Raw genomic sequence first — 56,469 nt, 5'->3', positions numbered from 1 at the left:
CGCCGTAGGCCGGCACCTGGACCGTGAAGGTGCCGCCGAGCGATTGGGTAATAAAAACTTCGAGCCCCTTTTCCAGCGTAGTCGGGCTGCCGAAGGGGACCTGGATCGCGTCGCACTCGCGCGTCAATTCAACTCGTTCCATCGTCGTTACCTTCCAATTCGATCGCCGCGGCTCGGTGGCCGACCTCGGAATCCATCATTTTATGCGCCCTTGCGCTCACGCACCAGCTACCCGCGACGGCGCACAGCGCTGCCCTACTCGACGAAGTCCTGGGTGACGTAGGTGGTGCCGTCGGCGGCGCGGGCCACGCCTACGCCGGTGGCGGTGAACTCGGACGATAGGATATTAGCGCGATGGCCCGGACTTGCCATCCACTGCATGACCGCGCGGCGCGCCAGCTCGCGCAGATTTTCGCCCGACTCCATGTAGACGTTCTCGCCCAGCCTGGCGTAGTCTACGCCGACGCTGCGCACGCGCTCCGCGGGCGTGTCTCCGGCCGGGCCGTCGTGGCCGAGGTAGCGGCGCAGCGCCATGTCGTAGCTGTGGCCGCGCGCGGCCAGGGTCAGTCGCTGCGACATACGCAGCGGCGGCTCGCCCGCGCGCCGGCGCTCGTCGTTGACCAGGCGCATGATCTCGGATTCCTGCGCGCTCACGCCGGCGGTCAGCCACGGCATCAGCTGGATCAGCGGAAGCAGGTAGAGCCAGACCAGCGTCACGCCGACGACGACTACGCCGGCGCCTGCGATCGCGAACCCCAGCGTGCGTCGATGGCGCCGGCTGCGCCGGCCAGCCGGTAGCGGAATAACCTTGGCCGGTCCGCGCGGCCGGCGCACCGTTCCACGACCGCTTGCCGAATGATGAACACTCATCGAACCGCCCCTGCGCCCCGGGCGGGCGTTTAGAATTTCTCCTTGAACGGCCGCACTTCGAGCTCCATTGTCCACGCGCTGCGATCCTGGTGGGCCAGGTGCCAGTAGGTCTCGGCGATCGCCGCCGGCTTGAGCACGTCGTCGTCCTTGAGATTGGGCATCCGCGCGCGGATGTGCGGGATGTCGATGATGCCGTCGACGTTGATCCAGGCGACGTGGATTCCCCGCGGGCCGAGGTCGCGCGCCAGCGACTGCGCCAGCCCACGCATCGCGAACTTCGCCGGCCCAAACGCGGCCGAGCGCGGCCCCGCCTTCACTCCCGCCGTCGCGCCCGTGAACAGCATCACGCCGCTGCCGCGCGCGATCATATCGGGCGCGACGGCCTTGGCGCTGGCGAAGGCGCCGAGCGCATTGACCCGCCACGCCTGCTCGAACTGCTCGGCGCCGATTTCGGCGACGTTGCCCCACGCGGCGCCGCCCGCGTTGTAGAGCAGAACGTCGACCGGCCCGAGCTCGGCGCGCACCGCGGCGAAGGCGGCGTTGACCTGCTCGACGGCGCCCATGTCGGCGCTGACCGCAATCGCGCGCGCGCCTTCGGCCGTGAGCTCGGCGCTGAGCTCCTCGATGAAGCCGCGCGAGCGCGCCATCATCGCGACCGCGTAGCCGCCGCGGGCAAACCGGCGCGCGAGCGCGCCGCCCAGCCCCGGTCCCACGCCCGTCACAACCGCGACCGGTGATTTGTTCGGCTGCGCCATCGCGCCTCCCTTTGCGCCTTCGGCCTACGGAATCAGGACCAGCTTGCCGACCGACTGGCGCGACTGCATGAAGCGAAGCGCCTCGGCGGCCTGCGCAAGCGGAAAGGTCTTGCCGACCAGCAGCTTGAGCTTGCCCTCGCGCATGAGCTGGAAGGACTTTTCGATGCCCTCGCGCATCACCTCGGGCATCGTGTATACGACCGGCAGCACGAAGCCGCTGACCTTGACCGATTTCTCGAACAGGCGGAACGGGTTGAGCGGGTCGGGCGGCCCGCCGGCGCGCCCGTAGAGGATCAGATGGCCGAACGGGGCGAGGCACTTGAGTCCCGCCTCGAACGTGGGTTTGCCTACCGCGTCGAGGATAAGGTCGGCGCCGCGCCCGCCGGTCAGGCGCATCGTCTCGGCCGCGAAGTCTGACGCGGCGTAGTTGATCACGTCGTCGGCGCCGTACTCGCGTGCGAGGCCGCTCTTGGAGTCGCTCGACACCGTGCCGATTACGCGCGCGCCGGCAGCCTTGGCGATCTGGACCGCGACGATTCCGACGCCGCCGGCGGCGGAATGCACCACCACCGTCTGTCCCGGCGCGGTCTTATGCGCGGTATGGAGCATGTGCCAGGCGGTCAGGACCTGGATCGGAAAGGCCGCGCCCTCCTCGAAGCTGACGAAGTCGGGCAGCGGAATCGCCTGCGACGGCTTGATCAGGCAATACTCCGCGTAAGTCTTGAGCGTGATCGACGTCACGCGCATTCCGGGCCGCAGCCCCGTCACGTCGGGCGCCACCGCCTCGACTACGCCTGCCGCCTCCATCCCGGGAGTGTCGGGCAGCTTGGGCTTGATCATGTATTCGCCGCGGATGAAGAACGTATCGGCGAAGTTGATGCCCGCGGCATGGACCTTGAGCAGCGCGGTGCCCGGCCGCAGTTCGGGCTTGGGCACGTCGACGTATTGCATCACGCTGGGGTCGCCGGTCTTCTCGAAAACAATTGCCTTCACGCGCTCGGCTCCTCTCGCAGGTGCAGGTTGGCGGATTCGGGATGCGGATGCTGTTCAGCTTTCTTGGAGCAAATCGGATTGCGAGTTGCAACCATAGGTTTTCGCGCCGCCGCGCGCGCCGCTCGACGGCGCGCTTGGCGGGGGGGCGCCCCGCGATGCGCACCCGGCGCCCCACATGATACGCTTGCGGGCGGCGCCAGCGCCAATGAGGCGCGTGGCGCCCTGCTACCATGCAGGACGAAAACGGCTAAGCAAACGATGCTCGACCTGGTGATGTTCGACGCCGACGGCGTGCTGTTCGATTCGACCGAATCCAATACCGCCTACTACAACGCGATTTTCGCCCGGATGGGCGAGCCGCCGATGGGCCCGGAAGAGGAGCGCGCCGGCGTGTTCATGGCCGCGATGCAGGTGTTCGAGATGCGCGCGCGCGGCGACCGGGCGCGCCTGGCGCGGATGCGCGAGATCGCGCGCACGATCGACTTCACGCCGTTCTTCAGGCTGTTGCGCCCGCCGTTTGCGCTGCGCCCGTGGATGCTCGAACTGAAGCGGCGCTATCGGCTGGGGCTGGCGACCAATCGCTCGGCCACCACCGCCGCGCTCATCGAGCACCTCGACCTCGGCGGCGTATTCGACGCGGTGGCGAGCGCCCATGACAAGGTGCGCCCCAAGCCGGCGCCCGACATCGTCCGGCTATGCATCGAGCGTGCGGGCGTCGCGCCCGCACGCTCGGTGTATGTCGGCGACAGCCCGATCGACGCCGAGGCAGCGGCCGGCGCGGGAACGCATTTTCTCGGCGTGGGCGAACGCATCGCCGCCCATCCGCGTCGCGTCGCCACGCTGGCCGAGGTCCCGGCCGCGCTGGCGGAGATGGCCGCCGCCTCGCCGCGCTAAAGCCGAATCCTGACGCGTCAGAGGCGCGAGCTTTACAGCACCATTTCGATGAGGTTGGGGCCGGGGGTCGCGAGGGCGCGCTCGAGTTCCTTGACCAGCGCGTCGGCGGTTTCAACTCGGGCCCCGGGGACGCCCATCCCGCGCGCCAGCGCCACCCAATCGAGGTTCGGGTCGTCGAGGCTGGTCAGCGCGCGCGCCTTGCGTCCGGGTTCGGTCACGCCCGCGCGCGCGAGCTCGACTTGCAGGATGCGGTAGCGGCGGTTGTTGCACAGCACGGTGGTGACGTTGAGCCGTTCGCGGGCCTGGGTCCAGAGTGCCTGCACGGTGTACATCCCGCTGCCGTCGGCCTGAAAGGCGATCACGCGGCGGTCCGGGCAGGCGATCGCGGCGCCGGTCGCGCATGGCAGCCCCTGGCCGATCGCGCCGCCGGTCAGCGCCATGTAGGTATGTGCGGGCGCGCACTGCGAAGCGGCGAAGAACGGCAGCCCGGTCGTCGCCGCCTCGTCCATCACGATCGCCCCCTCCGGCATCAGCGCGGCGAGCGCGGCGCCGGCGCTGAGCGGATTGAGCTCGCCCGTCGGGCGCGGCGGACGGCCGTTTGAGGCGCGCGCGGACACACTTTTCGGCGCCTTGATCAGGTCGGCCAGCGCCTCCAGCGCGAGCTCGGCATCCTGCTCGGGCGTCGCCAAGGTGGCCACCGTGCAGCCCTCGGGAATCAGCTTGCTCGGCATGTTCGGGTAGCCGAAGAAGGCGACCGGTATGCGTGCGCCGGCAAGCACCACCGCAGCGGATTTGCCGAAGGCGGCGAGCGCCTGCTCGGGAAAGTACGGCAGCTTTTCCACCGCCGGCATCGCGCCGCCGCGCTCTACTCTGGCAGGGAATGTTTCGCACATCAGCCGGCATCCGGAGGCCGCCGCAATTCGCCCGGCCGCCATCAGACCGCGCTCGCGCAACGCACGCCCACCGAGGAAGAGCACGGCGTTGTTGCCGTCGCGATGCAGCGCCTCGGCCGCGCCGCGTACGGCGTCTTCGGACGCGCCCGGCGCGGACGGGATCGGGCGCGGCGCCGCGGGTCCCCCGGCCTCGCTCCACTGGCAATCGGCGGGAACGATGAGCGTCGCGCCGCATCCCGGCGGGCGCATTGCCTCGGCGATCGCGTCGGCGACGTCCGCGGCCACGCTGCGCGCGTCGGCGGACCTGCGCACCCATCCGGAGACCGGGCGGGCGAGCGATTCGATATCCGAGGTCAACGGCGCGTCGGCCGCAAGATGCCATGTGGCGTGGTCGCCGATCAGGTTGACGACCGGCGTGTGCGCGCGGCGCGCGTTGTGCAGGTTGGCGATGCCGTTGGCGAATCCGGGGCCGAGATGGGTCAACGTCAGCGCCGGCCGCTCCGCCATCCGCGCGTAGCCGTCGGCGGCGCCAGTGACCACGCCCTCGAACAGCGCCAACACCGCACGCATCCCCTCAGCGGCGTCAAGCGCGGCAACCAACGGCATCTCGGTCGTGCCCGGATTGGCGAAGCATACATCGACGCCGCATCGCAGCGCGGTCAGGATCAGGCTCTCGGCTCCGTTCATCTTCTTGGCTCCGCTACGGGGGCGAGCGCGACCCAACCACCGGCCGGGGGCGCGAAGAACATACGCCGCTCACCGATGTACAGAACGCGGCCGCTAGGGTTTTCCAATTCGACTCCCTTCTTCGTCCTGAGCGAAGCGAAGAATCAATGCGGAGCGTCTCCCGCGCGCAGCACCCTGCCGGGGAGGCCGCCCTGGTACTCGCCGCGCGCAAACAGGACCTCGCCACCAACGATCGTGTATTCAATCCCCTCGCTGCGTTCGATAAGCCGCGGCTCCCCTCCCCGCAGATCGTTGACCCATTCGGGCTTGAGCGGCTTTATCCCCGCCGGGTCGAAAATCACCAGGTCGGCATCCGCCCCGGGCGAAAGCCGGCCCTTGGCCGGCAGTTGGAGGAAGTCGGCCAACTCCGAGGTCAGCCGCCGCACGCCCTCCTCCAGCGTCAGCGCGCCGCGCCGATGTACCCATTCGTGGAGCAGATAGGAGGTCAGCCCGGCGTCGCAATGCTGTGCGACGTGGGCGCCCGCGTCGCTCAACCCGATCAGCGTGTTGGGCAGCCTGAGCAACCGGCCGACAACGTCGGGATTCACGTTGATGACCGACAGCGTGATCCCGAGCTCCATCCGCTCGTCTAGCGCGAGGTCGAGCAACGCGTCAACCGCGTCCTTGCGAGTCATCGCGGCCAACTCGGCCACGCTCAGGTTGAGGAAGCGACGATTGTGCTCGCGATTGACGCGCGCGATATGCACGCGGTCCCATCGCCCGCGAAAGATCGCCTTGCCGCCGCCGTTTGCGATTTCGGCACGGAAGGCGGCGCGGAAGTCTGCCGAGCGCAGCAGCGCCATCTGCTCCTCGGCGCCGCGATTAAACACGCCCTTCCACGAATCGAGCGCGGCAAAGATGAACGGCTCGCTCATCGTGTAGTACTGCTGGATCGGGCGCGGCGTGACCTGCGGCACGATCTCGAGCCCGCTGCGGACCAGCGGCGCCAGGCGCTCGAGCACGCGCTCGTGGGCGTCGGGCGGAGTTCCCGGAAGATCGAGCAGCGCAAGCCATGTCACCGGGCGGCCGCTTTCGCGCGCGAGCATCGTGAGCAATTCGAGCCCGCCCTCGCCGGGGACATTGGTCGCGCCGCGGTTGGGCAGGATTTCAATAATCCCGCGCCCCTGCGCGCGCATCACGTGACAGAGCGCCGCCAACTCCTCGCGACTCGCCATCCGGCTCGCCAGCGGACGGCCTTGGAAGCCGATATGCTGCGGCGCGAGGCTGAGCGAAAAGCCCGCCGCGCCCGCACACATCGCCTCGGCAAACAGCCGCGCCATCTCGGCGGTCTCGTCCGCGCTCGCCGCGCGCTCGGAAGCCTCATCGCCGATCACGTAAAAGCGCAGCGCGGAAAGCGGCACGAGAAAGCCGACGTTGAGCGCGACGCCCCGGCGCTCGACCGCCGTCATGTACTCGGGAAAGCTCTCCCACTCCCAGCTGACCCCGCGCATCAGGACGTCGTGTGGCAGCGCCTCGACGTTGACCAGGTCCCACGCCATCGTGCCTCGCTGCCCCGGGCGCACCGGCGCGACGCCCACCCCGCAGTTGCCCATCAGCAGGGTCGTGACGCCGTGCCAGCACGAGCACGTCAGGAGCGGATCCCACGAGATCTGGGCGTCGTAGTGGGTATGGATGTCGATAAACCCGGGGGCGACGACGAGGCCGCCGGCGTCGATCTGGCGGCGCGCCAGGCCAGCGACTTCGCCCGCGGCGCCGGCGGCGGCGATCCTGCCGTCGCTTACCGCGAGCGCGCCGGGACGCACAGGCGCACCCGTGCCGTCACACAAGAGAGCGTTGCGGATCAGCAGGTCATAGGCCATCGCCGGGCCCTCCCTGGGGCGCCGCGGGGGCGACGCGGCGCGGGCTTAGGCAGCTTCGCGCCGCCCTGTCGAGGCTGTCAAGGCGGGCGGCTAAAGCTCGTCGGCGAGCTTGAGCGCCTCGCTCCACTCGACGATGGGAAACAAGCGGCGCTTGGTGACCAGCCCCTGCGCGAGCGCCTTGGTGAACGGATTGAAGGTCAGCGTGTGGTCCTTGATGTCGAGCACGAGGATTATTTTGGCCTCCTCGTTGGAGATCCACGGGCCCGCCTTGAGCGTGACCCCCGGCGGCAGGCCGCCCCTGATCGTTTCGGCGAAGAACTTGAGCGTGCGCTTGGTCTGCTCGGGGCTCGAAGCGTTGAGGTAGATCTCGTCGAGGTAGAGCGGCATCGTTTCCCCTCCATCGCCGGCGTCGCGCCGGCGCATCCGCTCTCCCGATTACAACAGTTGCGCGCGCCAGACCAGCGCCGGCGCAACCGCCGACCTCCTAGGTCAGCGGAAGCTGCTCAGCGGCGGCGCCCGGCCTTCTTGGCCGCGGGCCGCACCCGCCGCCGGGTCGCCGGCCGCGACCTAGCTCTCGCACCGGGCGGTGGACTCGGCCGCTCAGCGGCTCGCTTGCCCATCGCTTTGCGTTGCTCCGCCGCCAGGTGAATGAAGGCGCGCAGGACGTCGCTGCGGGTGATGATCCCGCGCAGCGCCTTGCCCTCGAGCACCGGCAGCGCGCCGATCCGCTCGCGCCGCATCAGCGCGGCCGCCTTCTCCATCGGGTCCCCCGGGCGCACGAAGAACGCCTTGGCCGACATCACCGCCTCCACCGGGATCGATTCCGGGCCTACCGGCTGCGGGCGCGCGCCGGTGGCCTCGGCGGTGGCGCTGATCGCGCTGCTGACCGCGTCGCGCAGGTCGCGGTCAGTGACGATGCCGACCAGGCGACCGTTGACGACCACCGGAAGCTGGTTGATGCGGCGTTCCTCGAGCAGGGCGCGCGCGTGGGCGACCGAGTCGCGCGGCCTGACCGTCGTCACGTCCATGGTCATCCATTGTTCGACACGCACCAGGGGTTCCTCCTTGCGCCGGCTAGCCGAGCGTGAAGCAATTTGACGGCCACACTGGTGAGGCGCGGTCAAGCGGCTGGAATATTGGCATTAGGAGCCACGGACCGCGTCGCCATCCCGACGACCTGCGTGCGTTGCCGGCGTGCGCTGTATCCGTTGGAGACAGCGGCCGGCTTTGCGGGCAGAATTTTGTGACCCCACTCAGTTCGGGCACGCGCAAATCCGCCACCCGCGCTTGGCACGTCTATAGCTACATATGAAATCAGGAAACGGCCGCGACGGCCGTCAAGGAGCAGCGCAAATGGCTTTCCCATATCGGCGGATTCTGGCTCCGATCGAGTTCGACGAAACCTCCAATGCGGCGATCGACACCGCAGCCCGCATCGCGGCCGCCAACGATGGCAGGGTCTTTCTGCTGCATGTGGTGCCGATGGTGGTGGCGCCCACCGGGATGCCCAACTACGTCGACATCTACAAAGACCAGGAGAAGATCGCGCGCGAGAAACTCGAAGCAATTCTGCGGCACCGTTCGTCAGAGGTGAAGTACGAGCTGATGACCAGAATCGGTGAGCCCGCCCATGAGATCCTCGCCGCCGAGCGCCATCTGGCAGCCGACCTGATCGTGCTGGCGACCCACGGGCGCAAGGGTGTCAAGCGCGTGCTCCTGGGCAGTGTCGCCGAGGCGGTGTTGCGCGACGCCACCTGCCCGGTGCTGATCGTGCGCCGCGGCGAGGCCGACGCTCATGTCGTCGCGCGTTGGATGACGCCGCAGCCGATCACGAGCGAGCCGAGCGAGAAGCTCGCGGCAGTGCGGACCAAGATGGTTGCGGGCGGATTCCGCAGCGTGCCGGTGCTGAGCGACGGCAAGCTGGTCGGAATCATCACCGACCGCGACCTGCGCCGCCACGAGGGTTATCTCGAACACACCGAGGTACGGCTGGCGATGAGCGAGGACGTAGCTACCGTTAGCCCCAGCACGCCGATTCATGCCGCCGCGCAGACCCTGCTCGAGCGCAAGGTCGGCGCGCTGCCGGTGATGGAAGACGGGCGGCTGGTGGGGATAATCTCCACAACCGACGTGTTGCGAGCGTTTCTCGCCGCGGTGTGAGGCGGCTCGATGTAGGTCCCGCGCAACCGGACCATCGCTCGCGCAGGGGTCGTAAGCCAAGGCCCTGGCTGTGAGTCCGGAGAGCCACTGTGAACGGCGTAAACACAGCGCAGACGGCGATGCAGGGCAACGATCGTCACACGGCGGCCGCGCTGGTCGAAATGATGCTGCGGCCGCAGAGTTATGCGCATCGGCCAAGCGCGGTCGAGCTGCGCCAGACTCATATCTCGTACGCTTTTCTGGCCGGCGAGTTCGTATACAAGATCAAAAAGCCGGTGCGCTTTTCCTTCATCGACGCCTCGACGCTCGAGCGGCGCCATCACCTGTGCCTTGAGGAGGTACGGCTCAATCGCCGCCTCGCGCCGGACGTTTACCTCGGCGTGGTGCCGATCGTACGGCGCGACGGCCGCCTGGTGCTGGCCGAGGCGGAGGACGACGGAGGCGGCGGCGTGGCCGAAGAATACGCGGTCAAGATGCGCCGGCTCGCCGACGACGGGATGCTCGACCGGATGGTCGCGGCGGGTAATGTGAGCGTGGCGCAGATCCGCGCGATCGCGGCTCGTGTCGCAGCCTTTCACGCAGCTGCTGGGGTCGACGCCGCCAAGGCGTGGAGCTACGGCTCGGCGGCGGCGGTATGGCGGCTGGTGCGCGGCAACCTGCTCGAAGTCGAAAACGATTGCGCGGAGACCGCCGACGCTGGCGAGATCGCAGAGCTCGAGCGCTTCGTCCAGCGCTTCGGCGAGCTGCGATGGGGCCTGCTCAACCGGCGCGCAGCCGAGGGCCGCGTGCGCGAGGGCCACGGCGACCTGCGCTGCGAACATGTCTCGCTCGCCGACAACGCGATCCGGATTATCGACTGCGTCGAGTTCAGCGAAGGCCTGCGCTACGTCGACGGCGCTTCCGACGTGGCTTTTCTCGCCATGGACCTCGACCGCTTGGGCGCCGGCGAGCTCGCCGACGAGTTCGTTGCCGCCTACCGCGAGGGCTCAGGCGACGACGAATTGGCGCTGATGCTGCCCTTCTACAGGCTCCATCGGGCGTTGGTGCGGGCCAAAGTCGAGAGCCTCACCGGACGCGACGCGCGGATAAGCCCCGAGCGCCGTAGCGCCGCCGTGTCGGCCGCGCGCAATTACCTCGCGCTCGCACGCGGCTACGCGCGCGAAGCCGGCCCCGCGCTGGTCGTGGTATGCGGCATGTCGGGCAGCGGCAAATCGACCGTCGCGCGCCGCCTGCAGGAGCGCACCGGCTTCGACTTGTTGCGCTCGGACCTCGTGCGTAAGCGGCTGGCCGGCGTCGCACCTACGGTCCGGCTCACGGCCGATTATGGCGCCGGCGCTTACAGCAGCGAGTTCACCGAGCGGACCTACGCCGCGATGCTTACCGAGGCGGCCGAGCGTCTCGGCGAGGGCGCCGGCGTGATCGCCGACGCGACGTTCTCGACTCCCCAATGGCGCGCCCGCGCCCGCCAGACGGCAGAACGCGCCGGCGTGCCGGTTCTGTTCGTCGAATGCGTGGCGCGCGAGCAGGAGATCCTGCGCCGGCTCGCGACGCGCGAGCGCCGCGCCGACGACGCCTCCGACGCCACCGCCGCGGTTTACCTCGCGCAGCGCGCCCGCTTCGCCCCGCTCAGCGAAATCCCCGAGCGCCTGCGCGTCGCCGCCGACACCACCCACGGCGCGGTCGCAGCGATCCCGACGATACGCAAGCGCCTTCTGGACCTGCGGCGAGCGGATGACTGAGACCGAGGGCACGCCGGGCGGGCTCAGCAGCGCCGAGGCGGCGGCGCGGCTGCTCAGGTACGGACCTAACCTGATGGTGCGCCGCGCGCGCAGCGCGCGCGTGCTGGAGGTTATCCGCACGCTGGCCGACCCGATGGCCCTGATGCTGGCGGGCGCGGCCGCACTCTACCTGCTGCTCGGCAAAAGCCACGAGGCGGCCGTGCTCGCGGCCGTTATCGTGCCCGTGCTCGCGGTGGACGTGCTGATGGAGGCGCGCTCGCGGGGCGCGCTCAAGAAGCTCGAAAGCACCGTCGCGCCGCGTACCCGCGTAATCCGCGACGGCGGCATCCGTGAGATCCCGACTGCGGACGTGGTCCCCGGCGACATCCTCGTGATACGCGAGGGTGACATCCTGCACGCCGACGGGATCGTGCGCACGGCCGCCAATCTCGCCCTCGACGAATCGCAACTCACCGGCGAAGCAGAGCCGCAGGAAAAGACGCCCTACGCCGGCGCTCCCGAAGGCGCCGGCACCGAGGCGCGCTTTTTCGCCGGTTCGACGGTGCTCGCCGGCCACGGGCTCGGCGAGGTTACCGCGACCGGCCAGCGCACGCGCTTCGGCAATATCGCGCGGCTGGTCGGCGAGGCGGTGCTCGAGCCGAGCCCGCTCCAGGTCAAGACCGGGCGGCTGGTGCGATGGCTGGTCGGGGCGGCGCTGGCGCTGGCGGCGCTAGTCTTTGTGGCGCGATGGCTGGGCGGCGCGCCGCTCGACGACGCCTTCCTCTATGCGATCAGCCTCGCGATGTCGGCGGTATGCGAAGAGGTGGTCCTCGTGCTCAGCCTGTTCCTGACCCTGGCCGCGCTCAGGCTCAGCCAGGGCGGTGTGCTGGTAAAGCGGTTGGCCAGCGTCGAGACGCTCGGCGCAACCACGGTCATCTGCATGGACAAGACCGGCACGCTGACCGCGGGCAGATTCACCCTCGACATCCACGTTCCATTCAACGACGGGACCGGCGAGCGCGCGCTGCTCGAAGCGGCGGCGCTCGCATGCGAGCCGGGGGCGCAGGATTCGCTCGACCGCGAAATTCTCGAGCATTGCCGCACCCACGGGGTCGCGCCCGAGTCGCTTCACGCGCGCTGGCGGCTCGCCTACGACTACCCCTTCGACATGATCGGCAAGCACATGGCACACGTATGGACGCCCGTGCCCGACGCCGCCGGCGAACCGGCCGGCCGGGCGGCGCGGATCGTGGCCAAGGGGGCGCTCGAAGGCATCCTCGAGCATTGCGACCTTCCCGCGCGCGACCGCCAGCGGGCGCTCGCGATGAACTCGGAGCTGGCCGAGCGCGGGATGCGCGTAATAGCCGTCGGGGGCCGTTTTGCCGCAGACGGCTTCAGCGGCGAGCGCGAGCGCGACGAGCGCGGGCTTCAGCTCTACGGATTGCTCGGCTTCCACGATCCGCTGCGTCCGGAAGTTCCGGCGGCGGTTGCGCAATGCCAGTCGGCCGGCGTCCACCTCAAGCTCATCACCGGCGACCATGCGCTGACCGCCCATGCGGTCGCCGAAGCGGCCGCCATCGCGCACGACGACGACCTGATCACCACCGGCGCCGAACTTGTCCGGCTGAGCCCCGAACGCGCCGCCGCGCTCGCCCGCCGCGCAAGCATCTTCGCCCGCGTCCAGCCGGAGCAGAAGTACCAGATCGTCGATGCGCTGGTGCGCGCGGGCGAGGTGGTCGCGATGATAGGCGACGGGATCAACGATGCGCCGGCGCTGCGCCGCGCGCATATCGGGGTCGCGATGGGCCGGCGGGGCACCGAGGTCGCGCGCGCCGCCGCCGACCTGGTGCTGCTCAACGACGACTTCGCTGCGCTGGTCGATACCATCCGCGAGGGGCGGCGCGTCTTCGCCAATATCCAGCACGCCTTGCGCTATCTGATCGCGTTCAAGGTCGCGCTGGTCGCCATCGCTATCGGCGCGCTGATCCTCGGCCTGCCAATCCTGCTTTTGCCCGTGGACCTGGTATGGCTCGAACTTATCGTTCATCCGGTTTCCGCGTTGGTCTTCGAGGGCGAGCCCGCGCCGGCGGACGTGATGCGCCGGTCGCCGCGCGATCCGCGCGCGCCGATACTCGGGCGGACACGCGTGCTACGTTCCGCGATCAGCGGCGCGCTGCTGGCGGTCGTCGCGCTGGCCGCCTATGTGACGCGGCTCGATCACGGCGAGCTTTACGCGCGCGGGGCGGCGATGGCGGTTATCGTAATCGGCAGCCTGGTCCTGGTATGGGCCGAGCGGGCGGGCGACCGTCCGTGGTGGAGCGTGGGTCTGCCCGCGCGATGGGCGTTCTGGGTTATCACGATGCTGATCGCGCTCAGCGTCCTGTTGTTCATGACGGTCGGCGCCTTCGCCGGGCTGCTGCGAATCGCGCCGATCAGCGCGCGCGACTGGGCGATAGCTCTCGCTGCGGCGTTCGTTCCCACGCTCTGGCGCAGCGTCGGAACCGCGGAGGCAACACGGCGGGTAACGGAGATTCGAAGCTTCGGCGCCCGTCCGGCTCCGGTCCATCGGCCGTGACAACGCCGATGCACCAGCGGCGCCATGGGGAGCGTTACGTGATGAAGTGGCTCGGGCAGGTGTGATGATGCGTATAGTCAAATTGGGCGCGCTCGCGTTCGCGGTGTTCCTGATCGTCGCTCAGGCGTTCCAGATCGACAAGACCAACCCGCCCGTCACTGGCGATATCCAGGCGCCGGCGCCGGTTAAGGCCGTGCTCAGACGCGCGTGCTATCCATGTCACTCCAACGAGACGGCGTGGCCGTGGTACAGCAACGTCGCGCCGCTTTCCTGGGTGGTCGCTTATGACGTGCATCAAGGCCGCCGCGAATTGAATTTTTCGCGATGGGACGCTTACCAGCCGGCGCAGCGGCTCCGGAAGCTCAAGAAGACCGCCGAGGAAGTCGCTGAGGGGGAAATGCCGCCTTGGTATTACATTTACCCGATGCATCGCGAGGCACGGCTGTCCGCGGCGGACCGCGACATGATTCGCAACTGGGTCGCCGCCGTGCTGTCGCCGGCGAAAGCGGCCGCGCATTAAAGGCTTCTTGGCGGCGGCGCGCGCCGCATTGCGCCAAAACCGCACTCGACCCGCGTGGGCGGCCCGATTGGGGCACAGCGGGCCCAGAGCGTTGTCCCTGAAGGAAACATGCGAGTCCCACGCGCGCCGATTTTCTCAATGTTTCGCCACCTCGGGCGCTGGCACGCCGGATGCTCCCCAATGGATCGAGACGAGGGTGGCGCTATGGACAAAAAGGCGTTTATTCATCGAGTCGCCGAACGCATGGGATGCGACGATCGGTGGGCGGAGTCCTTGACCTTTGCCGTGTTCCAGGAACTGCGCGACCGGCTCACGCCGTCCGAAGCAGCCGACGTCGAGGCGCAAATGCCAGCCGGGCTGAAAAGCCTGTGGGAGTCGCTTGACCGTCCCGATCGCCAGGTGCGCCGCGTGCACGGGCCGCAATTCATCGGCGAGGTCCGCCTGATCGCGTCGCTGCCCGACGAGAAAGAAGCCGAGCGCGCGGTCGTCGCAGTATTTGCGACTCTGCAAGAATTGCTCGGCAGCCCGACCGGGATGGAAGGCGAGGCGTGGGACGTGATGAGCCAGTTGCCCAAGGACCTCAAGAAGCTCTGGCTCAACGCGCGCCAACGCGCCGCCGCGCTCTAGCGCGGTGTAAGCGTCGATATCGCGCGGCCTGAGGAGCTATCGTGATGCCTGTCGGCGTCGTCCGTACGTTGGCGGAAGAGGAAGCGTGGGAACGCGCGAAGACCGCCGCACGCAAGCAATACCCGCATGCGAGCGGCGCGCAGTTCTACCGCATCGTGATGCACATCTACAAGAAAATGACCGGCTATCAGCCGCGCCATCCGCGCCCCCCGTCCCGAGCCAACGCCTGGTAGAGCGGCTGCGCTCGCGTGACCTACACGCCCATCAGCAGCTCGAAGATTTGAATCAGCGCCGGGCCGAGGATGATGATCATCATCGCCGGCAGGATCAGCAGCACCAGCGGCACCAGCATCTTGATCGAGCTGCGCTGCGCCGCCTCCTCGGCGCGCAGGCGACGCTTGGTGGTGAGTAACTCGGCGGCGGCGCGCAGCGCCGGCCCCATCCGCCCGCCGATTTCCTGGCTCTGAATCAGCACCGCGGCGACTGCCTTCACGTCGTCAACTCCGCAGCGCTCGGCAAGCCCGCGCAGGGCATTGTCAAGCGAGACACCGGCGGCCATCTCGGCTGCCGCAGTCGATAGCTCGCGGCCCAGCACCTGGCCTCTGCGCTCGGTTTCGCGCCCGACGATCCGGATCGCCTCCATCAGACCCAGCCCGGCCTCCAGAGTCACAACCAGCAGGTCGAGGATCGGCGGTAATTCGTGCAGGATGGTGCGCTGGCGGCGGCGGGCGAGCTTGGCAAGCACCCAGTCGGGCAGCAGATAGCCGAAGACCGCACCACCGATGATCGCGACGCCGCGCCATTCAGGATAAGCGACGCCGAAGAGGATCCCTACGATTACCGATGCGATCGGCGTCAGCAGCCGCGCACCGAGATAGATCGCGACCTGCTCGACGCGATCGAAGCCGGCCAGGATGAGGTGGCTCTGCGCCTTGCGCACCATCCGCCGCGTGCGTTCACCTGACTCCAGCCAGTCAACCCACCAGGCGAGAAATTTGCCGCTGATGCCTCCCAGCCGCAGCGGTGGCCGCGCGAGCCGGCTGGGCACCGCTTCGAGGCCGGCCTCGCCGGGGGCGCGCAGCCGGGCCGGGCCTGCCCTGCGCGTGGCGATGAGCGCGAAGTAAAGCGCCGCCGCGGTGGTCAGACCGAGCGCGAAGACGGTGAGAGCGACCAATGGGGCGGCGGTCGGCATCGTTAGTATTCCACCTGCGACAGCCGCCGCATCACAAAGAATGCCGCCACGTCGAGCCCGATCGCGAGCTGCAGCAGGCGGACGCCGAGCGGATGGTAGAGCAGCGGATAGGCGTACTGCGGATTGATCAGGGTGAAGACGCCGAGCACCAGGAACGGCAGCAGCGCGACGATCACCGCGCTCGCCCGCGATTGCGCGGTCAGTGCGCGCAGCTGATGCTCGACGCGTTGGCGCGCGCGCACGCTCTCGGAGACGTGCTGGAGAATCTCGGCCAGGCTGCTGCCAACCTCGCTCTGGATTGTGACCGCCGCGATCAGGAACTTCAGCTCCTCCACCGGCACCCGCCGCAGCATCCCCTCCAACGCCTCCGCCATGCTCATCCCGAGCTGCACCTGCTCGACCATCATCCGCACCTCGCTCGAGATCGGATCGGGCAGATTCTGCGTCGCCATCGCGAGCGCGCGTACCAGGGTATGGCCCGCTTCGAGCGCCGACTTGAGCAAATCGATGAGGTAGGGCAACTGCTCGGAGAACATCTTGAGCTGGCGCGCGCGCAGCCGGCGCTGGTAGAGCGCGGGCAGCGCGCCGAGGGCGAGGCCCGCACCCAGCGCGACCAGCGGATGGAACCAGTGGCCGAGGATCAGGACGCCAGCGGCGAACAGCACCAGCGTCGCGACCAGGCTGCGGCGGCTGGCGTGAAGCAAAAACTCCGAAAGCGGACGGCCGAGAATTGGCATCGGCGCGATTGCCTGCGCGAGCAGGACCGCAGGCGGCTTGCGCTCGGCGCGCCCGCCCGTGCCGCTCACCGCGCCGTGCAGCCGGCGGATTAGCCGATACTCGCGCTCGCGCGCCTGGGCCCGCCCATGGACAACGTAGAAGAGCAGCGGCGTGAGCAGCGCCGTAAACAGCAGGATCGCAACGAGCAGCTTCTCTTCCATCACGTCATCGTGCGCGCGACGAACATCTCGGGCGGCGGCGGAAATCCCGCCGTCTCCATCCGCTCGGCGTAGATCGAGCGCGTGCCGCTGGCGCGGAACGAGCCCAGTACCGTGCCCGCCGGGTCAACCCCGGCGCGCACGTACTCGAACAGGTCCTGGGTGAGTACGGTCTCGCCCTCCATCCCGGTGATCTCGGTGATCTTGATCACCTTGCGGCTGCCGTCGGAGAAACGCGCGATATGGATAATCACGTTGAGCGCCGCGGCGATGTACTGGCGCATCGCCTTCTCCGGCAGGGCGACCCCTGACAGCAGCATCATCATCTCCAGCCGCCCCAGCGAGTCGCGCGGGTTGTTGGCGTGGATCGTCGCCATCGAGCCGTCGTGCCCGGTGGACATCGCCTGCAACATGTCGAGCACCTCGGCACCGCGCACCTCGCCGACAATCACCCGGTCCGGCCGCATTCGCAGCGTGTTGCGAAACAACTCGCGCTGAGTGACCTCGCCTTTGCCCTCGACGTTGGGCGGGCGGGTTTCGAGGCGAAAGACGTGCGGCTGCTGGAGCGCGAGCTCGGCGGCGTCCTCGATTGTGATGATCCGCTGGTTTTCGGGCAGATAGGAGGACAGACAGTTGAGCAAGGTGGTTTTGCCGCTGCCGGTGCCACCGCTGACCAGGATGTTGAGCCGGGTCAGAATCGCCAGCCGCATGAACTCGGCCATGTCGCGGGTCAGCGTGCCGTTGGTTATCAGGTCGCCCATCCGGTAGGCGTGGCCGCCAAAGCGGCGGATGCACAGTCCGGGGCCGTCGATCGCCAACGGCGGAATGATCGCGTGCACGCGCGAGCCGTCTGGCAACCGCGCGTCCACCATTGGCGAAGCCTCATCGATGCGCCGGCCGATGCGCGAGACGATGCGGTTGATCACGCTCATCAGGTGGGCGTCGTCCTGAAAGCGCACGGCGGTCTTGTAGAGTTTGCCCCGGCGTTCGATCCACACCTGGTTGTAGCCGTTGACCAGGATGTCGGAGATCTCGTTGTCCTGAAGCAGCGGCTCGAGCGGGCCGAGGCCGAGCATGTCGTTGGTGGTGACCTCGACCAGGCGCGCGCGGTCGGCCTCGGTTATCAGCAGATGGTCTTCCTCGATCAGGCTGTTGATGACCGCGGTAATCTCCGAGAGCAGCGGCGCGTAGCCGGCCTCCTCCAGCTTGGTCACGTCGATATTACGCAGCAGACGCTCCTGCACGCGGCGCTTGAGGTCCTGGAACAGCTCTGGGTTGACGCCCACCCCGGCGGCCGCCGGGCGTTGTTCGCCCATAAGCGAGGGCTGGACGGCCGTCGGCGGGCGCTCGGCCTGTCCATGCAAGCGATCGATCAGGCCCATCGTTGAGAAACCTCCTCAGTGGCTCATCGCCGCAAACAGGCGCGAAAAGACGCCGCGTCGCTGGATTCCGCCGGTGGCATAGATTCCCCCCAGCAGCATCCGCGCAAGATGGTCCACCGCCACCATCGCCGGGGTCCGCACCGGCAGCTCCGCCATCCCGTTCTGCGCAGTCTCGGCAGCGGTGAGCGCACTCTCATCGCGCGGAATGCACAGCGCGATCGGCCGGCCGAGCGAGGCCTCGATCTTCTGCACCGTGATCGGATGGCTGGGGCGAAAGCGGTTGAGCACGAGGTCGAGACTGACGTGGCGCAGGTGCAGGCGCCCGAAGAGATCGAGGAAGCGCTGGGCGCAGCGGATCGACACGATCGACTGGTCGAGCACGTAGAGCACGTTGCCTGAGCGCTCCCACGCCGCCACCAGCCCCTCGGTGATGTGATGGCCGCAATCGACCACCACGAAGTCGAACAACTCGACCATCACGCCCATCGCCGCCTCCACGGTCGCCGCCGAGACCAGCTCGGCCTCCTCGATCGCCTTGGGAGCGCTGAGCAGATGCAGACCGCTTGGATGCTTGCAGATGATTGGTTCCAACCGGATCGAATCGACCGCGCTAGTGGGATCGGCGAGCTCGGCGATAGTGCGCTGGGGATCCAGATCGAGCAGCACGCTGAGCGCGCCCGCCTGCAAGCCCAGATCAACCAGCGCCACCTTCTTGCCCGTCAGCCGTAGCAGCGCCAGCCCCAACATCACGCTCAGCGTGCTGACGCCCTCGCCCCCCGCCACGCTGACCAGCGAATAAACGCCCTTGCCTGCGCCGCCGCCTGCTCCCCGATGCTCCTCGCTGACCTTGAGCAAAAGCCGCGCCAGATCGACCGGGTCAAGCGGCAGGAACAGCACCTCGTTGGCACCCGCGCGCAGCGCCTGACGGACCGACTCGGCCGAGCGCTTAGGCAGCACCGCCGCCACCAGTGCCCAACCGCCCACCGCGATCCACGAGCGCAGCTCCTCGCCCCACAGCTCCGGATCTTCGCCCAAAACGAACATCAGCACTTGCACCACTGCGCCGCCGCCGTCAGGTGGCGTGCGCCGCGCCGGCGGGACCGATAGCTCGGCAACTTCGACGTGGAGCTCGGTAAGCGCGTCGAGCGCCTTGCGCAACTCGGCTCGCTCCTCGGCACTTCCACCGGCGAGCGTTACCTTGAAACTCCCGCCCCTCGTATGGCGAACCAGATTCCTGCTCTTTGCCGTATCCATCCGCTTCCTCTGCTTATTCGGTCGCTCGACCACTACTCACTGGTCACCGTATGGGTAACCGATATCTGCGTCGGAAATGTGACCCCGAAGAAACTCTTGCCCAGGATAAGTTTCGTCTTCAGATCATAAGTCACCGTAACCGAGACCGCGCTTCCGGTCGGGCGCGGCACGCTGCTCGGCGTAACGGTGATAGGCTTGAGCCCGGAATCGTTGATGAGCGGCGAGGCTACGGTAGTTAAATAGGAATTGATTTGCGTGGCATTGTAAGTGGGATTTAGAGCTGCATAGCGCGAACAGCTAACTGCCGCCTGATTAACTGCCAGCGCCGCGCCACCTATCAGTACCATCTGGATCACGCCAAGCATCAGAAGAAGGAAAAGCGGAAGTATAAAGGCAAACTCGACCAGCGTCTGCCCATCGGGGCAGAGCGAGGCGCCGCGCCGCACCGGCGTCGCTCGCCCGCGCTCGGCTGGAGTAGCGCAGGTGGAACAACGGCCTCGTCGCGCGTCGCATTCGGTGTCCGTATTTGAGACACTGTCGCCTGCCATCAAAAACTTCATCGAGCTGCGAGCCCGAATGCCGGGATTGCATAGCGAGACCAGCATGAACCATACCATCCAATGCAGATGTCTATTCCGTTGTGCAGTTGTCTATGTCACGAGTTGATACAAGGACAGCAGCCTGGAATTGAAGTGCGCGGCTCAATACCGGCCCGAAGCAGAGATGCTTATATTTGCAGTCTACTGATGAGCCTTCTGCGGCTTCCCAAGGAACGGATCGCTATTTGCAACCGATCGCCAGTGAATAAGTACGGGAGCGCAAAATGAAACAGTGCGGGCGCGAGGGCGGTCAGGTCATGGCGATCCTAGCTTTGGCGCTGGCTGCTGTGATCGGCGTTGCGGCGATCGGGATTGACGCCTTTTACCTCTACTGGAACAAGAATCGGCTCCAGGCCGCCACAGACGCCGCCGCACTCGCAGGCGCGACGTACCTCGGCAACGTCACTCTGCCCAACAAAGATCCGGCCTGCGCATACGCCACTACGGCCGAGAACGCCGCTTGCACCTATGCACTCGCCAACCACCTCGCGCTGAGCGAAATTCAGAGCATCACGGTAAATTCGGCCAACTACACGGTTACGGTAAGCGCACGCCGCACGGTGCCGGCGCTGTTCGCCAAGCTAGTCGGCATTAAGCAGCTCACCGCCGCGGCGACCTCGGTGGCGGCGCTGCGCGCGCTCGCCACGGCGCGGCGCGTGATTCCGATTGGGCTCTCCTATCTGACGCCGTACGTGTACGGACAACCGATCGCGATGCATACGCCGAGCAAAGACGAGACGGCATGTGGACCTGGCTGCTGGCAGGGCTTGGCCCTGGCCGGTACCGGCGCCGAGGTCTTCAGACAGAATTTGGGCTTCGGATGCGACTGCTCAGTGAGCATCGGTGATATCCTGACGGGCGAGCCGGGAGCGAAGACCGGCCCCACCAGTCAGGGCATCACCGATCGCCTCTCATCGCCGGGAATCGATCCCGCCGGCACCTGGAGCCGGCACAATCCGGGCGACCCGCGCGCGGTGACCGTGCCGCTGGTGGATTGGGGAACCTGTCTGGTCGGCGGTGGCGGACGCACATGCAACCCGGTGGTCAAAGGGTTCGCCGAGGTTTGGATCATCGGCACCGACGGTTCAACCATCAACGCTGTCTTCATCCGCCAGGTGGCGCCCGGCACTCCGGGACCGGGCGGCGGCTCCGATACCGGAGCGGTTCATGCACTGCTCATCCAATAGCCGCACCGTTGCGAGGCGGCGGGTTGAGAGGCCGGGGTGCTACTTTGATGGCTCGGCGGGCGCCAACGATCGGACACTGCCGGGAGGGTTGAGGTGGCAATCAGGGCGCTCATAATCGACGATTCGCCATTTGCCCGGAAGATCATCCGGCATCACCTGGTCAAGTTCGGCTGCAAGATCGTCGGTGAGGCCGAGACCGCGGCCCAGGGGCTCAAGCTTTTCCGTGAGCTCAAACCCGACCTGGTTACGCTCGACGTGATGATGCCCGAGTTGGAGGGTATCGAGAGCCTGACCGCCTTCCGCCTGATGCGCAAGGAAGCGCCGGACAAGCAAATCGTCGTGGTCAGCGTGCTGCCGTTCGAGAAAACGCAGGAGACCTTTTTGCGCGAAGGCGCGCTCGCCTATGTGGTCAAGCCGTTCAACCAGTTCTCTTTCGAGCCGGTGCGCCAGAAGCTGATGCGGATCTTCCCCGAGGCCGCAAGCTGAGCGCAAAGGTATCGCCATCCCCGCTCGTCCCGCGGCGCCCGCTGGCGCGGCGGACGCTCAGGCGGCCCGCGCCACACTTTCGACGACCACGCTCTGGAGGAACTCCGGGCTGTTGCCCGCCCTGTACTGAGCCTCCCCTGGTTCCCCAGGCGCGGGCTCAAATATCAAGCTCCGGCCAGTGCCGCGCGCGCCGCGCTTTCAACCACCGTGCCCTTAAAGAAATCCGGGTTGTTGCCCGCCCATAGCCGCACCGGATTCCCAAACACGAAATCGTGGAAGTCCGCCTCGCAGATCAGGCCGTCCTCGACCAGCTCCCACGCCTCGGTCAGCACTTAGGTCATCTCGGGCACGTCGAAGTGCCCGATGTCGGAGCCGAAGACCGCGCCCAGCCGCGCGCTGTAGGGATTGGCGCGGGCGTTGAAAGCCCAGGCATTGATCGGATCGTCCGCCTCGCACCCGAAGTAGAAATTCGGCACGAACAGGTCGCGGATCTGCTCCGCGCGCTCGATCGCGCATGGCGCGAAGTCGTCAAGCAGGGCGTCGGGGTCGGCGGTGCGCGGCGAATAGGCTTCGCTGTCGAGCTTCCATCGCCCAAGCCCGGCCGCCAGCTCCGCGCCGCCATAGCGGGCGAACAACTCGGCGAGCAGCTCGCGGTTGAGATTGGCCGGGTCGATATCCTCCAGCGCCCTGGGATTGCGCTTCTTCCAATGGCCGATCAGATCGCTGTACAGGCCGCACGCCCATCCGACGCCGCCCTCGAGGAAAGCAAAGCGCAGGCGCGGGAAACGCCGCGTCACCCCGCCGAGGAACAGCGCCTTACAGATCGCTTCGGCGGCGGCGCCGAAATGCCCGATATGGTTGTACACCGCGTTGGAGGGCGAGGTGCGCGTGCCGATGCCCTTGGAGACGGTGTGGAAACTTGGTGCGATGCCCAGCTCCTGGCATTTGGCCCACACCGGGTCGTAGTCGTGCTCGCTGTCGAGGGCCAGGGTGTCGAGCCATTGCGCGTACGGATTGGGTCCGGCGGCGCGAATCGGGCGGCGAATCAGGCTCGCCATCATCGCGACTTTCAGCCCCAACTCCCTGACCGCGTACTCCAGCTCCTCGATCGCCTCGTCCGGCGTATGCATCGGGATTACCGCCGCCGGCGTGAGCCGGTCGCTGAACTGGCGGAACTGCTCGGCCGAGAAGCGGTTGAAGGCGCGGCTGGTTATCCGGCGCAGCTCGTCGTCGGCGATGAACGGCGTGCGCAAGCCGGCCGTCGGATAGAGGACCGCGAAGTCGATCCCCATCTCGTCGAGCCGTTCGTACAGCAGCCGCGGCAGCATCGCGGTCGCCCGGTCCAGCGTGTTGCGCGTCGGCACACCCCACCATACCGGCTGGTCGAGCCGGCGCTCGCGCCGCTCCTTGAGCGGGACGGTGAGATGCCACGCTTCGAACGGGCGCGCGCGGAAGCCCTCGACCGCGCGCGTCCCGCCGACTTCCCTGAGGTAATCGAAAAGCTGCGGGCCGAACTCGACCCAGTGGCCGTCGGAGTCGATTACCGGGTGACTCAGGCGCGCGCGCAGCGCCGCCGACGCCGAGCCGCGCGAGCGTGAACTGTCAGCCGCCATGATCGTGGTCCTCTCCTGAAAGAGCCGGCCTGCCAACCTCGCCGCCCTTCCTCTCGGATTACAGCACGGGGTATAGAATGACCGGCCCCGAAGTTCCAGACCCGGCCGGCAAACGGAACGACCTCATGAAGATCGACCGCGCGGTCAACATCGAAGACCTGCATCGGATGGCGAAGCGGCGGCTGCCGAAGATCGCTTTCGACTTTATCGAGGGCGGCGTCGAGGACGAACGCTGCCTCGCGCGCAACGAGGCCGGCTTCGCGCGCTACCGGCTGCTGCCGCACTACCTGGTGGACGTCTCCCGGCGCGACCAGTCGGCGACGCTCTTCGACCGCGCCTACGCCAGCCCCTTCGGGATCGCGCCGACCGGGATGGCGGCGCTGTTTCGGCCGGGAGCCGACCTGATGCTGGCCGAGGCGGCGGCCAACGCCAACATCCCCTTCATCATGTCGGGCGCGAGCACGGCGTCGATCGAGGCCGCCGCGCGCGTCGCGCCGACCCACGCCTGGTACCAGCTTTACGCCGCGCACGAGCGTCGGATCACCGAAGACCTCATCCGCCGCGCGCGCGACGCCGGCCTGAGCACGCTCGTGCTCACCGTGGACGTGCCGATCTCCTCCAAGCGAGAGCGCAACATCCGCAACGGCTTCGGCCAAGCGGTGCGGCTCAAACTCTCGACCCTGGGGACGATCGCCGAAGCGCTGACCCATCCGGCCTGGATCGTCGGCTACCTGCGCCACGGGATGCCGCGGTTCGAGAACTGGGCGGCCTACGCGCGGCCCGGCATTAACGCCGAGCAGCTCGCCGCTTTTGTCGCCTCGCAGATGTCCGGGCCGCTGACCTGGGCCGACCTGGAAGCCTTCCGCAAGCTCTGGCCGCGCCATCTGGTGGTCAAAGGCATCCTGCATCCCGACGACGCGCGGCGCGCCGCCGAATGCGGCGTTGACGGGATCATCGTTTCCAACCACGGCGGCCGCCAACTCGACCAGGCGCCGGCGCCGATCGAGGCATTGCCCGCGCTGCACGCGGCGGTCGGCAACAAGGTCGCGCTGATGCTCGATAGCGGCGTGCGGCGCGGCGCCGATATCGTGATCTCGCTCTGCCTGGGCGCGCGCTTCGTCTTTGTCGGGCGGGCGACGCTCTACGGCGCGGCGGTGGCGGGGCCGCGCGGCGTGCGCAAAGCGATCGACATCCTGCGCGACGAAATCGACCGCATTCTGGCGCAGATCGGATGTCCGACGCTGGGCGCGCTCGGCCCGGACTTTCTGCTGCGCGACGGCGGCGTCTGATTGCGCCGGGGTGCTTTGAACGCGCTCAGGATAATCACAGCGTGGGCGGCGCTGCTGGCCGCATTCGGGCTCGCCTCCGGCGTCGCGCGCGCGGCGTCGCCGGGCGGCGCCGCCGGCGGGAACTACACGACCTACTGTGCGCGATGCCACGGGGCGCAGGGCCAGGGCGACGGCCCTTCGGTTCCGACTCTCGCCACCAAGCCGCAGAAGTTCACCGACTGCGCGCAGATGGCGAAGCTGACGGACGCCACGATGTTCAACGCGATCAAATACGGCGGGCCGTCGGTAGGGCTGCCGATGGACATGCCGAGTTGGAACAACGACCTCGACGACGCGGAAATCCACGCCCTGGTCAAGTTCGTGCGCGGGTTTTGCCACAAGTGACGCCCTGCTTGAGGCGCATAGCGCCATCAGCTAGCGTCTGCCAAACGCGCCGCACGCTCGGCGGCCCAACGTTCGTCCCAGAGGGAGGAGAAAGCCCGATGCGCCTTAGCCGTTGTCTCACCGCCTGTGCGGCCGCCGCCGCGCTGTGCCTGACTGCCACCGCGATTCCGGCCGCCGAGCAAAGTGCGGCCCAGTCGCAGAAGCAGATCGACATCGCCGCCGCCCGCGCCCAGCGCAAGGCGATCGTCGCCGCCAATATGCAGCTCAGCGACCAGGAGGCGCAGGGCTTCTGGCCGCTGTACGAGGCCTACGAAGCCAAGATGGACAAGCTCGACGATCGCCACGCGGCCGAGATCAAGGCTTACGCCAAAGCCTACGAAACGCTGACCGACGCCGATGCCAAGAAAAAGCTCGACGAGGTGATGGCGATCAAGCAGGCGCGGCTCAGCGTGCAGAAGCAGTACATCCCAAAATTCACCGCCGTGCTCTCGCCGATCAAGGTCACCCGCTTCTACCAGATCGACAACAAGCTGCGCGCGATGGTCCAGTGTGACATCGCGCAGATCGTGCCGCTCGCCCGCCCGGGCAAAAGCACGGTCTCGCAATAGCGGCCGTCGCGCCAGCGACCTCGGCCATTTTGGATCGGTGGGGCCGCTTCGGCCCCACTTTTTTTTGGCCGCAGGCGCAGCGATTACTCGCTGTCGCCGCGCTTGGGCCCGGACGCCCGCCGGTGCTATAGGGCTAATACAGACGTTCGAAGTCCTTACCGCAACGGAGGGAACCGAGGATGGCCGATTTCGATCTCCATATCAAAGGCGGCACCGTAGTTGACGGCACCCGTGTGCCGCGCTTCCAGGCCGACGTCTGGATCCGCGATGGCAAGATCGCACAGATCGGCGGGCGCGCGCCCGGCTTTGCGCGGCGCACGATCGACGCCGGCGGCGCGATCGTCGCCCCGGGCTTCGTCGACCTGCACACCCATTACGACGCGCAGATCCGATGGGATCCGTACTGCACGATCTCCGGATGGCACGGCGTGACGTCGGTCGTGCTGGGCAATTGCGGCTTCGGCTTCGCCCCGGTCAAGCCGGATTTCCGCGAGCGCTCGATGCTGACGATGACGCGCACCGAGGCGATCCCGTACGAAGCGATGAAGGCCGGGATGAAGTGGGACTGGGAGACTATCCCCGAGTACCTCGATTCGCTCGAGCGCGCGCCCAAGGGCGTCAACTGCATCCAGTACATGCCAACCGCCTCGCTGATGACCTACGTGATGGGGCTGGAGGCGGCCAAGACGCGCCCCGCCACCGACGCCGAGCGCGCCGCGATGCGCCGCCTGCTCGCGGAGGGGATGGACGCCGGGCTGTGCGGATTCTCGATCCAGCGTCTCGGCCCCGACTCGACGCAGGCCGACTTCGACGGCTCGCCGATGGTGACCGACACGATGTGCGACGAGGACATCCTCAACCTCGCAGAGGTCCTGCGCGAGCGCGACGAAGGCTTCATCCAGATCACCCAGGCCACCGGCCACATCAAAGACGACCTCGCCTTCCTCGAGCGGCTGGCGGCGGCCGCGCGCCGGCCCATCCTGCACAACGCGATCCTGCCCACACGCAAGGATCCCGAGGTCCATCGGCGCAGCCTGCGATGGCTGGAGCGATGCCGCGCCAAGGGGCTGCCGATCTTCGGCCAGACCGCGACCGTGCGCACCGGCTTCGCGTTCACGCTGGAGCACTGGAACCTCTACGACGCGAGCCCCGCGTGGCGCGCGATCACAACCGGCAGCAAGGAAGAGCGCATGGCCAAGATGCGCGACCCGGTGCTGCGTGAGGCAGTCAAGCGCGAGACTGACAACGCCGACCGCAAGCTGCGCGCGATCCAGGCCGGCGTCGGCGGCGCCGTGCATACGCTGATCGTGCAGTGGGTCAACGACCAGCCCGAGCTCGAAAAGTATGTCGGCAAATCGGTCGGCCAGATCGCGCAGGAGGAGAGCAAGCATCCAATCGACGTGATGCTCGACCTCTCGCTCGCCGGCGACCTCAAGGTCGAGTTCCTCGGCCCCAACAAGGGCTTCAACGCCGACTTCATGGCCGAGATGATGAACGCCTCGCCCTACACTTTCCCGGGCGTCTCCGACGGCGGCGCGCATACCAAGTTCTTCTGCGGTGGCGCCTTCACCACCGACTTCCTCGCCTGGCTGGTGCGCGACGAGCACAAGATAACGCTGGAGGAGGCGCACTACCGGCTCTCCGCGCTGCCCGCGCATGCGGCGGGCTTCCGCGACCGCGGGATGCTGCGCGAGGGGATGGCGGCCGACGTCGTGGTTTATGATCTCAACCAGCTCGCGATCGAACCTGACTGGATCGGCGAGATAGCGCGCGATTTCCCGGGCGGCGAATGGCGCCGGGTCCAGCGCGCGCGCGGCTACCGGTCGATCATCGTCAACGGCGAGGTGACCTTCGACGAAGGTCGCGCGACCGGAGCGACGCCAGGCAAGCTGTTGCGTGGAGGGCGCGCCTGAACGCGCACATACGGCTCACGTTTGTACGGGGCGGCGCGCATCGCGCGCCGCCCCGCGCCTTTGCACAACCGCACCAGGCCGCAGAGCCCGCTGACCACGCCGGCGCTCAGCGGCTAAAGAACTCGCGCATGTCCCAGGCAGTGGCGGCCCCCTGCGGATAGCTCATCACCCCGAGCCCTTCGAGCATCAGGCGCAGCGTGTTCTGATGCTGGTAGAAAGTCGTCGAAATATAGCCCTGCTTGATCTTCGGCCCCACGATCACCCACACCACGTGGCCACCGCCGCTGGCCGTGTCCGAACTGACGCTCTCGTCGAACATGATGATCAGCACCGCGCCGTTGCCGGGCTGGAACATTTTCATATTGAGCAGCGGGCTGATGTTGGTATTGAGCCACGCGTCGGCCGTGCTCAGCGAGCAGTCGTGGCCGTCGTTGCAGAGGTTGGGAATGATGAATGAATATCGCGCAAGCGTATGGTTTGTCCGGTCCCTTGCAAACCGAGTGAACGGAACGATTCTTCGTTGATTGGCGATGTTTCTTTTCACATTGCGGAAGTATACAAACGGATTGTGCTTCGCAACGTATCCGCCCGCAGCCGCGCAGCCCAGGAACCCCGCGTAGGGCAGATTCTCCGCGTACACCTTCCAGCTGATTCCCGCCGCGTTGAGGTGGCGCACGATGTTGTCCTGGGTAACCGTCGCTGGACAAACGTCGGCGGTGATGCCGTCGTTGCTTCCGGTGGTAAGCCATAGATAGTTGGGCAGCGAAGGATGGGCATTGGCGTAGTAGTGGGTCGCCAGGCCGTAGTTGTTGATTAGCATGTTCAGAAACGGCATCGAGCTGTTCCCGACTACTTCGCTGTAGCTGTGATTCTCTTCGACCACGATGAAGACGTGACCGAAGGCCGGCGTGACGGCGAGCGCCCGGGCCCCGCACGGCAACATCGCCAGGCCGACCACGAGCGCAAATGCGGCGCGCGCGCTCCTTCCGGACATGCGATTACCTACGGTAAAAACTCCTCGCGGCCACACCGGTTCATGTTAGAACGCGAACCTGCATCTGTGCTGCGGCGCCCAAGTTCCGGGTAACCGTCAAGGGAGATTGCGCGGCTACCAGTAACCTCGACCTCCGAGGCGCCGCGCTCGCAACCAGATGGAAGCGGTGCCCCGAGCGGGCAAACCGCGCGGACGGCGCCGATGAACCTCTGCGGGAAATAATCCGTCCGCGCAGCGCCAGCGGCTCAATCGGCCGCCGCGCCCAGTTCGTCGAGCAGCGCCGCCGCTTCCCGGAAATCTGCGCTCTGGTGTCCCTCGCTGACGCCGTCGATGGCCGGGGCGACAATCGCGCGCGCCTCTTCGCGCCGTCCCCTGCGCTGGAGGAAGCGAGCGAGGCTGGTCGCGCCGCGCAGCTCCAACGAGCGCGCCCGCTGCGCGCGGGCGACCTCGAGCGCGTGGCGCAAGCTGCGCTCGGCCTCCTCGGCGCTGCCGCCGTGCAGCGTTATCAACTCGCCGCGCAAGCGCCAGATCTCCGCTTCGTGCAGGCGGTGGTCGCTGGTCTCGATCCGTTTGAGCGCCTCGGCGATCGTCGCGAGCCCCCGCTCGGGCTCGCGTGCGCCGAGATATGCCTCGGCCAGCAAGCTCAGCGCCTGGCAGTGGATCAACTCGCCGCCGGTTTCGACCAGCGTCGCCATCGCCTCCCGCATCCGGACGATTCCCGCGGAGTGATTTCCCTCGCCGACCAGCGTGCGGCCGACGATCATCGAAGCCACCGCCGACCAGTAGGGAAATCCGTTCTCGCGCGCGATTTCCATCAGCGACTCCGCGCGCGGCCGGACGGTCGAATAGTCGCGCCGCCAGTGCGCCAGCGCGATCGCGTGCATGAGGGCAAACGCGATGCTGAACGGACGCCCCAGCCGGTGGGCCAGCTCCAGCGCTTCCTCGCTTCGCACCTGCGCCTGGTCGGCGTAGCCGAGCATCCAGAGCACCCACGCCATCTGGCCGCGCGACGGCACCACCAGCGCCATCGGCATCGGCAGGTAGCGCGCGATGTCGCGATCGTAAAACGCAATTGCCCGATCGAGATGCTCGCGGGCGGCGCCGAGCTCGCCGCGCCACAGACATGCCGCGCCGAGAGTGGAATGCGCCGCGGCCTGCCGCACCTCATCGTTCATAAGACGCGACAGACTGAGTATTTTGCCCGCGAGCTCCGCGGCGTCGCGCAGCCGGTTGCGCGCGAGATTGAAGTTGCACAGGCCGAACATGATGTTGAACATCTCGGGGCCTTCGCCGATGCGCTGGCACAACTCCATCCCGCGGTTGAGACACGCGGCCAGCTCGGCGCTGGCAAAGCCCTGGGTGGTGGCCAGCAGCGGTCCGCGGGTCCCATGGAGCGCGACCTCGTCGAGGTCGCGCTCGCGCGAGGCTGGCAGCGTCTCCAGCAGCCTCAGCGCCTCGTTGGCGTAGCGCAGCCCGTCCTCATAGGCCGAGCGGGCGCGCGCCTGTTCGGCGGCGAGCTTGAGATAGCCGACCGCCTTGGCCGCGTTGCCGCTGGCGCTGTAATGATGGGCGAGTTCGCCGAGATGGTCGTCGAGCCGCTCGGCGAACAACTCCTCGATCGCCGCCGCGGTCCGTTCGTGGATTTCGCGCCGGCGCTCGATCAGCACGGAATTGTACGCGACTTCCTGCGTGAGGGCGTGCTTGAAAGTATATTCGCTCTCCGGAAATGCGGGCTTTTCGTAGATGAATTCGCCGAGCTGGAGCCGCCCCAGGCGCGCCGACAAATCGTCGTCGGCATGGCTGGTCACGCGGCGCAGCAGCCCGAACGGAAATTCCTTGCCGATCACGGAGAGCATCTGGAGCAGGTCCTTGTCGGCCGCGGAGAGCTGGTCGATGCGCGCGGCGAGGATGCCCTGCACGGTGGGCGGGATGCGGATCGAGCCCAACGGCCGGACCAGCCGCACCGCGCCCTCGCGCACCAGCACGCCCTGGTCGAACAGCGCCTGGACCATCTCCTCGATGAAGAACGGATTGCCGTCGGTGCGCTCGATGATCAGATCCTTGAGCGAGTGCATCTCGGCCGCGTCGCCGACCAGTTCGGTAAGCATCTCGGCGGCGATCTCGCGCCCGAGCGGGTCGAGCCGCAACTGCGTGTAGTAGGTTTTGCTGCCCCAGTGATGCTCATATTCGGGGCGGTAGTTGACCATCATCAGGATGCGTGCGGTGCCGATGCTGTCGGCGAGTAGGTCGAGCAGGCCCTGGGTCTCGGCATCGACCCAGTGCAGGTCTTCGAAGATCACGAGCAGGCTTTGGTTGAGGCTCTCGCGCAGGACCAGGCTCTTGATCGCCTCGCGCGTACGGCGGCGGCGGATCGCCGGGTCCATCTCACCCAGCGCGCTGGCCGGGTCCTCCACCCGCAGCAGCGCGAAAAAGTATGGCAGGGTGTCTTCGAGCTTGCGGTCGAGCGCGAGCACCTTGCCCGTGATCTTTTCGCGCCGCGCGCGTTCGTCATCGTCGTCGGCGATTCGGAAGTAGTCCCTGAGCAGCTCGACCACCGGCAGGTAGGCCGAGGCACGCCCGTGCGAGACCGAAAACGCCTCCATTACCAGGCACTCGCCCTGCGCCATCGACTTGAACTCGTGGAACAGGCGCGACTTGCCCACTCCCGCCTCGGCCACGGCGGCGACGATCTGGCCGCGGCCGGCGCGGGCGAGGCCGAAGGCGCGCTGGAGCTGGGCGATCTCGTGATGGCGTCCGACGAATTTCGAAAGCCCGCGCTGCGCCGAGATTTGCAGCCGCGTGCGCAAGGGCCCCAATCCGAGGACCTCGTAAACGTTGACCGGCTCGCTCACGCCCTTGACCCGCGTGGGGCCGAGCGGCCTGAGCTCGAAGTAGCCGGCCGCAAGCTTGCGCGTCGCCTCGGTCACGGCGATCGAGCCGGTCGGCGCCAGCGTCTGCATCCGCGCGGCGAGGCTGGTCGAATGGCCGATCGGCGTGTACTCGGTGTGCTGGTCGCCGGTGCGGATCGAGCGCACCACCACCTCGCCGGTGTTAAGCCCGATACGGATTTCGATCGGCGGGTTGCCGGCCTCGCGCAGGCGCGCTGAGTAGCGGCCCATCTCGCTCTGCATCCTGAGCGCCGCATAGAGCCCGCGATGGGCGTGGTCCTCGCGCGCGATGGGCGCGCCGAAGAGCGCGAAGATGCCGTCGCCGGTCGATTGCACGATGTAGCCATCGTAGTGATGGACGGAGTTCATCATCAGGCGCAGGGCGGGATCGACCAGCGCGCGCGCCTCCTCGGGATCGAGCTCCTCCATCAGATCCATCGAGCCCTTGATGTCGGCGAAGAGCGCGGTGACGGTCTTGCGCTCGCCGTCGGGCGCTTCGGCCGGTGGTCGCTCGGGTGCGATCCGCACCTCCTGCCCGGGCGGAGAAGCGGCGGCCGTCGATGGCGGCGCGGCCGGAGACGGCGCGGCTGCGGCGCGCAGCGGACTGCCGCACTGGCCGCAGAACTTGAACGAGGCGGGGTTATCGAATCCGCACTTCGCGCATCGATTGCCCAGCGGCGCGGCACAGTTGCCGCAAAATTTCATGCCCTGGGGGTTTTCGCTTCCGCAGCTCGCGCAGGTCGGCACGCGAACCACTGTAGCCGGATTCGCCAAGCCGACCAATCCGCCTGCGGCCGCGGGCGGGCCTATCCCGCGCGCAAGCTGCCGGCCAAGGAATAACCGGCACGCTCGGGCTGCGGCGGATTGAGTAACCGGCCCCTGACCTCTTCCCTGAAGGGAAGCGGAGCAGGGGCTTTTGATCGGCGAAGTGCCAGGCGTCGCCGATCAGGTCTTGGCACCGAGGCGGATCGCCGTGGTGCAGTGGTAGGCAAAGTTCTTCGCGCCGAAGCACCAGATGATGTCGTTGTCGAGCTGCGGCCGGTAGATCGGCACCTGCCCCTTATTGTTGTCGCAGAAGCATCGGTTGCAGACGTCTTTGCCGCAGCAGTCGCGGTAGGCGATGATGTACTCCTTGCCGTCGGTCGGATGCTGGCAGGTGCCGACCCACGAGGTCGGCGAGGCCACCGTCCCCGGCGGGCACGAGGTAAGGCCGCCGCCGCAACAGCTGCACAGGTAGCCGTCAAAGCCGCAATAGCGCCAGTAATCGCAGCTGGTCAGGTCGCCCGGCTCGCCTTCGCCGCCCTCGCCGGCCGCCATCGCGGCGTGCGCCTGCTCGACCACCCGGTTGATCGGCAGCAGCGGAATCATCATTCCGCCGACCAGCGCCTTGCCTAGGTAGCCGAGAAAGCCGCGCCGCGAGGTGCGCTGCGCCACCGCCCGACTCAGACGTTCCACCAGTGCGTCCATCGCCGTCCCCCTATGATGCGAAACCGCGCGCGGCCTGCCGCGTCCGCCGCGCTCCCGCCCTGCCAATTAGCACCGCGCCCAGCGCATTGCCAGCACACCGCGCGCGCTCCTCGAATGGTCCCGCTACAGCCCGAACAGCGTGTACGGGTTCTGCGCAACTTCCCTGACCGTGCCCAGGTAGCGGCCTTTGAGCGCCGAGAAGACCTGCACCGCCGCTTCCTTGGTCGCCATCGCGAACAGCAGCGGGTTGTCGTCCTGGCTGACCCGGATCGCGTTGGAGGCGATCGGCAGCGGGATCCGCTCGACGCGCTTGTGGGTGTTGACGTCGTACGCCCAGACCTCGGGCCCGGCCTTCTGATGGGTCCACTCACCGCCCTGATGCATCAGGACGAAGAGCTGATGGCCGCGGGCCCATCCGCCGACCGGCTGCCATCCGCCCGGCCGCCATCCTTCGCGCTTGTCCGCCGCGCTCAGCATCGACCAGCTCTCACCCGCGCGCGCGGGGCTCGCCGACAGATCCATCGGATAGACGGTCGCGTGATAGCTGACAAAGTAGGCGGTGCTGCCGATGATCGCGGGGAGCTGGAACACGGGATCCTTCTCGACATCGAAAAACGGCTTGGCGGTGCGCTTCTGGCTGGTCACCTTGGCGTTGTCGTCGAATTGGGTGGTGAGCATCGCGCCGTCGGCGCATACGGAGGCGAACTGGCGCGCTCCGAGCACCAGGATCTCCGAGCAACCTGGAATCTGGACCTCGCCGGCGACCTTGTGGTTTTCGAGATCGACCGCGGTGACCGAGGTCGCTGGAGTGAGATTGAGCATCAGCAGGAAGCGCCCGTCGGTCGTCACCTCCATCGAGGTCGCGTCGGGGATCGCGAGCTGGCGCTTGGTCGGGATCGCAATCTCGCCGACCGGCGCGAGCTTGCGCGTATCGTAAATAGTCACCACGTCGGTGCGCTCGCCGCGGACCAGGCGCGAGTAAAAGGTCTCAGCGACGTATAGATGCTTATGATCCGGCGCGGCCGCGAACATCGCCGCGAGTCCGCCCGTGATATTGCCCACCACCTGCTGGGTGTCGCCATCGATAAGCACGATCGGTGTAACCATGATCGAGCCCGCGAAGGGGCTGAGCGCGGCGACCCAGTGCGGCGAAATCGGCGCGAGCTCGCGCACCGTGGTTTGCTCCTGCGGCGGCATCTGCGCCATCGCACCGCTCGCCCGCGCTACGAGCGCGGTGCACAGCGCAACCATGATCCCCACCCGCTTGGCCATGTCGGTTCTCCTGCGCGGCCTGTTCGGCATCCGGCGGACAATGCCAAGCCTAATAGTCGGAAATGGGCCTCCTTTCCAGTCCCGCGCGGCTGTCGCGACAGGCGCCGCGGGGGGCCGCAACCCGCATCGGCATCCCCAATGCCCGCATCCGTTAGAAAACGCGCGACAGCATCGCTCCGCAGGCGTCGGCGCACAGCCGGCTCACAGACGCCCGCCGATCCAAATTACGTAGCCGAGGACGGCGATGCTCTCGGGGGTCACGATCGCGGGCTCGTAGGCGGGGTTGTCGCTGCGTACGACCAGCTTGCCGTCGGGGCGGCGCTGCACGCGCTTGACCGCGATGTCGGCGCCGGAACGCAGCGCGTAAATGCCGTCGTGGCGGAAGCGCGGCTCGCGGAGATCAATCAGCACGACGTCACCCTCGTCGATCGTAGGCGACATCGAGTCGCCGACCGCTTCGATCAGCATCAATTCCTTGGGGTCGGCGTTGAAGCGCCGCCGCAGCCAGTCGGCCTTCAGCGCCACGTAATCGACGATTTGCGGGCTTTGCAGCGCAGTGCGCCCGGCTTGCAGGCGCACCGATTGCCGCGGAAAAAAGACGTACTCGCCCCTGTCCCCGACCGGCGCCTGCGCGCGCGCGGCGTCATGGCCGGTGGCCAGCCACTCCACCGAAACCCGCGCCGCCTTGGCCAGGCTGACCAGGCTGGTCATGCTCGGTTGCCCACGCCCGGCGACCCACTTGTAGATGGCGTTGTCGGAAACGCCGACGGCGCGAGCGAGGTCGGCCACCGATCCGAACTGCTGCATGATGAGGCGCAGACGCAGGCGGAAGTCGTCATTCACAACTGTAGTTGGTCCACTTGACATACTATCCTACTGTAGGAAAATAACATCCGTGAATCGTGCCGGCCTCAGAAGCAAATTTCCCGCCATCAGCCACGCCGATCCACGGCCACTTTAGCCTGGCCGTTCGCCCGTTAGCCCACCGCCTGAGTGCTGCTTCGTCCACTCATCGATCCGCAATCGCGACACCACCATCGATGCTCCCCCTACTTAGCAAGCTTCCTCACCAACTGCGCAACCGATGTGCCGTGCCTGGCCGCTTGCGCCACGGGCCTCGCCGTTGAAGCGCGCGCACGTCCGGACGCCTGCGACTGCCGGCCGCGCGCTCGCACATCCGCCGCACTCCGGGAGACTCTAGCGATGGAATACGCTCCAGGCTGTCTGTCGATTACCGAAGTGCAACGAGCCGTTGCACGGGCCTTCGGGCTGACCGTGCATCAGATGCTCTCGCGCGCGCGGCCGCGCCGGATCGCCCAGGCGCGTCAGGCCGCGATGTACCTGTGCCGTCATCTGGCTGACGCCGGATGGCTGGGCCGTCGGCGGCTGGCCGGTTCCTACCCGCGCATCGCACGCGCCTTCGCACGCGATCACAGCAGCGTCATTCACGCCTGCAACGCGGTCGCGCGCCGCCGCCTGTACGACCTCGAGCTCGCGTGCCGGCTCGACGAGCTCGCGTGCGAACTCGCCCGCTCGCCGGCGCCTGCTGCATCGATCCACGCCGCGTGAGTGGATGCGGGGCGGCCGTGCGCACCGGCACGATGTGGTCAAGCGGCAATCCAATGGCGGCTGCACCCGGTCGATCCGTGGCGACCGGCGGCCGTCCTGCCTCGCGCGGTCCGTATCAACCCGGTTCCCGCGCCCGTCCGCCGCCGCCCCCGCCGCCTCCGGTTCAGTTCAACCCGGACGCCTGCGCCGTCGTCGCGCCCGCGGCAGCGCGCGGCGCAGGCGAGACTCGCTCCCGTGGGGGGAGATCGCGATGCTCGATTTTTTCATCCAGTTGATCGGCGAAGAGGCTACCGCCCGTCTGATTGAACGCTTTGGCGGCACCCGCCTTTACGTTCCCCATTACCCGGCCCCCGACGACGCGCTGGTGCAGACGATCGGTGTGGAACCGGCGCTGCGGCTCGCACAGACCTTCGGCGGCGAGCGCGTCGAGGTGCCCAAGCCGCCGCCGCGGCGCGTGCAGATTCTTGCTCTGCGCGCGGCGGGGCGCAGCGTCGAATCGATCGCGCGCACGCTGGGATGCACGCGGCGGCGGGTGTTCCAGGTGCTCGCCGAGGCGCGCCGCGCGGCCCAAGCCGCGCCACGGTCCGCACCGCCCTCGCCGCGCGCGCCTGGCCATCCGCGCTGAGCGCGGGCCGCCGATAGGCGCCGAAGCAAGGCGCGCGGCACGCTGGTCAGCGATGAGCGGTGCGGCACTCGTCGCGCTCTGCCGGGCGGGCCGTACGAGCCCAGGGGGCGGTACAAAATAGCCACTTCGGCGGGGTGAAATATTTCACCCTTATGCTCCGTCGGGCGCTCTGCGACGATTGCGCGCATGAGTCGCCCGGGCGCAGCCTCGCAGAGCTATCCGCCGGCTTTTCAGCGCGCGGTCGCGCGCGTGCTCGCCAACGAGGGCGCCTACGTCGATAATCCCGCCGACCCCGGCGGCGAGACCAGGTTCGGAATCTCCAAGCGCGATTATCCCAATCTGGATATCGCCGCGCTCACTCGCGAACAGGCAATAGCCATTTACTACCGCGACTGGTGGCAGCGCTGCCGCTACGCCGAACTGCCCGGCCCGATCGCGGTGAAGCTGTTCGACCTCGCGGTCAATATCGGGCCCGAGCATGCCGCGCGATGCCTCCAGCGCGCCCTCCGCGCCTGCGCCCGGCCGCTGGTGGAGGACGGTGCGATCGGACGCGCCACCCTCGGCGCCGCGCGCGCGGCCAACCAGCTCGCGCTGCTCGCCGCGCTGCGTTCGGAGGCCGCCGGCTACTATCGCACGCTCGCCGCGCTCGAGCGCGGGCGGCGCGCCGACGGCGATTGCAAATTCCTCCAGGGCTGGCTCAACCGTGCCTACGAGTGAGCGCGGAAGTTCGGGAGTTGCCCGGTTCGGTCGTCCGATCGCCGGTGAACTGAAGCAGGAGGAATCAATATGAACCTCGATGTCGCAACCGCCTTGGGATTTGTAGCGGTGGCGGGCGGCGGTTTCGTGCTCGGCGCGCTTGCTGGACGCACGATGCTCGCTGAGATGCGCTCGCTGTTGGAAAGCTTCGAGTCGCGCCTGGCCGCGCTCGAAAATTCCGTCGCCGGCCGTGCCTCCGGCTCATCCCACGCGCCCGCCGATCCGCACGCCGCCGCGCTCGCCGACCATGCGGGCGCGGTCGCCAGGCTCGCCCAGGCGATCGAAAAGCATGCGCAGGCGATCGACGATCACGGCGCGGCAACCGTCGCCGCCGCGGTAGAACTCGGCACGCATCCGCTGCCCGCCGCCGCGAATCACGCAGCCGGCGGCGCGGCGATGGGAGCGGCGGCAGCCATAGCGCCCGCGGCCGCCGCCTCGACGGTGGGGGCGCCCCAGGGCTGAGCGCGGGCACGTCCGACAGGAACGGGAGCGTCCCCAATGCTATCGCTGCTTCAGTTTTGGCGGCCGCTCGGGCTTTCGCTGCTGGTCGCCGCCGCGCTCGCCTATCGCGCCCTGCTCGTCCATCAGCGCGACGCAGCGCGCGCCCAGGCGGCCCGCCTCGGCGCTGAGCTTGCCGCGGCGCAGGCGGCCAGTGCCGCGATGCGCCAGGCGGTCGCAGCGCAGAACGCCGCGGTCGCCCGGCTCAGGGTTGAACTCAGGCAAAGCGCGGAGGCGGCGGCCGCGCGCGATCGCGCCGCTGCCGCCGAAGGCGCCGCAGTGATGCGCCAGGCGGCGGCGGGCGCGCGTGCGCTGCAGCGCGCGCGGATCGACGCCGGATGCGCGGCGGCGATCCGATGGGGCAACGTGCAGAGCGCGAAGCTGGCGCGATGGTGATTTGCGGTTGGCAACGACGCGCGCGCGCACAGGCGCCGCGCCGACTTTCCCGCGCGGCGGCGCGGACGCTCGTCGCGGCGGGGCTCGGCTGCGCGATGGCGGGATGCGCCGCCGGCGCGGCGGCCCCTTTGCCGGCCGCGCCGGTCAGGGTCGAGGTCCCGCTCCTTCGCCAGGTCCCCTGCCCGCTGCCGCGTCTCGCTCATCCGACGCTCCCGCTCGGCGCGCTGACAGCCGGCTCGCCGCCCGCCGACACGATTCGCGCCTACGCCGCGTCGGTCGCGATTCTCAAGGGCGCCGTGCGCGAGCGCGAAGCGCTGCTCGCCGGATGCGCACGCGCGGCCGCGACCGCCAGCACGGGGAAGCGGCGATGAAGTTCTTAAGCGACGTCCTGACCGGCAAGGACAACCTGACCTACGACGCCGGGCGGGTGGTCGGCGTGCTCGGCGCGCTCGCCTACGTCGTGTTCTGGGCGGTGCAGGTGGCGGTGACCCGTCGCTTCAGCCCCGGCGACGCCGACGCTTACGGCAAGGGGCTGGGGATGGTGCTGCTGGCGATGGCGGGCGCGCTGGCGATCAAGTCGCATACGGAGCCCGACCCCAAATGATGAGCTGGGACGCGGTCGGCACGCTGGCGGCGGCGCTGATGGCCTTCATGGCGCTCAACGTCGGCACGCTCAAGTGGCTGTTCGAGCGCCACGAGGCGGCGATCGACAGCCAGATCGCCGCGCTCAAGCGCGAGGGCAGCGACTTCTCGCACGAGGTCGAGCGCGAGATGCTCAAGCTCAAGGCCCAACTGCCGCTGGAGTACGTCCGGCGCGAGGACTGGATCCGCTTTTCGAGCACGCTCGACGCGAAGTTCGACGCGATGCGGGTCGAGCTGCGCGCCGAGATCGAGGACCTCAAGCAGCGCCTGGCCGAGCGCGTCGAGGCAATGCCGTGACACGGCCGGCTGCCAATCCCCAGTGAGCGCGGATTACCAGGAAAATGGACTCCATCGATCTTGAACAGAAGCAGCGCGAAGAGGCCCGCTGGCGGATCCTGCGCGTGCTCGACGCCGGCCGTCCGATCGCGGTCTCGGAAACCATCGTCTGGCGCGTGCTCGCCGACATCAAGCTGCCGCTCACCCTCAACACCCTGCGCCGCGAGCTTACCTATCTGCGCGACCTCGGCCTGCTCGAGATCGACGGCGCCGAGAACGAAACCTGGTATGCGCGGCTGACCGCCGCCGGCGTCGACGTCGTCGAATACACCGCCGCCGCGCCGGCCGGAATCGCCCGCCCGCGCAAGTACTGGTGAGCGCGATGCAGGCCTGCGCCAACTAGTGTCATGCCCTGGCGCGGAAAGCTCCGCACCCTGCCGCCCGAGCTGCGCGCCGAGCTCGACCGCCGCCTGGTCGAACGCGGTTTCGCCAACTATCGCGGCCTCGTCCACTGGCTCGACCAGCACGGCTGTCACATCAGCATCAACTCGCTCAGCCGCTACGGGCGCATCCTCGAGCGGCGACTGGCCACGCTCAAGATCGCTACCGCGCAGGCGCGCGAGGTGGTCAAGGCGGCCGGCGGCGCCGACGACACCGTCAACGAGGCGCTGATGCGTCTGGTGCAAAGCGACCTCTTCAACGTGCTGGTCGAGGTACGCGAGCTCGACCCCAAGAAGGCGGACCTCAATGCGCTCGCGCGCCATGTCGCCTCGATCTGCCGCTCGGCGGTGCAGATGCGCCGGCTGGCCGAGGAGATGCGCCGCGGGATCGGCAAGCGCGTGCGGACCGCCACCCGCAAGGTGGTCGCGGCCGCGCGAGAGGGGGCGCCGGGTGGACTCTCGACCGAAGCCGAGCGCAGGATCCGCGCCGCGCTACTCGAGGTGGCCGAGCTGCCGGCGCCACCGCTCGACGAATCGCTCCCGCACGCGCGCGCCCTGATGGGCGAAGGCGAGGCAGCCGCGCCGGCGGCGCCGGCTACGCCGAAAGAGCGCGTCCACAGCGGCACTGAGTAAGGCTGGACTTAACTAATATGCGTATCGCGCACGAGCCGGCGCCCGCGCCGCCCAGCAGGCGGCGGCGCCCGCGGACCGCCGGCGCCGCCGATCGACCCGCACCTCCATCCTCGTCCAAAACGATCGGGGAGGGACTCAGAGAAGGGAGCGGAACAAATTCCGCCGGCGACGTGCTGCTGCCCTACCAGGTGCGATGGCTCGCCGATCAGTCGCCGGTCAAAGTCGCTGAGAAATCGCGCCGGGTCGGCATCACCTGGACCGAAGCCGCCGACGCTGCGCTGAGCGCTGCCGCCGCCCGCGGGATGGACAGCTGGTACCTCGGCTACAACCGCGACATGGCGCGCGAGTTCGTGGAGACCGCGGCCGCGTGGGCGCGCCACTTCAACAAGGCGGCGCGCGCGATCGAGGAGATCGCTATCGACGACGAGCGCCGCGACATCCTCGCCTACCGCATCCGCTTCGCCTCAGGCCACAAGATCGTCGCGCTGAGCTCGCGCCCCTCCAACCTGCGCGGCAAGCAGGGCCGCGCCGTGATCGACGAGGCCGCCTTCCATGACGACCTGCCCGGCCTGCTCAAGGCGGCGCTGGCGTTCACGATGTGGGGCGGGCTGGTGCGCGTGATCTCGACCCACAGCGGCGCCGACAACCCGTTCAACGCGCTGGTCAACGACATCCGCGCCGGCCGCCGCCCGTTCTCGCTTCATCGCATCACGCTCGACGACGCGCTGGCCGACGGACTCTACTACCGGATGTGTCAGAAGCTCGGCCGCCGATGGAGTATCGAGGCGGAGCGCGAATGGCGCGCACGGATTTTCGATGAATACGGGGAGTCGGCCGACGAGGAGCTGATGTGCGTACCGCGGGCGCGCGGCAGCGCTTTTCTCAGCTCGATTCTGATCGAGAGCCGGATGCGCGCGGGCGCGCCGGTGCTCCGATGGGAAGTCGCCGAGGAGTTCGCCGAGCGGCCCGAGGAAGTGCGCGTCGCCGCCGCGCGCGAATGGTGCGAGCGCAACCTCGACCCCGCGCTCGCCACGCTTGACCCCGAGCTGATGAGCTGCTTCGGCGAGGACTTCGGCCGGCTCGGCGACCTGACCGTGATCTGGCCCCTGCAAATCGGCGCCGACCTGGTGCGCCGCACGCCGTTCGTGATCGAGCTTCGTCGGGTGCCCTTCCGCCAGCAGGAGCAGATCCTCTTTCACCTGGCGGACCGGATGCCGCGCCTGGTCGCCGGCGCGATGGATGCGCGAGGCAACGGCCAGTACCTCGCCGAGACCGCGCGTCAGCGCTACGGCGCGCGCATCGCGCAGGTGATGCTCTCGCCCGCCTGGTACCGCGAACACATGCCGCGCTACAAGGCGGCCTTCGAGGAGCGCATGCTCGAACTGCCGCGCGACGCCGAAATCCTCGCCGACCATCGCGCGCTGGTCGTTGATAACGGCTTCGCTCACGTCCCCGAGCGGCGCGCTCAGAAGGGACGCCACGGCGATGCCGCGATCGCCGGCGCGCTCGCCTACTACGCGAGCACGCTCACTCCGGCCCAGGAGGCGGCGTATATGCCGGCGCGCCGTGCGCCGCGCGCGTTGAGCGGCGAGCCGCACCCGCCGTTCGAGATGCCGCCGGAGGAGGACCTCCGGAGGCGCACGGGTATCGGGCGCCTGCGCGCGTGGGCGCTGCTGTGAAAAGCGCGGCCCACAGGCGCCGGCGCGACCGTCAGACCGCGTTCCGGCGATGGATGCTGCGGCTGGCGGCGCTGCGCTGCCGGGCCGCGCTGCTGTGGACCGGCGGCGACCGTCGGCGGGCGGCCGCCGCGCTCGGCCTGAGCCGGGTCCAACTATGGCGCTACCTCAGGTGGGACAACGACCGCCTCGAGCGCGAGCGAACCACCAAGTCAGCGGCAAAGCCGTCCTGTCACCCACAACGCCGATCGGCACACTGCGCCAGGAATACGGCGCCATCCAATAGTTCGCGCTTCCCTTCCCTTCACGGAAGGGCCGAGGATTAGGTAGTTCGACCGGATACTGGATTGAGTAAATGACTCTGGTGATCCAATGACACTCTACGACGCATACGGCCGCGAAGTTGATACTGAGCGCCTGCGCGAGGAACAGGCCGCGCCCACCATGGCGGGCGTGCGCAATATCTATTCGATTACGCATCCGTCCGCCGGCCTCACGCCTGAAAAGCTGGTCGCGATTCTGCGCGAGGCCGAATTCGGCGATCCCTACCTCTATCTCGAACTCGCCGAAGAGATGGAGGAGAAGGACCTCCATTACCTGGCCGTGCTCAGCTCGCGCAAGCATGCGCTCGCCGGCGCCGGCATCGTCGTGACTCCCGCCTCGCCGGCAGCCGAAGACCGGCGGGCGGCCGACCTCGTCAACGACGTGCTCAACGGTGGCGTCTTCGACCTCCATAGCGCGCTGTTCGATATCCTCGACGCGCTTGGCAAGGGCTTCTCCGCCAGCGAGATCATCTGGGACACCGCCGGGCGCGAATGGCTCCCGCGCCGGCTGGTCTGGCGCGACCCGCGCTGGTTCATGTTCGACTGGATCTCGGGCGAGGAGCTGCTGGTGCGCACGCTGCGCGAGGAGGGGCAAAGCCTGGCGCCGCGCGCGAGCGCAGCCCCCCACTTCGGCGGCTCGCGATGGTACGCGGAGAGCGAGGCGCCAATCGGCCATCAACCGCTGACCGCACCGCTCGCTCCGTTCAAGTTCGTCGTCCATATTGCCCGGGCGAAGTCGGGGCTGCCGCTGCGCGGCGGGCTGGCGCGCGCCGCCGGATGGGCCTACCTGTTCAAGAACTACGTGCTCAAGGACTGGCTTGGCTTCGCCGAGGTCTTCGGCCAGCCGCTGCGCGTGGGCAAGTACGGCCCCGGCGCCACCGAGGCCGACAAGCAGGCGCTGTTGCGCGCGGTCGCCAATATCGGCGTCGACGCCGCCGCGATAATTCCGGAGTCGATGGTGATCCAGTTCGTCGAGGCGCGCCAGGCGGGCGGGGCCGAACTCTACGAGCGCTTCTGCGAGTTCCTCGACCGCCAGGTGAGCAAGGCGGTGCTCGGGCAGACCTTGACCACCGAGACGCCGCGCGAGGGCGGCGGCTCGCGCGCCGCGGCGCAGGTCCATGACGCGGTGCGCCGCGATATCGTCGAGTCCGACGCGCGGCGGCTGGGCGCGACGCTGACGCGCGACCTCGTGCGGCCGATCGTCGATCTCAATCTTGGCCCGCAGCGCCGCTACCCGCAGCTCGCGCTCGCGCTGAGCGAGGACACCGACGTCAAGCTGTTTGCCGACATCGTAGCCGAGCTGGCCGACCGCGGATTGCGCATCGGCCAACGCGCGGTGCTCGAGCGGCTGGGGCTGGGTGCTCCGGCGGCGGACGAGCCGCTGCTAGAGCCGGCGGGCGCGACGCGCCGCGACGCCTAGCGCGCCGCGCCCGCGGCGGCTGAGTGCGGCGGGCGTGCAGCTTGCGTCCGGCGGAGCGCCGCGCGCTACGGCAGCTCGCGCAGCAAATTGCCCCCCGCGTCGTACATCGTCAGCGCCGGATTGCCATCGCTTGCCAGCGACAGCGCCGCCCGCGTCTTACCCGCGGTGTCGAGCAGCGCCACGCCCGGCGAGCCCGCCTCGGTCACGTCGAGCCCCACCCGCGGACGCTTGTCGTCGTACAATCTCAGCGTCGGCTCGCCGCCGATCGAGACGTCAAAGGTGCCGCGCAGATGCTGGCCGCGGTCGAGCAGTGCCAGTCCCGGCTTGCCGTCGCCGGTGACGCCGAGCGCCGCCTGCGGGACGCCGTTGAGCGAGTACAGGCGCACGCGCGCAACACCGTCGGGGTTAACGCCGATCGAGGCGCGCGCGGTCTTGCCGTCGGGCCCGTAGAAGGCCAGGACCGGCTCGCCGCTCACGATCGAGAGCGTGGCGCGCTTGACGCCGTGGCGATCGACGAGGACGAAATTGTCGGCGCTCAGGGTGCGCGCGTGATGGTGCGCGGCCGCCTCGGCGACGCCGCCGCGCCATAGCCGCCCCGACAACCCCGCGCTCGCGACGAGCGCACCGAGGACGCCGCCCGCAACTCCGGTCATGAAGTTGCTCCAACGCTTCATGTTCATGCTGGTCCCTTTCCGCGGCGGATGTAGCACGCCCGGAGCCCGGATGACCGCGGCCAAACCGCGGCACGGCCGCGTCGTGACACTCATGCGCCTCGCCTAATCATTACTGTGGCGGCTCGCCGGACACAAAAGCCAGCGCCGCATCCGACGCATACTTTTAGTTGCAACAGCATGCATTTGCACTCTAACGTTGATCGCAGCGATGCGGCGGCTCTGCGGCGGACTCGTACTTCTGCTCGCGGCGGCGATCCTGCCGTTCGCCGCCGGGGTGCGGCCCGCCCGCGCCACATTGGGTGAATCCTCGGCCTCGGTCGCGCGCGACGCCGCGCGGATGAAGGCGAGTGTGACGCAATCCGCAGCCCCGGCGCCACCGACGGGCGCACGCACCGCGAGCCCGTACAGCGTTGCGATGCTCAAGGCGCCCGACGGCACCGTCGTGCGCGAGTACGTCACCTCCGGCGGCACCGTGTTCGCGATTGCGTGGCGGGGACCGATGCCGCCCGACGTCGCGCTGCTGCTTGGCGCGTACTTCAACCAGTACCGCGAGACCGCCGAGCGGACGCCGCCGGCCATCTTCGGGCTCCATCATGCCCTGGTTACGGGCCCCGACGTCACGGTCGAGACCGGCGGCCACATGGGCGAGCTGTGGGGCCGGGCATGGCTGCCCGCGATGCTGCCGCCGGGCGTGGAGGAGTCGCAGATCGAATGAAGCTGCGCGTGGTGATCCGGACGATGATCGCCGTGCTCGGAGCGCTCGCTGCCGCATCGAGTGCCGCGCCCGCGCAAACGACGCCGCCCAACGTGATGGGCACGACGGTGTGGGTCGGCCCGTACGGCAAATATCTCAACGGACCCTTCGCCACGGTCCGGATATGCCGCACCGGCACGGACAGTTGCCAGAGGATCCACGGTCTGTTGCTCGATACCGGCTCCTTCGGCCTGAGGATCTTCAGACAGGCGCTCACCATCAAGCTCGACTCCGAAACCGCGGCTGGCGGGGAGACGATCGCCGAGTGCACGCCGTTTGGCTCGTTTACCGCGTGGGGCCGGATCGCCGTGGCCGACGTCAAGATGGGCGGCGAGCCGAAGATCCTGCGCCTGCCAATCCAGGTGATCAACCCCAACTGGCCGCCAGTCCCTTCGCTGTGTAAAAACCTCGGCACCCCGCTGCTCAAGAATCCGCAGCAATTCGGTATCAACGGCATCCTCGGCGTTGGCCTGCTGCCGGACGACAACCGCTTCGGCGCCTACTTTCCCTGCACCAGCGCCGGCTGCGGCGGCCGGCTCGGGCTGTCGGACGAAGAGGCAGTGCAGAATCCGGTGGCGCATCTGCCGGTGGACAACAACGGCGTGATTCTCAGGTTCCCGGCGATCTCCTTCAGCGGAGCGCCGGCAGTCAGCGGCAAGCTGATCCTAGGCATCGACACACAGAGCAACAATCAGCTCCCGACTACCGCAAATGTTTATGAGGCCGACGCCACCACGCTGGACATCCGGACCACGTACAGCGGCCGCACCACCAGCGGCTTCTTCGACAGCGGCTCCAACGGACTGTTCTTCCGCTCCGCGATCCCGCCATGCGGAACGACAATGTTCTATTGTCCCGCCGGGCTGGTTTCGCTGAAGGTGCAGAACACCGGCGTCAACCTGATCACGGGACATGCGACCGTGTATATCGCCAACGCAATCACGCTGCTCAACACCGGCAACCACGCCTTCAACGACCTCGGCGCCGCGCTCGGCGACTACTTTGACTTCGGCATGCCGTTCTTCTTCGGGCGCAAGGTGTACGTCGGGATGAGCGGAGGCAACCCGTCGCCCACGGGCGGAGCGCCGTACTGGGCCTATATGGCCGTCGGGCAATAGCGACGGTCAAATAGCTATTTCATTTCTTTCTGCGTGCGCCACTTGTCGATCGTTTCGACGTTGAAGCGCCAGTCGCTGCCGATCCGGAACGCCGGGATCTGCCTGCGCTTGATCAGCCGATAGATCGTCGACGGATGAACGTGGAGGTACTCGGAGACCTCCTTGACGGTCATCACCCTCGGATTGTCGATCTGCGGACGCCGCATGTCCTGGTCAGCCATCGCCTGCTCTCTCTGTTCGGGACGACCAAGCCCTCCCGCGGCGCGAATCCTATTACAAAAAGCAAGCGTCTGTCGCGCGCTTCCGGGCACCCAGACAAAAATCTCGTGCGATAGACGATTCCCGCAGAAATAAAGTCGCGAAGAAAAAAATTAGGCCAGTAATGCCGACGATGGCCGGCCATTCAAGGCTCAAAGTTGTCTCGCAGTGCAGAAATAGGTGCCTTTTGAAGCTCCCCGCTTCCGCCTCCTCCGCGTGCGCGACCCCGCCCGGCTCCCGAACCATCCGCTCTGAACCTGACCGCTGACGCCGGGCCTGCCTCGCCCTGCGCCCATCATCCCCCAATGCTGCGCTGCCGCGCGCCGCGCGCCGTTTGCCTGACAACTCAGGCGCCGGCTATCTGCTCTCGCGCTGCGTGCGCCACTGATCGATCGTTTCCACGTTGAAGCGCCAATCGCTCCCGATGCGAAACGCTGGGATCTGCCCGCGTTTCACCAATCGGTAGATCGTCGAAGGATGGACTCGCAAATAGTCCGAAACTTCCTTGACGGTCATCACCTTCCCTGCGGTCTCGAAATGCGAACGCCTTCGGTCATTGTCCGCCATTGCAATATCTCCTTTCCAAGCATCAGGAGAAACGACTGAGCATCGCCGGCAACGGCTATCGAGGCCCGTCGCTGATCCAGGCGACAGCAGTCGCAGGTTTCAACTCAGCAGTGTATGACGTCGCACCCTCATCAGGCCGCCAGCGCGAGTCGGCGAGAGTCGTACACACGACCAAGGCGCGCGTCACTGCGCCGGCGCGCGAAGCTGACTTTGCGTATTCGGTTAGCACTAAATATGCCGGACTTTACTTTAAGACGCTTATCTCTCCGAAGCGACTTGCTGAATTTATCTATTCATGTCTCAGATCTCCCCAGCTTGGCGCACTTGTACGATCGATCATGGCTGCGCTCATAAACTTCGCGAGAATCGCGAACAATTCGAGTTGTGCTGGCGCTACACTTTGTGCAACGTTGCATCTTGAGCATCAAAGTTGACCTATCCTGAGAACTACTCTCGGCGCCTTCGAAAAATGGTTCGCGTCCTCAGCGGCCTCTTCGGAGGTCTATTCTCGCTGGGAACCTGCCGCCCCAAAGTCATTTTGCAGATTGAGGATCAGGTGCCACAGGGAACAGCGCTGCATGAACGGCGGCAACGGTGTACGTTGAGAAACCTCCGGCTATCTCAATGCATCCGGGACTGAAATAGCCATAGCGTATCCGGGACGTGTACGGATTCGGCACACCACATGCTTAAGCATGTAAGTGAGGACTTTCCCTCCCGCTTGTGTGCTTCGGAGAGTAATCGATGCTGCCTTGGGATGGCGCCTACGTCTATACGGACCCTGATGCGGTCGAAAAATATGTGACGGTGGCGATTTTCATCGCTCGCGATGGCTATCGTGACCCACGATGGCGTAGATGGGCGGAGAACTGGCTGAGTGGGCGCGACCGCAGTTATCGTTCCGCTCAGCTAGCCTATCGGCGCGCGCGCCAGCTATGGTCGCGAGAAATCACCGATGGGTTGCCGCTCGTCGCCGCCAAGTGGGCGATTGAACAACTGTCAGACGAGTTGCCGGCGGAGCGGGCCGCGCGTGCTGCCCGACTCGCCCTGCTCGCCGCGCCGATCGGTCCGGACTTGCGGGCGGCGCTGCTCCGTTTCACTGCCGCGGTCAGCGGCGCGTCCGAGCTCTTTGCCTCAAGCATGATGCGCGAATGGGCGGCGCTCCGCGTTGGATGGGACGCGCTGTGCACGGGACTGCGCGTCGGTCAAGCGCCGCAGCCGGTGCAGTCGCTAGCCGCCGCAGCGTAGACGACCCGCGCGGAGCGACCGCAAACCCGACCGCTTGGGTTGCCATAGGCTGCGTGTGGAAGACATGCTTCGGAGAATAGAGTTGCATTTAGCATTCAACTGTTGCACTTGATCACACTTGTCAGCGTCGTCTGAATAATTTCCGCAAGTTTTGATAAAAATTGGCTAATTAAAGTCAATTCCGGGGCGGGCGCGAAGCTTGCTTCAGTTCGAGCTTCGACTACCGGGCAGACGATTGCTTTTGATTGTCGGCCCCGCCTCAGATGTCCCGCGCCGCAGCTTGCGCCGCTGCGCCGCGGACGGAGATGCCCCGGTGGAAGAGGACGCACGGCGCGCGCGCACGCTCGAGGGTGAGATCGGCTTTCGCGCGCTGGTCGAAAATTCGCTCGACATCGTCACCGTGCTCGACCCCGACGGGACGATCCGGCTGGAGAGTCCGTCGGTCGAGCGCCATCTCGGCTACGAGCCGACTGAACTGGTCGGGCGCAACGTCTTCGACTTCGTCCACGCGGCCGATCGCGAGCGCGTGCTCAACTATTTCAGCCAGGCGCTGCAAGAGGCGCGGCTAAATCCCGAAATCACCGGCGTGCTCGAATTTCGCGCGGTCCACAAGGATGGCAGCACGCGCCACTTCGAATCGATCGGCCGCCTCATCCGCAACGAGCACAGCGGCTTCAGCGTGCTGGTCAACTCGCGCGACATCACGGCGCGCAAGCAGGCCGAAGAGGCGCTGCGCGAGAGCGAGGCGCGCTTCCGCGGCGTCTTCGAGGGCAGCCTCGACGCCAAGCTGATCTTTCGCGTCGCCGACGGGCGCATCACCGACGTCAACCGCGCCTTCAAGCGCATTTACGACTACGGGCCTGAAGAGCTGCTGGGAAGGACGCCGCAAGAGACCGGATTCTGGGCGCGCCGCGGCGATCTCGAACGCTTTCTGCATGAAATCGCAGAGCGCGGCGAGGTGCTCGCGCTGGAGACGGTGCTGCGTTCGCGCAAGGGCGCCGAGATTCCCTCCTCGGTGACCGGGGTCCGGCTCAACCTCGGCTCGCAGCCGTGCGTGCACCTGAACATCCGCGACATCACGCGCCAGAAGCAGGTCGAGGCCGAGCTGGAGCGGGCGCGCGACGCCGCGTTGGAAGCCTCGCGATTGAAGTCGGTCTTCCTCGCCAACACCAGCCACGAGATCCGCACGCCGCTCAACGTGATTCTCGGTTACACAGGCTTGGTCGCCGAGTACCTCGCGATGCGCGGCGACCACAGCCAGGACGTCTTCCTCGAAGGCATCGACCGCGCCGGCCAGCGCCTGCTGCGCACCATCGAGCACGTGCTCGACTACTCGCGGATCGAGGCTGGCGCCTTCAGTGTGGCGCCCAAACCGCTGCGGCTCAAGCCGTTCGTCGAGGGGCTGCTGCGCGACCTGCACGTGCTCGCCGCCACCAAGGGGATCGCGCTCGAGGCGCATATTGACGAGCCCGAGGTTGCGCTGATGTTTGACGAGCACTGCCTCAATGGCGCGCTCACCAACCTGGTGCAGAACGCACTCAAGTTCACCCCGCCCACGCGGCGCGGACGTCGCAGCCGGGTCGAGGTCCGCCTGTGGCGCGATCGGCTCGGCGCTCTGCGGCTGGAGGTCCGCGACAACGGTGTGGGGATCGATCCCGCCTTCATGCCGCGCCTGTTCGAGCCGTTCCTGCAGGAGGAATCGAGCTATAACCGGCGCTTCGAGGGATGGGGTCTGGGACTGGCGCTGGCCAAGCGCTATCTCGAGCTCAACGGTGCCGGCCTTTCGGTGCAAAGCACCAAGGGCGCCGGCTCAACCTTCACCATCCGCTTCGCGCGCGAGAGCGAGATTCGCCATCCGGTGCCGCAGACTCCGGGCGAGCAGCCGTCGCCCGAGCCGCGTCGCCTGCCGCATCGCCAGCGGCCCAGGCTGCTGGTGGTGGAGGACGACACCGACACGCAGACCTTCATGGCCGCGCTGCTCGGCAACTTCTACGAGGTCAGCCTGGCGGCGTCGGAAGCCGAGATGCGCCGGCGGCTGACCGAAGGCCAGGTTGACCTGGTGCTGATGGATCTCGCGCTGAGTGGCGGACGCGACGGGCTGGCCCTGACGCGCCTGCTCGCGAGCCATCCGCAGTGGAAAAACATCCCGGTGATCGCGGTCACCGCGTACGCGTCGATCGACGATCGCGCGCGCGCGGCGGCGGCGGGATGCACCGCCTACGTGCCCAAGCCGATCGCGCACGACCGCTTGCTCGCCACGATCGACGCGGTGCTGGCCGATACCACCGCCCGCCGCAGCGGCGAGGCCGAAGGAACCTCCGACGGCGAGCGCCGGCCCGACACCTAGAGAGGCCGAACTGCGCGCGGAGTTGGGCGGACGCGACCGCCATCCGGAGTTCTGGGACGACCCCAAGCGCTTCGTGCCCGAGCGCCGCCCCGCCAACCAGGCCAGCCACTTCCCGGGAAAAATCAAGAGCGCGCGCCCTTTACAGGCGCATGCGCACGCGATCGATGACGCGCTTGAAGAAGCCGCCAGGCGCGACCGCCCCCTGTGCGAGGACCGGGATCGTCGATTGCGCCTTGCCGTCCACCATCAGCGCGAGCGTGCCCACCTTCTGCCCCTGGGCGACCGGCGCCACCAGGTAGTTGGCGTCGAACGCGCCCTGAAGTCCGACCTTGCCCTGCTGGCCGCGTTCGACCGTGACGTAGGGCACGGCGGCGGGCGCGACCGCGACCTCGTTGGCCGCGCCACAGTACACGCGCATCTTCGCCGGCAGCGCCTTGTGCCAGTCGGGCTGCACGCTGGCGAAGGTGCGAAAGGCCCAGTCGATGAGCTTTTCGGTCTCGGTGCGCCGGGCCCACGACGACGAGGCGCCCAGCACCGCCGAGATCAGGTACATGCCGTCCGCGTGCGCGCTGGCGACCAGATGGTAGCCGGCTTCCTGCACGTGCCCCGTCTTGAGCCCGTCAACCCGCGAGTCGTAAAACAGCAGCGAGTTGAAGTTGGGCTGGCGGATCTTGTCGAAGGTGAATTCCTTGGCCGAAGTGTAGGTGCGAGCGTCGGGAAAGCGCTCGGTGATTGCGCGCCCGAGCTTCACCATGTCGGCGGCGGTGGTGTACATCCCGGGCATCGGCAGGCCGTCGGGATTCTCGAAGTGGGTGTCGTCGAGCCCGAGCTTTTTGGCCTCGGCGTTCATCTGCGCGGTGAAGCCGTCGGTCGAGCCGCCGAGGTACTCGGCCAGCGCGACCGCGGCGTCGTTGCCCGACGACACCATCAGGCCGTACAGCAGGTCGTGGACCGAGACCTTCTGCCCGACCCCGAGGAACATCCGCGACACGCTCTGATCCATCGACAGCCGCCACGCCTTTTCGCTGACCGTAACCATCGTCTCGGGCGTAATCCGATGCTGCTGAAGCGCCTGGAGCACAAGGTAAAACGTCATCAGCTTGGCCAGGCTCGCCGGCTGCATCCGCTCGCGCTCGTTGTAGGCGTAGAGCACGGCGCCCGAGCGGGCGTCGATCATCATTGCCGCGTGGGCGTCGAGCGCAAACGGCGCCGGACGATCGCCCAGCACGTGGATCTGGCTGAGCGCGACCGCGGGCGCCGCGGGCGCCGGCCTGCGCCGGCCGTGGCGCGCCGCGGCGGCGGGCGTCGCGGCAGCCGCGAGCGCCAGCCCGAGCGCGGCCAGCGCCGCAAGAGATGAACGAAACAGTCCGCGGTCAGAATTACTCTGCGCTCGCATCGCCAGCCCCGCCTCCGGCTGCTAAAGTTACGGCGCGCGGTGCGGGTGAATCAAGGCGGGCGTGCGCGCGCGGTGGCGGGCCTGTTTCCTTCGTCCCCGATTGCGACTATTGGATTGTCCCATGGCGATCGACCTCTCGGTCATCCTGCCGGTGATCAACGAGCGCGACAACCTGCGCGCGCTCATCCCGCGACTGCGCGAGATCGCTGACCATTTCCATCTCGAAGCCGAAATCCTGGTGATCGACGGCGGCTCGAGCGACGGCACGCGCGAGGTCGCCGCCGAGCTGGGCGCGCGCGTGCTGCCCGAGCGCCGGCGCGGCTACGCGGGCGCGCTGGCGACCGGCTTTGCCGAGGCGCGCGGAGCGTGGGTCCTGACGCTGGACGCCGACATGTCGCACGAGCCGGCGTTCGTGGCCAAGATGTGGCGTGCGCGCGAGCGCGCCGACATCGTGATCGCCTCGCGCTACGTGCGCGGCGGGGTCGCCTACACCGAGCTTAGCCGGCGGATGTCGAGTTGGATGCTCAACGCGCTCCTGCGCCGGCTGTTGAGCGTGCCGATCGGCGATCTTTCCAGCGGCTTTCGGCTCTATCGGCGCGAGGTGCTCGAAGCACTGGAGCTGACCAGCCGCAACTTCGAGGTCCAGGAGGAGATCCTGATCAAGTCATGGGCGCGCGGCTTCAGCGTGACCGAGGTGCCGTTCACCTATTTTCCGCGCTCGGCCGGGCGCTCGCATGCACGGATGCTGCGCTTCGGCTGGGACATTATGCGCTCGGCGCTAAGCATGTGGCGGATGCGCAACTCGATCGACTCGGCCGACTACGACGAGCGCGCGTTCTACAGCATCATCCCGCTCCAGCGCTACTGGCAGCGCCGCCGGCACAACATCACGGTTTCCTGGGCGCGCAACGCCGGGCGCACGCTGGACGTCGGATGCGGCTCGAGCCTGATCATCCAGAGCCTCAACAACGCGATCGGGATGGACTTCAGCCACAACAAGGTGCGTTTCCTGCGCCGCTACGGGATTCCGCTGGTGCGCGGCACCGCCTTCGGTCTCCCTTTTCGCGACCGCAGCTTCGACTGCGTGATCAGCTCCGAGGTTATCGAGCACGTCCCGTACGACGACGCGCTGTTCACCGAGATGAAGCGGGTGCTGCGGCCAGGCGGGATGCTGATAATCGGGACGCCCGACTACGCGACGGTCGGCTGGCGGACGATCGAGCCGCTGTACGGGTTCTTCCAGCCCGGCGGCTACAAGGACGAGCACATCACGCACTACACCCGCGCCCGGCTGACCGAGATCCTCGAACGCCACGGCTTCATCTACGAGGACGCCGCCTACATCCTGCGCAGCGAGCTGATCATGCGCTTTCGCAAGCCGGCCGCCGACAGCGCGCCCAGTGAGGCGCCGGCGCCGATGCGCGCGGCGACGGGCTAAGCGCGCCGGCGCAAAATTTCAGGGCCTGAGGAGAGACCGCGATGCCCACCGTCCGCGTCCGCGACATCAACCTCTACTACGAGAGCCACGGCGGCGGCGCTCCGCTGCTGATGATCATGGGGCTCGGCAGCAGCGCGCTTTCGTGGGAGCCCGCGCTGATCGCGGATCTCGCGCGCGGCTTCCGCACCATCGTGTGCGACAACCGCGGCACCGGACGCAGCGACAAGCCGCGCGAGGAGTATTCGATTCCCGCGATGGCCGACGACGCGGCCGCCCTGCTCGACGCTCTCGGCATCGCGCGCGCGCACGTCTTCGGGGTCTCGATGGGCGGGATGATCGCGCAGGAGCTCGCGCTCAACCATCCCGCGCGCGTCCAGACGCTGACCCTCGGCTGCACGACGGCGGGCGGGCGCAACGCGGTGCCGGCCCCGCCGGAGTCGATGAAGATCCTGATGGCGCCGCGCGCGGGGCTCTCCGACGCCGACATCATCCGCCGCGCGTGGCCGCTCGGATACACCGAGGGCTACATCCGGAGCCATCGCGACGTGCTGGAGGCGGCGATCACGCGGGTCCTGCAGCATCCGACGCCGCCCTACGCCTACAAGCTCCAGCTCGACTCGACCTTCAAATTCAAGACCTACGATCGCTTGCCGCAGATAACGGCGCCGACGCTGGTGATCACGGGGGCCGAAGACGTGCTGATTCCGGCGCGCAACTCCGAGATAATCGCCGAGCGTATCCCGGGCGCGCAGGTGCACATCATCCCCGGCGCGGGCCATCAGTTCTTCCACGAGAAGCGCGAGGAGTTCGTCGCCGCGCTCACGGAATTTCTGCGCGCGCATCCGCTCGGGGGGTAGGCGAACGCGGCGCCGATCAGGGGCATCCCCACTCCAGCGGGGCGCGCCTCCCTGCCCGCCGGTCCGACGCGACTGCTTCGCCCGTGCGCCAATTATCCCAACTCTTGCCCCTCCTCTTCGCGGGACCGAATAGGAAATCCCGCTTGCAGCGGAAGCGAAGCCGGCTATTGCGTAAATCGCAACAGGGCGGGTTTAATCCCTGCTGTGGCCTCTTTCCACGATTTCGCCGAGCTCTGCCAGTCGCTTAGCCAGACCTCCAGCCGGCTTCAAATAGCCGCGCTCGCCGCCGACTTTCTCGCCGGCCTCGAGCCCAATGAGGCCGCGGTTGCCGCGCGCTTCATGGTCGGCCGCGCGCTCGAGCAGGGCGCGGCCAAGCCGCTCAATATCAGCGGCCGCGCGGTATGGAAGATCGCGGCCGAGCTCGGCGGCAGCGAGGACCAGGGCGAGGAGATCTTCGCCGCCGCGGCCGACTTCGGCGAGGCGGTCGAGATGGCAATGCGCATGCGGCGCGAGGAGCCTGCGCCCACGCTCACGCTGGACGAGGTCGCGCGCACGTTCGCCGAGATCGCCGAGGTCGAGGGACGCAACGCGCGGCCGCGCAAGCTCGCGATGCTGCGGGAGCTGCTGGCGCGGATGACGGCGCTGGAGGCGAAGTACGCGGCCAAGGTGCTGATCGGCGAGATGCGCCACGGGATGAGCGAGGGGTTAATGGTCGAGGCGCTGGCGAAGATGGCGGGGCGGCCAACCGAGGAGGTGCGGCGGATGCACATGCTGGAGGGCGACGTGGGGCGGCTGGCGCGCGCGCTGCGCGCGCCAGCCGCCCCCTGCGCCGGCGCGCCGGGCGGCGCCCTCGGCGCCGCCCGCGCTGAGATGGCCGCGGCGGCGGCCGCGGGCGTCGCCGCCGCGCGCCCGCTGCGCCCGATGCTCGCGCAGCCGGCGCGCGAGGTCGCAGACGCCTTCGCCATCCTCGGCCGCCGCTTCGCGCTGGAACACAAGCTCGACGGCGCGCGTGTCCAGATCCATCGCGCGCCCGACGGCGTGCGCATCTTCTCGCGCCGGCTCAACGAGATCACGGCGAGCCTGCCCGAAGTGGCCGAAGCGGCCGCGCGCCTGGGCGCACGCCACGCGATCCTCGACGGCGAGGTCATCGCCGTGGACGCCTGCGGGCGCCCGCTCGCGTTTCAGGAGGTGATGCGCCGCTTCGGGCGCGTGCGCGAGGTCGAGCGCCTGCGCACCGAGCAGCCGGTGCGCCTGTTCGTCTTCGATCTCATGGCCCGCGATGGCGAGTTGTGGATCGACCGTCCCTACCAAGAGCGCTACGCCGAGCTGGCGCGGATGGCGGCCGAAACCGGACTCTCGTTGGCCGCGCGGATCGTGCCGGCCAACCTCGCCGAAGCCGAACGCTTCTACGCCGAGGCGATTGCAGCGGGCTACGAGGGCGTGATGGCGAAGGCGCTGGACAGCCGCTACACGCCCGGCGCGCGCGGCCGCGGATGGCTCAAGATCAAGCACGCGCGCACGTTGGATCTGGTGATCGTCGCCGCCGACTGGGGCTACGGGCGGCGCCACGGATGGCTGTCGAACTACCATCTGGCGGCGCGCGACGGCGAGCGCGGCGGGCTGGTCGAGGTTGGCAAGACCTTCAAGGGACTGACCGACGAACAGTTCGAGGAGATGACGGCGCGGCTGCTCGCGCTCAAGACCGACGAGGCGCACGGCACCGTGTTCGTGCGCCCCGAAATCGTGGTCGAGGTCGCCTACAGCGACCTCCAGCGCAGTCCGCAGTATGCGGGCGGGATCGCGCTGCGCTTCGCGCGCATCGTCCGTATCCGCGACGACAAGCCGGCCGCCGAGGCCGACACGCTCGCGGCGATCGCCGCCGCGTACGAACGCCAGTTGGTCAAGCCGCTCTAGGCGGGCAACTTAACCGACCGCGAGTTGATGAACCCGCGCACAGCACTCAGGCCAGCCGCACCATCGGAGCGGCGGGCGAGAGTTGGTGAAAAAAGATGATCATCCAGATTTACAGCATGACCTCGGTCGCGGACGCGGTGATGGTGGCCGAGGCGGGCGCGGATCAGATCGGCGTGGTGGTGGCCGAGCCGGGGGTGGTGCCCGAGGCGATCGGCGCCGGCGCCGCGCGCGAAATTCTCGCCGCAATCCGCCCGCGCGCTCGCGGCGTCGCGCTCTCGCTGAGCGACGACCGGGAGGAGATCTGCGCGATGGTTGACGCGGTGCGGCCCGATGTCGTGCACGTCGCCGCGCGCGAGATCGAGCCCGAGGACTGCGCATGGATTCGCGCGCGGGTGGCGCCGACGAGACTACTGCGCGCGATCGCCGTGCGCGCCGGAGAGACAATGGCCGAGGCCGACGCGCATCAGCAGGCAGCCGACTACCTGATGCTCGATTCGGGCGCCAAGGGCACGGCCGGCGAAACCCACGACTGGCAGATAAGCCGCGCGATCGTCGAGCGCTCGCGCGTGCCCGTAATCCTGGCCGGCGGGCTGAGCGCTGAGAATGTCGGCGCGGCGATCGCAGCGGTCC

At 67.8% G+C, this 56,469-nt stretch carries 57 protein-coding genes (2 of these 57 cut by a window edge); 33 read left to right on the top strand and 24 right to left on the bottom strand.

What is annotated here, in order from left to right; all coding sequences use genetic code 11:
- The 4 genes from sufT to VFB33_05795 all read right to left on the bottom strand — a co-directional run.
- Positions 1-142 carry the start of a putative Fe-S cluster assembly protein SufT gene (gene sufT / locus VFB33_05810; protein ID HZO81192.1) on the bottom strand. 395 nt of this gene lie to the left of the window's left edge, so 142 of the gene's 537 nt are visible here — the first part of the coding sequence; the start codon lies at positions 140-142; its stop codon lies beyond the left edge, outside the window.
- Between the two features lie 113 nt (positions 143-255).
- A complete protein-coding gene (locus VFB33_05805; GenBank protein ID HZO81191.1) occupies positions 256-870 on the bottom strand; it encodes a CAP domain-containing protein in 615 nt (204 codons plus the stop codon).
- A gap of 29 nt (positions 871-899) precedes the next feature.
- Positions 900-1,625, bottom strand: coding sequence for an SDR family NAD(P)-dependent oxidoreductase (locus VFB33_05800; protein HZO81190.1), 726 nt, complete (start codon positions 1,623-1,625; stop codon positions 900-902).
- Between the two features lie 24 nt (positions 1,626-1,649).
- Positions 1,650-2,618 (bottom strand): quinone oxidoreductase, encoded by a 969-nt coding sequence (locus VFB33_05795; GenBank protein HZO81189.1) that lies wholly within the window; start codon positions 2,616-2,618, stop codon positions 1,650-1,652.
- 258 nt (positions 2,619-2,876) lie between these two features.
- Here VFB33_05795 and VFB33_05790 point away from each other — a divergent pair, with 258 nt between their 5' ends.
- Positions 2,877-3,512 carry an HAD-IA family hydrolase gene (locus VFB33_05790; protein ID HZO81188.1) on the top strand — a complete coding sequence of 212 codons (636 nt, stop codon included), beginning with the start codon at positions 2,877-2,879 and terminating at the stop codon, positions 3,510-3,512.
- Positions 3,513-3,544: 32 nt separating this feature from the next.
- Here the strand turns inward: VFB33_05790 and VFB33_05785 are convergent, their stop codons facing one another.
- The 4 genes from VFB33_05785 to VFB33_05770 all read right to left on the bottom strand — a co-directional run bounded on the left by VFB33_05785 (position 3,545) and on the right by VFB33_05770 (position 8,003).
- The gene (locus tag VFB33_05785) at positions 3,545-5,092 is read right to left on the bottom strand and encodes an acetolactate synthase large subunit (protein HZO81187.1); all 1,548 of its coding nucleotides are present in this window, start codon (positions 5,090-5,092) and stop codon (positions 3,545-3,547) included.
- A gap of 143 nt (positions 5,093-5,235) precedes the next feature.
- Positions 5,236-6,951, bottom strand: coding sequence for an amidohydrolase family protein (locus tag VFB33_05780; GenBank protein ID HZO81186.1), 1,716 nt, complete (start codon positions 6,949-6,951; stop codon positions 5,236-5,238).
- Between the two features lie 90 nt (positions 6,952-7,041).
- A complete protein-coding gene (locus VFB33_05775; GenBank protein HZO81185.1) occupies positions 7,042-7,338 on the bottom strand; it encodes a hypothetical protein in 297 nt (98 codons plus the stop codon).
- 116 nt (positions 7,339-7,454) lie between these two features.
- Positions 7,455-8,003, bottom strand: a complete 549-nt coding sequence (locus tag VFB33_05770; protein HZO81184.1) for a CBS domain-containing protein — start codon at positions 8,001-8,003, stop codon at positions 7,455-7,457.
- A 301-nt stretch (positions 8,004-8,304) separates the two neighbouring features.
- Here VFB33_05770 and VFB33_05765 point away from each other — a divergent pair, with 301 nt between their 5' ends.
- From VFB33_05765 to VFB33_05740, 6 genes are all read left to right on the top strand, one after another.
- Positions 8,305-9,111 (top strand): universal stress protein, encoded by an 807-nt coding sequence (locus tag VFB33_05765; GenBank protein ID HZO81183.1) that lies wholly within the window; start codon positions 8,305-8,307, stop codon positions 9,109-9,111.
- A 119-nt stretch (positions 9,112-9,230) separates the two neighbouring features.
- Entirely contained in the window at positions 9,231-10,850 is a 1,620-nt protein-coding gene (locus tag VFB33_05760) for an AAA family ATPase (GenBank protein ID HZO81182.1), read from the top strand.
- Positions 10,843-13,404, top strand: coding sequence for a cation-transporting P-type ATPase (locus VFB33_05755; protein ID HZO81181.1), 2,562 nt, complete (start codon positions 10,843-10,845; stop codon positions 13,402-13,404). Before VFB33_05760 ends, VFB33_05755 begins: the two co-directional genes overlap by 8 nt.
- A gap of 67 nt (positions 13,405-13,471) precedes the next feature.
- A complete protein-coding gene (locus VFB33_05750) occupies positions 13,472-13,924 on the top strand; it encodes a heme-binding domain-containing protein (GenBank protein HZO81180.1) in 453 nt (150 codons plus the stop codon).
- A gap of 204 nt (positions 13,925-14,128) precedes the next feature.
- The gene (locus VFB33_05745) at positions 14,129-14,551 is read left to right on the top strand and encodes a DUF2267 domain-containing protein (protein ID HZO81179.1); all 423 of its coding nucleotides are present in this window, start codon (positions 14,129-14,131) and stop codon (positions 14,549-14,551) included.
- Positions 14,552-14,595: 44 nt separating this feature from the next.
- The gene (locus VFB33_05740; protein HZO81178.1) at positions 14,596-14,784 is read left to right on the top strand and encodes a hypothetical protein; all 189 of its coding nucleotides are present in this window, start codon (positions 14,596-14,598) and stop codon (positions 14,782-14,784) included.
- Positions 14,785-14,804: 20 nt separating this feature from the next.
- Here the strand turns inward: VFB33_05740 and VFB33_05735 are convergent, their stop codons facing one another.
- Genes VFB33_05735 through VFB33_05715 form a run of 5 tightly spaced genes read right to left on the bottom strand, consistent with a single transcriptional unit; the run spans position 14,805 to position 19,874 of the window.
- The gene (locus tag VFB33_05735; protein HZO81177.1) at positions 14,805-15,743 is read right to left on the bottom strand and encodes a type II secretion system F family protein; all 939 of its coding nucleotides are present in this window, start codon (positions 15,741-15,743) and stop codon (positions 14,805-14,807) included.
- A 2-nt stretch (positions 15,744-15,745) separates the two neighbouring features.
- Positions 15,746-16,681, bottom strand: coding sequence for a type II secretion system F family protein (locus VFB33_05730; protein HZO81176.1), 936 nt, complete (start codon positions 16,679-16,681; stop codon positions 15,746-15,748).
- The gene (locus VFB33_05725) at positions 16,681-18,060 is read right to left on the bottom strand and encodes a CpaF family protein (protein HZO81175.1); all 1,380 of its coding nucleotides are present in this window, start codon (positions 18,058-18,060) and stop codon (positions 16,681-16,683) included. Before VFB33_05725 ends, VFB33_05730 begins: the two co-directional genes overlap by 1 nt.
- Positions 18,061-18,075: 15 nt before the next feature.
- The gene (locus tag VFB33_05720; protein HZO81174.1) at positions 18,076-19,314 is read right to left on the bottom strand and encodes a hypothetical protein; all 1,239 of its coding nucleotides are present in this window, start codon (positions 19,312-19,314) and stop codon (positions 18,076-18,078) included.
- A 32-nt stretch (positions 19,315-19,346) separates the two neighbouring features.
- Positions 19,347-19,874 carry a TadE/TadG family type IV pilus assembly protein gene (locus VFB33_05715; GenBank protein ID HZO81173.1) on the bottom strand — a complete coding sequence of 176 codons (528 nt, stop codon included), beginning with the start codon at positions 19,872-19,874 and terminating at the stop codon, positions 19,347-19,349.
- Between the two features lie 263 nt (positions 19,875-20,137).
- Between VFB33_05715 and VFB33_05710 the strand changes: the two genes are divergently transcribed.
- Positions 20,138-21,100, top strand: coding sequence for a pilus assembly protein TadG-related protein (locus VFB33_05710; GenBank protein HZO81172.1), 963 nt, complete (start codon positions 20,138-20,140; stop codon positions 21,098-21,100).
- 93 nt (positions 21,101-21,193) lie between these two features.
- Positions 21,194-21,586, top strand: coding sequence for a response regulator (locus tag VFB33_05705; protein ID HZO81171.1), 393 nt, complete (start codon positions 21,194-21,196; stop codon positions 21,584-21,586).
- A 164-nt stretch (positions 21,587-21,750) separates the two neighbouring features.
- Here the strand turns inward: VFB33_05705 and VFB33_05700 are convergent, their stop codons facing one another.
- Positions 21,751-21,918: a hypothetical protein gene (locus tag VFB33_05700; protein HZO81170.1), complete on the bottom strand. Its 168-nt coding sequence runs from the start codon at positions 21,916-21,918 to the stop codon at positions 21,751-21,753.
- Complete coding sequence (locus VFB33_05695) at positions 21,919-23,199, bottom strand: amidohydrolase family protein (GenBank protein ID HZO81169.1); 1,281 nt, start codon at positions 23,197-23,199, stop codon at positions 21,919-21,921.
- Positions 23,200-23,324: 125 nt separating this feature from the next.
- Between VFB33_05695 and VFB33_05690 the strand changes: the two genes are divergently transcribed.
- The 4 genes from VFB33_05690 (at position 23,325) to VFB33_05675 (ending at position 27,393) form a co-directional block, all read left to right on the top strand.
- Positions 23,325-24,488, top strand: a complete 1,164-nt coding sequence (locus tag VFB33_05690; GenBank protein HZO81168.1) for an alpha-hydroxy acid oxidase — start codon at positions 23,325-23,327, stop codon at positions 24,486-24,488.
- A 15-nt stretch (positions 24,489-24,503) separates the two neighbouring features.
- Entirely contained in the window at positions 24,504-24,872 is a 369-nt protein-coding gene (locus VFB33_05685) for a cytochrome c (GenBank protein ID HZO81167.1), read from the top strand.
- A 98-nt stretch (positions 24,873-24,970) separates the two neighbouring features.
- On the top strand, positions 24,971-25,480 hold the full coding sequence (locus VFB33_05680; GenBank protein ID HZO81166.1) for a hypothetical protein: 510 nt from the start codon (positions 24,971-24,973) through the stop codon (positions 25,478-25,480).
- A gap of 179 nt (positions 25,481-25,659) precedes the next feature.
- Positions 25,660-27,393, top strand: a complete 1,734-nt coding sequence (locus tag VFB33_05675) for an amidohydrolase family protein (protein ID HZO81165.1) — start codon at positions 25,660-25,662, stop codon at positions 27,391-27,393.
- Positions 27,394-27,499: 106 nt separating this feature from the next.
- Here the strand turns inward: VFB33_05675 and VFB33_05670 are convergent, their stop codons facing one another.
- The 5 genes from VFB33_05670 to VFB33_05650 form a co-directional block, all read right to left on the bottom strand.
- Complete coding sequence (locus VFB33_05670) at positions 27,500-28,387, bottom strand: alkaline phosphatase family protein (protein HZO81164.1); 888 nt, start codon at positions 28,385-28,387, stop codon at positions 27,500-27,502.
- A 245-nt stretch (positions 28,388-28,632) separates the two neighbouring features.
- Positions 28,633-32,022, bottom strand: a complete 3,390-nt coding sequence (locus VFB33_05665; protein ID HZO81163.1) for an adenylate/guanylate cyclase domain-containing protein — start codon at positions 32,020-32,022, stop codon at positions 28,633-28,635.
- Positions 32,023-32,220: 198 nt separating this feature from the next.
- The gene (mauA, locus tag VFB33_05660) at positions 32,221-32,742 is read right to left on the bottom strand and encodes a methylamine dehydrogenase (amicyanin) small subunit (GenBank protein ID HZO81162.1); all 522 of its coding nucleotides are present in this window, start codon (positions 32,740-32,742) and stop codon (positions 32,221-32,223) included.
- Positions 32,743-32,865: 123 nt separating this feature from the next.
- Positions 32,866-34,014, bottom strand: a complete 1,149-nt coding sequence (locus VFB33_05655) for an amine dehydrogenase large subunit (protein HZO81161.1) — start codon at positions 34,012-34,014, stop codon at positions 32,866-32,868.
- 201 nt (positions 34,015-34,215) lie between these two features.
- The gene (locus VFB33_05650; protein ID HZO81160.1) at positions 34,216-34,857 is read right to left on the bottom strand and encodes a helix-turn-helix transcriptional regulator; all 642 of its coding nucleotides are present in this window, start codon (positions 34,855-34,857) and stop codon (positions 34,216-34,218) included.
- A gap of 360 nt (positions 34,858-35,217) precedes the next feature.
- On the opposite strand from VFB33_05650, the gene VFB33_05645 reads away from it, so the two are divergent.
- The 12 genes from VFB33_05645 (at position 35,218) to VFB33_05590 (ending at position 43,268) form a co-directional block, all read left to right on the top strand.
- Positions 35,218-35,583, top strand: coding sequence for a helix-turn-helix domain-containing protein (locus VFB33_05645; GenBank protein HZO81159.1), 366 nt, complete (start codon positions 35,218-35,220; stop codon positions 35,581-35,583).
- Positions 35,584-35,833: 250 nt separating this feature from the next.
- On the top strand, positions 35,834-36,208 hold the full coding sequence (locus VFB33_05640) for a helix-turn-helix domain-containing protein (protein HZO81158.1): 375 nt from the start codon (positions 35,834-35,836) through the stop codon (positions 36,206-36,208).
- A 186-nt stretch (positions 36,209-36,394) separates the two neighbouring features.
- Positions 36,395-36,925 (top strand): glycosyl hydrolase 108 family protein, encoded by a 531-nt coding sequence (locus tag VFB33_05635; GenBank protein HZO81157.1) that lies wholly within the window; start codon positions 36,395-36,397, stop codon positions 36,923-36,925.
- Positions 36,926-36,994: 69 nt separating this feature from the next.
- Positions 36,995-37,426: a hypothetical protein gene (locus tag VFB33_05630; GenBank protein ID HZO81156.1), complete on the top strand. Its 432-nt coding sequence runs from the start codon at positions 36,995-36,997 to the stop codon at positions 37,424-37,426.
- A 36-nt stretch (positions 37,427-37,462) separates the two neighbouring features.
- Positions 37,463-37,858, top strand: a complete 396-nt coding sequence (locus tag VFB33_05625; GenBank protein HZO81155.1) for a hypothetical protein — start codon at positions 37,463-37,465, stop codon at positions 37,856-37,858.
- Positions 37,819-38,229 (top strand): hypothetical protein, encoded by a 411-nt coding sequence (locus tag VFB33_05620; GenBank protein ID HZO81154.1) that lies wholly within the window; start codon positions 37,819-37,821, stop codon positions 38,227-38,229. The genes VFB33_05625 and VFB33_05620 overlap by 40 nt, the downstream gene beginning before the upstream one ends.
- On the top strand, positions 38,226-38,462 hold the full coding sequence (locus VFB33_05615) for a hypothetical protein (GenBank protein HZO81153.1): 237 nt from the start codon (positions 38,226-38,228) through the stop codon (positions 38,460-38,462). The genes VFB33_05620 and VFB33_05615 overlap by 4 nt, the downstream gene beginning before the upstream one ends.
- Positions 38,459-38,797, top strand: a complete 339-nt coding sequence (locus tag VFB33_05610) for a hypothetical protein (GenBank protein HZO81152.1) — start codon at positions 38,459-38,461, stop codon at positions 38,795-38,797. Before VFB33_05615 ends, VFB33_05610 begins: the two co-directional genes overlap by 4 nt.
- A 44-nt stretch (positions 38,798-38,841) precedes the next feature.
- Positions 38,842-39,153 (top strand): hypothetical protein, encoded by a 312-nt coding sequence (locus tag VFB33_05605; GenBank protein ID HZO81151.1) that lies wholly within the window; start codon positions 38,842-38,844, stop codon positions 39,151-39,153.
- Positions 39,154-39,183: 30 nt separating this feature from the next.
- Complete coding sequence (locus VFB33_05600; protein HZO81150.1) at positions 39,184-39,849, top strand: phage protein Gp27 family protein; 666 nt, start codon at positions 39,184-39,186, stop codon at positions 39,847-39,849.
- Positions 39,850-40,019: 170 nt separating this feature from the next.
- Complete coding sequence (locus tag VFB33_05595) at positions 40,020-41,528, top strand: hypothetical protein (GenBank protein ID HZO81149.1); 1,509 nt, start codon at positions 40,020-40,022, stop codon at positions 41,526-41,528.
- 369 nt (positions 41,529-41,897) lie between these two features.
- Positions 41,898-43,268: a DUF935 domain-containing protein gene (locus VFB33_05590; GenBank protein HZO81148.1), complete on the top strand. Its 1,371-nt coding sequence runs from the start codon at positions 41,898-41,900 to the stop codon at positions 43,266-43,268.
- A gap of 65 nt (positions 43,269-43,333) precedes the next feature.
- On the opposite strand, the gene VFB33_05585 is transcribed toward VFB33_05590, so the two are convergent.
- Positions 43,334-43,948: a hypothetical protein gene (locus tag VFB33_05585; protein HZO81147.1), complete on the bottom strand. Its 615-nt coding sequence runs from the start codon at positions 43,946-43,948 to the stop codon at positions 43,334-43,336.
- A gap of 202 nt (positions 43,949-44,150) precedes the next feature.
- On the opposite strand from VFB33_05585, the gene VFB33_05580 reads away from it, so the two are divergent.
- Positions 44,151-44,657 (top strand): DUF2844 domain-containing protein, encoded by a 507-nt coding sequence (locus VFB33_05580; protein ID HZO81146.1) that lies wholly within the window; start codon positions 44,151-44,153, stop codon positions 44,655-44,657.
- Positions 44,654-45,814, top strand: a complete 1,161-nt coding sequence (locus tag VFB33_05575) for a DUF3443 family protein (protein ID HZO81145.1) — start codon at positions 44,654-44,656, stop codon at positions 45,812-45,814. The genes VFB33_05580 and VFB33_05575 overlap by 4 nt, the downstream gene beginning before the upstream one ends.
- Positions 45,815-45,828: 14 nt before the next feature.
- Here the strand turns inward: VFB33_05575 and VFB33_05570 are convergent, their stop codons facing one another.
- Together VFB33_05570 and VFB33_05565 are read right to left on the bottom strand one after the other, a co-directional pair.
- Positions 45,829-46,035: a helix-turn-helix domain-containing protein gene (locus tag VFB33_05570; protein HZO81144.1), complete on the bottom strand. Its 207-nt coding sequence runs from the start codon at positions 46,033-46,035 to the stop codon at positions 45,829-45,831.
- Between the two features lie 394 nt (positions 46,036-46,429).
- Positions 46,430-46,639, bottom strand: a complete 210-nt coding sequence (locus VFB33_05565) for a helix-turn-helix domain-containing protein (protein HZO81143.1) — start codon at positions 46,637-46,639, stop codon at positions 46,430-46,432.
- Between the two features lie 744 nt (positions 46,640-47,383).
- Between VFB33_05565 and VFB33_05560 the strand changes: the two genes are divergently transcribed.
- Positions 47,384-47,887, top strand: a complete 504-nt coding sequence (locus VFB33_05560) for a hypothetical protein (GenBank protein ID HZO81142.1) — start codon at positions 47,384-47,386, stop codon at positions 47,885-47,887.
- Between the two features lie 313 nt (positions 47,888-48,200).
- Positions 48,201-50,234 (top strand): PAS domain S-box protein, encoded by a 2,034-nt coding sequence (locus VFB33_05555; GenBank protein HZO81141.1) that lies wholly within the window; start codon positions 48,201-48,203, stop codon positions 50,232-50,234.
- A gap of 139 nt (positions 50,235-50,373) precedes the next feature.
- Here VFB33_05555 and VFB33_05550 read toward each other — a convergent pair whose 3' ends face one another.
- Positions 50,374-51,630: a D-alanyl-D-alanine carboxypeptidase family protein gene (locus tag VFB33_05550; GenBank protein ID HZO81140.1), complete on the bottom strand. Its 1,257-nt coding sequence runs from the start codon at positions 51,628-51,630 to the stop codon at positions 50,374-50,376.
- A gap of 121 nt (positions 51,631-51,751) precedes the next feature.
- On the opposite strand from VFB33_05550, the gene VFB33_05545 reads away from it, so the two are divergent.
- The 4 genes from VFB33_05545 to VFB33_05530 all read left to right on the top strand — a co-directional run.
- Entirely contained in the window at positions 51,752-53,068 is a 1,317-nt protein-coding gene (locus VFB33_05545; GenBank protein HZO81139.1) for a glycosyltransferase, read from the top strand.
- Between the two features lie 41 nt (positions 53,069-53,109).
- Positions 53,110-53,925 (top strand): alpha/beta fold hydrolase, encoded by an 816-nt coding sequence (locus VFB33_05540; protein HZO81138.1) that lies wholly within the window; start codon positions 53,110-53,112, stop codon positions 53,923-53,925.
- A gap of 204 nt (positions 53,926-54,129) precedes the next feature.
- Positions 54,130-55,839, top strand: a complete 1,710-nt coding sequence (locus VFB33_05535) for an ATP-dependent DNA ligase (GenBank protein ID HZO81137.1) — start codon at positions 54,130-54,132, stop codon at positions 55,837-55,839.
- A 95-nt stretch (positions 55,840-55,934) separates the two neighbouring features.
- Positions 55,935-56,469, top strand: partial view of a phosphoribosylanthranilate isomerase gene (locus VFB33_05530; protein HZO81136.1) — the 5' portion only. The gene runs 137 nt beyond the window's last position; the window shows 535 of its 672 coding nt (coding positions 1-535); it begins with the start codon at positions 55,935-55,937; the stop codon falls past the right edge of the window.

This window comes from Candidatus Binataceae bacterium (assembly GCA_035650475.1).
In the GTDB taxonomy this organism is placed as follows: Bacteria; Desulfobacterota; Binatia; order Binatales; family Binataceae; genus JAKAVN01.
Note: the sequence above shows the minus strand (reverse complement) of the source record. Positions and strands in the feature narration are given on the sequence as shown.

Bases quoted from the DNA above. Each gene is read 5' to 3' on its own strand.
- VFB33_05805 (HZO81191.1), bottom strand. From the start codon at position 870: ATGAGTGTTCATCATTCGGCAAGCGGTCGTGGAACGGTGCGCCGGCCG.
- VFB33_05800 (HZO81190.1), bottom strand. From the start codon at position 1,625: ATGGCGCAGCCGAACAAATCACCGGTCGCGGTTGTGACGGGCGTGGGA.
- VFB33_05790 (HZO81188.1), top strand. From the start codon at position 2,877: ATGCTCGACCTGGTGATGTTCGACGCCGACGGCGTGCTGTTCGATTCG.
- VFB33_05785 (HZO81187.1), bottom strand. From the start codon at position 5,092: ATGAACGGAGCCGAGAGCCTGATCCTGACCGCGCTGCGATGCGGCGTC.
- VFB33_05780 (HZO81186.1), bottom strand. From the start codon at position 6,951: ATGGCCTATGACCTGCTGATCCGCAACGCTCTCTTGTGTGACGGCACG.
- VFB33_05775 (HZO81185.1), bottom strand. From the start codon at position 7,338: ATGCCGCTCTACCTCGACGAGATCTACCTCAACGCTTCGAGCCCCGAG.
- VFB33_05765 (HZO81183.1), top strand. From the start codon at position 8,305: ATGGCTTTCCCATATCGGCGGATTCTGGCTCCGATCGAGTTCGACGAA.
- VFB33_05760 (HZO81182.1), top strand. From the start codon at position 9,231: ATGCAGGGCAACGATCGTCACACGGCGGCCGCGCTGGTCGAAATGATG.
- VFB33_05755 (HZO81181.1), top strand. From the start codon at position 10,843: ATGACTGAGACCGAGGGCACGCCGGGCGGGCTCAGCAGCGCCGAGGCG.
- VFB33_05750 (HZO81180.1), top strand. From the start codon at position 13,472: ATGCGTATAGTCAAATTGGGCGCGCTCGCGTTCGCGGTGTTCCTGATC.
- VFB33_05745 (HZO81179.1), top strand. From the start codon at position 14,129: ATGGACAAAAAGGCGTTTATTCATCGAGTCGCCGAACGCATGGGATGC.
- VFB33_05740 (HZO81178.1), top strand. From the start codon at position 14,596: ATGCCTGTCGGCGTCGTCCGTACGTTGGCGGAAGAGGAAGCGTGGGAA.
- VFB33_05735 (HZO81177.1), bottom strand. From the start codon at position 15,743: ATGCCGACCGCCGCCCCATTGGTCGCTCTCACCGTCTTCGCGCTCGGT.
- VFB33_05730 (HZO81176.1), bottom strand. From the start codon at position 16,681: ATGGAAGAGAAGCTGCTCGTTGCGATCCTGCTGTTTACGGCGCTGCTC.
- VFB33_05725 (HZO81175.1), bottom strand. From the start codon at position 18,060: ATGGGCCTGATCGATCGCTTGCATGGACAGGCCGAGCGCCCGCCGACG.
- VFB33_05720 (HZO81174.1), bottom strand. From the start codon at position 19,314: ATGGATACGGCAAAGAGCAGGAATCTGGTTCGCCATACGAGGGGCGGG.
- VFB33_05715 (HZO81173.1), bottom strand. From the start codon at position 19,874: ATGAAGTTTTTGATGGCAGGCGACAGTGTCTCAAATACGGACACCGAA.
- VFB33_05710 (HZO81172.1), top strand. From the start codon at position 20,138: ATGAAACAGTGCGGGCGCGAGGGCGGTCAGGTCATGGCGATCCTAGCT.
- VFB33_05695 (HZO81169.1), bottom strand. From the start codon at position 23,199: ATGGCGGCTGACAGTTCACGCTCGCGCGGCTCGGCGTCGGCGGCGCTG.
- VFB33_05690 (HZO81168.1), top strand. From the start codon at position 23,325: ATGAAGATCGACCGCGCGGTCAACATCGAAGACCTGCATCGGATGGCG.
- VFB33_05680 (HZO81166.1), top strand. From the start codon at position 24,971: ATGCGCCTTAGCCGTTGTCTCACCGCCTGTGCGGCCGCCGCCGCGCTG.
- VFB33_05675 (HZO81165.1), top strand. From the start codon at position 25,660: ATGGCCGATTTCGATCTCCATATCAAAGGCGGCACCGTAGTTGACGGC.
- VFB33_05670 (HZO81164.1), bottom strand. From the start codon at position 28,387: ATGTCCGGAAGGAGCGCGCGCGCCGCATTTGCGCTCGTGGTCGGCCTG.
- mauA (HZO81162.1), bottom strand. From the start codon at position 32,742: ATGGACGCACTGGTGGAACGTCTGAGTCGGGCGGTGGCGCAGCGCACC.
- VFB33_05655 (HZO81161.1), bottom strand. From the start codon at position 34,014: ATGGCCAAGCGGGTGGGGATCATGGTTGCGCTGTGCACCGCGCTCGTA.
- VFB33_05645 (HZO81159.1), top strand. From the start codon at position 35,218: ATGGAATACGCTCCAGGCTGTCTGTCGATTACCGAAGTGCAACGAGCC.
- VFB33_05640 (HZO81158.1), top strand. From the start codon at position 35,834: ATGCTCGATTTTTTCATCCAGTTGATCGGCGAAGAGGCTACCGCCCGT.
- VFB33_05635 (HZO81157.1), top strand. From the start codon at position 36,395: ATGAGTCGCCCGGGCGCAGCCTCGCAGAGCTATCCGCCGGCTTTTCAG.
- VFB33_05630 (HZO81156.1), top strand. From the start codon at position 36,995: ATGAACCTCGATGTCGCAACCGCCTTGGGATTTGTAGCGGTGGCGGGC.
- VFB33_05625 (HZO81155.1), top strand. From the start codon at position 37,463: ATGCTATCGCTGCTTCAGTTTTGGCGGCCGCTCGGGCTTTCGCTGCTG.
- VFB33_05620 (HZO81154.1), top strand. From the start codon at position 37,819: ATGGGGCAACGTGCAGAGCGCGAAGCTGGCGCGATGGTGATTTGCGGT.
- VFB33_05615 (HZO81153.1), top strand. From the start codon at position 38,226: ATGAAGTTCTTAAGCGACGTCCTGACCGGCAAGGACAACCTGACCTAC.
- VFB33_05610 (HZO81152.1), top strand. From the start codon at position 38,459: ATGATGAGCTGGGACGCGGTCGGCACGCTGGCGGCGGCGCTGATGGCC.
- VFB33_05605 (HZO81151.1), top strand. From the start codon at position 38,842: ATGGACTCCATCGATCTTGAACAGAAGCAGCGCGAAGAGGCCCGCTGG.
- VFB33_05600 (HZO81150.1), top strand. From the start codon at position 39,184: ATGCCCTGGCGCGGAAAGCTCCGCACCCTGCCGCCCGAGCTGCGCGCC.
- VFB33_05590 (HZO81148.1), top strand. From the start codon at position 41,898: ATGACACTCTACGACGCATACGGCCGCGAAGTTGATACTGAGCGCCTG.
- VFB33_05585 (HZO81147.1), bottom strand. From the start codon at position 43,948: ATGAACATGAAGCGTTGGAGCAACTTCATGACCGGAGTTGCGGGCGGC.
- VFB33_05580 (HZO81146.1), top strand. From the start codon at position 44,151: ATGCGGCGGCTCTGCGGCGGACTCGTACTTCTGCTCGCGGCGGCGATC.
- VFB33_05575 (HZO81145.1), top strand. From the start codon at position 44,654: ATGAAGCTGCGCGTGGTGATCCGGACGATGATCGCCGTGCTCGGAGCG.
- VFB33_05570 (HZO81144.1), bottom strand. From the start codon at position 46,035: ATGGCTGACCAGGACATGCGGCGTCCGCAGATCGACAATCCGAGGGTG.
- VFB33_05565 (HZO81143.1), bottom strand. From the start codon at position 46,639: ATGGCGGACAATGACCGAAGGCGTTCGCATTTCGAGACCGCAGGGAAG.
- VFB33_05560 (HZO81142.1), top strand. From the start codon at position 47,384: ATGCTGCCTTGGGATGGCGCCTACGTCTATACGGACCCTGATGCGGTC.
- VFB33_05550 (HZO81140.1), bottom strand. From the start codon at position 51,630: ATGCGAGCGCAGAGTAATTCTGACCGCGGACTGTTTCGTTCATCTCTT.
- VFB33_05545 (HZO81139.1), top strand. From the start codon at position 51,752: ATGGCGATCGACCTCTCGGTCATCCTGCCGGTGATCAACGAGCGCGAC.
- VFB33_05540 (HZO81138.1), top strand. From the start codon at position 53,110: ATGCCCACCGTCCGCGTCCGCGACATCAACCTCTACTACGAGAGCCAC.